The organism is Mesorhizobium sp. M0633 (genome assembly GCF_040320645.1).
Taxonomy (GTDB): domain Bacteria; phylum Pseudomonadota; class Alphaproteobacteria; order Rhizobiales; family Rhizobiaceae; genus Mesorhizobium.
The window spans coordinates 1-56,064 of record NZ_JAMYQC010000039.1; the positions used below are offsets into that span (position 1 = coordinate 1).

The following is a 56,064-nucleotide window of genomic DNA, read 5'->3' on the forward strand; positions in this document are numbered from 1 at the left end:
AGTTTGGCAGGATCGATGTCCTGGTCAACAACGCCGGCATGGTCATTCATAAGTCCATCGACGAACAGAGTGCCGAGGATTGGGACAGGCTGATGGCGGTCAATCTCCGCGGCCCGTTTTTAATGGCCAAGTATGTGGTCCCGGAAATGAGACGTATCGGCTCGGGCACGATCGTCAACATCGGGTCGGTCGAGGGCTATATGGTCAACCCTTGGCATACTGCCTACGCGGCCACCAAGGCCGGCGTGCACGGCCTTACGCTGGGATTGGCAGTTGACCTCGGCCCGGATGGTATACGTTGCAATACCGTATGCCCTGGTTGGATCGATACCGAGCTGAATCGTGCGTACGTCGAGATGCACCCGGACCGAAGCTTGATCGAGCGGGAATTGGGGCAACTTCACCCGGTGGGCAGGATTGGCGCTCCAAAGGAGATAGCCAATGCAGTCCTCTGGTTGGCTAGTGAGGATTCCAGTTTCGTTAGCGGTGAAATGATCGCTGTCGATGGCGCGCGAACCAAAAAGATATCCCTGCCCGCCATCTTGGATGAGGAGTATCGGGCCAAGCTGACGAAGCCGCAGCCATAGTGGTGCGTTGGCGACTTCGAACGGGTTGCGACAGGGGCTGTCGCTCGCCAGGATCATCCTGGCCCTCCCTTGAGCCGCACGATGGTGTCGACCCTCGGCCTCTTGCAGGCGCAGGTCGCTCCGCATCGGCTGTGGCGTGAAACAGACAGACGTCAGCCGAACCGCCATCAATGAGAGCCAAGACCAAGCCAAAGCCGCTGTTCCTCGGGATCGACACCGGCGGCACCTACACCGATGCCGTGCTGTGGTCTGAAGCCGAAGGCCCGCAGCACGGGCCGAACAAGGGCAAGGTGCTGGCCAAGGCCAAGGCGCTGACCACCAGGCACGATCTCGCCGTCGGCATTTCCGAAGCGGTCGACGCTGTGCTGCAGAAGGCCCGCACCGATCCAGCCGCTATAAAACTGGTGTCGATGTCAACGACGCTGGCCACAAATGCGCTGGTCGAGGGCCAGGGCGGTCGGGTGGCGCTGGTCATGATCGGCTTCTCCGAGGCCGATCTCGCCCGCGACGGGCTCAAGGCGGCGCTTGGCACCGATCCGGTGGTGTTCTGCCCCGGTGGCCACGATGTCCACGGCAACACCGCTGGGCTCGACCTGTCCGGTCTCGAAGCGGCCTTGCCGGAACTCGGCGCGTCGGTATCGGGTTTTGCCGTCTGCTCCTATTTCGCCACCCGCAATCCGGCGCATGAGGTGGCCGCCCTCAAGCTGATCCGCGAGAAGACCGGTCTGCCGGTCACCGCCAGCTACGAGCTGTCGGCCAAGCTTGGCGGTCCGCGCCGGGCGCTGACGACGCTGCTGAACGCCAGGCTGATCTCGATGATCGACCGACTGGTGGCGGCGACCGAAGGCTTTCTCAAGCGGCGCAAAATCGCAGCACCCCTAATGGTGGTGCGCGGCGACGGCGCGCTGGTCTCGGGGGCGTTTGCCCGCCAACGGCCGATCGAGACCATCCTGTCCGGCCCGGCCGCCAGCCTGGTCGGCGCCCGCCACATGACCGGGCTCGACAACGCCGTCGTCTCCGACATTGGCGGCACCACCACCGATGTCGCCGTGCTCGACAAGGGCCGGCCGCGGCTCGACGTGGAAGGGGCCACCGTCGGCGGCTTCCGCACCATGGTCGAGGCCGTCGCCACGCGCACTTTCGGCCTTGGCGGCGATTCGGAAGTGAAGCTGGAGGACGGCGCGCTCATCCCGAATATTTTGCTCGGGCCACGCCGGCTCGTGCCGCTGGCGCTGGCCAGCATGGCGCATGCCGGAGCGGTGACCGTCGAACTGGAACGTCAGCTGCGCGCGCCGAACCCCGGCCGCATGGACGGCCGCTTCGCGGTGCGCACCGGCGTGCCGGACAGGCTTGCCGCCGGCCTCACCGCTCCGGAAGCGCGGCTCTACGAGGCTATCGGTGCTGTGGCCGTCGCTCTCGACAAACTGCTCACCTCGAATGCCCAGAATGCGATGCTCGACCGGCTGGTGTCGCGCGGGCTGGTGCATGTCGCCGGGTTCACGCCGTCAGACGCCGCCCATGTGCTTGGCAAGCAGGCGAACTGGGATCCGATCGCGGCTCGTCTCGGCGCAGAACTGTTCGCCCGCAAGCGTGACGGTCGCGGCCAGCCCATAGCCCCTTCGCCGGAAGCACTGTCGGAACGGGTGCTGGTAACCCTGACGCGCTGGTCGGCCGAATACATCTTGGAGACTGCCTTTGCCGAAGACGGGCTCGACGGCGCGGCGACGGTGGCCCACGCGCTGGTGCAGCGTGCCGTCGACGGCCATCCCGGCATAGCCCGCCTGGGCGTCACGCTCGACCGTCCGGTCATCGGCCTCGGCGCCTCCGCGCCGCTGCACTATGCCGGCCTAGCCGAACTGGTCGGCAATGACTGCGTGGTGCCGGAGGATACTGACGTCGCCAATGCGCTCGGCGCCGTTGTCGGCCAAGTGCGGGTGTCGGCCGAAGCACAGGTCAGCCAACCCAAGGAAGGGCTGTTCCGGCTTGCCTCTGGCGGAAAGGTTCGCGATTTCCTCGATGAGGCTGCGGCGATCGCGGCGGCCGAGGCCGATGTCCGCGCCATCGTTGCAGAGCGCGCCAGGGATGCCGGCACCGACAACGCCGAGATCGGCGTCATCACCGAATTCCGTGTCTCGACAGTCGAAAGCCAGCGCATGTTCATCGAGGCACATGTGGTGGCGATCGCCTCGGGAAGGCCAAGGATTGCGGTTTAGACGTAACCATTCGGCCAGGTTCGGCCAGGGCCGCGGTGGCTATGATTTCGGGCGACGGTTTTCTGCGGTGGTTCGGCGGTGCGTGACCCACAGCCCTGCGCTCGTCGACGATATGCCCAAGGTGGTCGATGCCGACTTCGGTGAAGACGACGATAGGTCGCTTAGAGCGGGGAGCATTCTGACTGAATCGAATGGATTGCCATCGAAGTAGCGACGACATGCTGTGAGAAAATCTAGGTTTGAATATCACGCCGGGGGAAGTTGTTTGTCTGCAGAGCGATACAGCGGCTTGGGACTTCCGCTGGCATTGCTCATTCTTGATTGCTGAAACGGATGATGGACATGGTTGCCGGAGAACCGAATGACGTGCGATTGAAAAATGTTGACCGCCAGTGGATTGTCCAGGTCGTCGAAAATGGCAAAGTGGCTCGGCATTTATTCAACGCTCAACCCGTTGCCGAGAGCTACGCCGAATTTCAGCGAATTAGGCTCGGCCTGCCCGGAAAGCCACCAATTTGGGAAGGAGAACCCGATGGATGAGCGCCCCAAGAGGCTTCGTGAGATACCAGACTTCATCATCAACGATGTTCTCGACCTCGCCGAGTACTCCGATTGCATATTGTCAGTACCCCCGTTGATACCCACGGAGTTCGCCTTCGTCTCCACCTCACAGTCGTGACCTCAGAATTGCTTTGCGAGCGAATTGCCAACGCGCGGGAGCGCCAGTACGGCGAATCCAGCGACCTAAAGCTTTCGTGGATCGACAATATCCGTGATCACTCTATACCCCGTGATCAAGCTATGCGGCGGCTCCTCGACTCTTCTTGGCCTACGGCGGACGCCATGATTCCGCCTGGCTGGCGCTATTAGGCAACCTCCCAAGAAGCGCCGGTAACCTCATGCGAGGCCGATTCTCGCGTGCCGTCGTGTAACGGTCGCGTTCGTCGAATGGCGTCGCCGCCGCCTCACCTTGCTACGGCGATCGCCGTAGCTCACATCTTGGTGATGCGCGGAGGAATGGTCCACGCTCAGACCGCGCTCGGCCACCATCTCTCCAGATCGCGCAGGCTGAGATTGCAATGACGCAAGTAGGATCCGCCATTTATCTTCAACTAGACCAATGAACTGATGGTTCGTATCGCGTTTAGCCCATAAGAGCGACCTCTACGAACCTGCGCCGCAAAGCGCACCAAACTGTTCGCGATGTCTTCCCACACACCCTCTTCGGGGTTGCCCGGGGGAGCTAGGGCTCACTTCTTTTGATCTCGGCCGTGCATCCAACGAACGGTAGACGAACTGACCGCAACAATCCTTTAGTTTCGCCTTTGATCTAGCCGAGGCCGGGTCCGACCCAAGCCGGCGTCGTCGAGCGACACTGCTGCGGCGAGAGGCCGTTGAAAGTTCTGAAGCACTTTGCGAAGTGTGAAGGGGATAAAAACCCGCAGGCCATTGCGATATCGATGATGGGCATGCTCGTGCCTTCGATCAGTCGCTTGGCATGGGCGACGCGGATCCTGAGGTAATGGCGGACCGGCGGCATGTGCACGTGTGCTGCAAACAACCGTTCCAGTTGGCGCCGCGACAGGCCGGCCCGGTGCGCAACTTCTGACATGGTCAGCGGGTACTCCACATGCTCTTCCATGAGCCGCATAGCCATCAGAAGTTTATCGCTTGCGCCGGCAAAAGCGAGACCCGACGGCCCGGTCTGGCGGTTGGAACCTGAGCGCTGACCCTCAACGGTGGCGTAGCGGCAAACCTCCTGTGCGGTTGACCCGCCGACATGGCCGGCGATCAGATCGACGGCCAGGTCGAAGGCCGCCAGCTCCCCCGCGCATGTCGAAAACTGCCCATCCTTGACAAAGAGAGCGTCGCGGATTTGGGTCTGTCTGAACACTTCCGAGAAGGCGGCCAGCCGCGACCAGTGAATCGTGCAGCGTGTGCCTGCCAGCAGACCGGTCTGCGCGAGCAGCCACGTCGCCGTTCCAACCGCGGATATCGGAACCCCGCGGCGTGCGATCGTGCGCAAGAAATTATTGAATTGTTGTGTCAACCGCCGGCCCACCGGCTCGCCCCCGATGATTGCGAGATGATGTGGGCCCCGGTAGCTTCTACAGGTATTCAGTTCCTCGATCGTTACATCAACAGCGATCGAGATGCCGCTCGCCCCCTTGACGGATTGGGCGTCAGGTCCGGCGATGCGCCACCGGAACAGCATCAGCTTGGATACCGTATTGGCGATGCGGAACGGCTCGATGAAAGCGTGGAGCGCCAGATGCGAAAACCCTGGCAATACCAGAACCACCAGCTCAATTGGGCGGCCGCCCATTGCCGGATCTTCAGGCGTGGACAATGACTTCATGGCATTGATATTGGGAGGTGCGTTCATGAGAATTTGTCCATACCTTTCGCAAGGCACTGGCCGAGCTGTTGTCGAACCCGGAAAACCTGGGGCGATTTCGGCAACTGCTGGGCGAGCACTCGGGGATAGGTTTATTTGCCCTGCCGAGCTTGGTCGACAATCTAGACGAGGGTGTCCAGTTCTCGTACTCGATGCTCGCTGTATGAACGCCGCTCAACCACACAGCCATTGGTGTTATCCTGGCGCCTAAAGTACGGCGTCACCGATTACGAGTTCCCGACGTTTCATAAAGTCAAGAAGCTCTTCGTCGATTGCTTCGTCTATGGGTGGTGCTTCATATTCCTTCAGGGCCCGCACAGCTGCATCGCGTCCCCGGACGTTGGCGTCCTTAGCCCCGGCGACGGACCATTGCTCAAAGCTGTCGTGGTTCATCAAGTCAGGTACGAAAAAGGCCTGCTCGAAATTCTTCAGTGTATGTTCGGTACCAAGATAGTGACTGCCTGGCTCACTTTGTCGGATCGCATCGATCGTTTCATCCATCTCGCGCATCACTATGCCTTGTCCAAACTTATAGAACATCACCATCTGCTCAGCATCGAGCATGAACTTGCTGTAACTCTGGGTCAGTGCTGCCTCGAGGTAACCGGTGGACGAAAGCACAAAGTTCGCACCGGCGATAAGTGCGCCGTACATATTGCGGGCGGCCTCATAGCCTGCCTGGGCATCGACGAGCTTTGAACTTGTGTTGCTACCACTGCAGCGCCAAGGCAGTTTGTAGCGTCTGGCCAGTTGCCCCACCAACAAATTCATGTGACAGATCTCGGGTGTCCCTGCCATTGGCGCACCACTTTTCATTGAAACGGTCGCCAACCACTGCCCATAGATGCAAGGCGCTCCCGGCCGGACCAGCTGTGCAAAGGCAACGCCGGCAAGTGCTTCGGCATTAAGCTGCGCGACTGCAGCCACAGTGCTGGCCGGGGTGCTGGCGCCACCAAGCACAAACGGAGCGAAAATCATGGCCTGGTTGTTTGCGGAGTAGACCTTGACCGCATCGAGCATGGTCTCGTCCCAAACGAGTGGCGAATTGCAGTTGGCAAGGGACACCATCACAGTGTTGTTGTTAACGAACTCGTCTCCGAAGACAATCTTGGCCATAGCGACCGTGTCTTCTGCCCTCTCGCGTGAGGTCACCGCTCCCATAAATGGCTTGTCGGAGTACCGTATCAAACTGTAGTTCATGTGCAGGTGACGCTTCGGGACCGCAATATCCATCGGCTCGCAAAGAACTCCACCCGTCATATGCATTGCGGGGGCTTGGTAGGCGAGTTTTGCAAAATTGACGAAATCCTCAATTGTCGCATTCCGCCGCTTGCCCTCAAGGTCAAGGACATTCGGCGAACCGTACGCTGGGGTGAAGATGGTCTTTCGACCGCCGAGAGTCACGGTCTTGGCAGGATTCCGAGCGTGAACCGTGATGGTTTCAGGGGCCTTTGCCACAAGTTCCATTAGTTGATTTCTGTCGATCCTAACGCGTTGACCGGTTACGTCGGTACCGGCTGCTCGCCAAAGTTCGATGGCCTCCGCATCCCGGAATTCGATGCCTATCTCTTCAAGTATTTGCATCGAAATGTTGTGAAGCCTAAGCAACTCATCCGGGCTCAGCAAATCCATATAAGGCAGGCCCCGTTCCAGCGACGGCAAGTAAGTCACCGTCCGGTCAGAACGTAGCTTTTGCCGAGCGTCTCGGCCTCCAGATCTTGCCGCCATTTTAATAATCCCTGATTTTAAGCGAGAATATAGGGCAAAACAAACTCTGCAACTAACAATAAAAAGGAATGTAACTTATGAACTGAGGTTATGACCGTAACTCCAGCCAGCCCAAAGCCGGTCCTGAATGCCGAGCAAAGCAAGGATGCGCGACAATGCCGAGGTCGAGACCCGCGCTGTTGATGCAGGTTAGCGACCTGTTTTCATCTCGACCTGACAAGGCGTATAGCCACTCACCCCCCAACATGCGGGCGCTCACTCCCAGCGCCAGACTCAAAGCCACATTGTCGGGGACCGTGCGGTGGGGCGAGGAGCGAACTCCTTAATAGACGGCCTTGGCTCCAGCGACTTCGAGTGTGGTCCCGGCGATGAATCGAGCCGCGTCCGAGCTCAGGAAATACACCGCATCAGCAATATTCTCCGGTTCGCCAAGTCGGCCGAGAGGATTTGACTTGCTTAGCTCGACTACCGCCGTGTCGGGATCAAACCCACGATGGATAAAGCCTGAGCGAAGCATAGGTGTATCTATCTCTCCGGGGCACACGGCATTGACCCTTATTCCATCCCCCGCATGGTCGCGGCCGAGGCACTTTGAAAATGTGGCTACGGCGGCTTTACTCGCGCAGTAAGCTGCGTGACTAGGCCCAGGGTAGATGCCCCAAGTTGAGGAGATGTTCACGATCGACCCGCCACCATTCTCCTTCATGAAGGCTATTGCCCGTCGGCAGGTGTAGAAAATTGCTTTCAGATTGATATCGAAGGTTATTTCCCAATCCTCGTCGCTCGTTTCGAGGATTGTACCGCGGGTGATGATGCCTGCATTGTTAACGAGGGCGTCCAGCCGACCGGTAAGGCTGATAGCGGTATCGATGAGATCCTCGCAACACGCCTTGCTTCTCAGATCTCCAACCTTGACCAGAGCATTTTCCCCAGTTCGGTTGAGTTCGCCAGCCGTGTCAATCAACCGCTTCGCGTTGGCGTCACCGGCGATTACAAAATATCCGTTAGCCACGAACCTTTTACAGATTGCTTGGCCCATTCCGCCAGCAGCTCCAGTTACGACTACGGTCTTCTTTTCAGGGTTCTTCATTGTTCAACCAACCAATTTCGGGGTTCGCGGCTCATAATTCTTTTAACTGTCTGCTGAGTATCTCGCACTAACGTGTAGAGCAGAAACTCGTCCACAAATAACAACAAATAGCCATGTACTTATAAGCGTGGCTTATTATAAACGCTTTAGTCTACCTAAAGCCTGTCATGTACACCGCGCAAAAGCAAGGACGCGGTCACGATGCCCACATCAACTCCGTCTCCATTCACAACCACTAGCGGCATATTCCCGTGTCGATTTGACAAATCGAGCATTTCCTTGATCGGAGCATCAAGGTTGAGTCGCGGGGCGTCTGCTAAGGCCAAGCCCTTTCCGGCACTGGCAAATTCGGCGAGGGGCAACATCACCGACTCGGCTTTCAGAAGCTTCAATCGGCTGCTTCCCTGGACGAATTTTTCGACGTACGGGTCTTTGGGATTTCCGAGAATTTCATCCGCCGTGCCGATCTGAAGCATCCTTCCGTCTTTCATGACACCGATTTGGTGTCCCAGCCGAACTGCCTCATCCAAGTCGTGGGTGATGAAAAGCGTAGTTTTCCCCAACTTCGACGAAAGCTCTTTGAACTGGTCCTGTAATTCGCGTCGAATGAGCGGATCCAGCGCTGAAAACGGCTCATCCATCAACAAAATGGCGGGATCAGCAGCTAGAGCTCGGGCAAGCCCAACTCTCTGCTTCATTCCACCAGAAAGTTGGTCAGGGTACCGATCACCCCAACCCGCAAGTTGGACGAGCTCCAACTTCTCCTCCGCAACCTCATAGCGTTGTCGGACGCTTGCGTTTCGTAGCTCCAGACTCAGTGCGACATTGTCGCGGACCGTTCGATGGGGAAGAAGCGCTACATTCTGGAAAACCATCCCCATTGATCGGGCACGCAGCTCCCGCATCTCATTTTCGGACTTCAGATTGATATCCTCGCCGCCAACAATGATCTGGCCGGAGCTGGGTTTGATCAAACGATTCACATGTCGGACCAGCGTTGACTTTCCGCTGCCGGACAGTCCCATGACACAGAAGATCTCACCGGCCTCGACTTTAAGGGAGACACCGGCGACCGCCGCTACGCACCCATGTTTCTCCAGGAGTGCGGCCTTCGAAAGATCATCGCGTTGGACACTCGCAAGGTCGAAATTCGAACTCGTCCCGAAGACCTTCCAAACATCCCTAAATTCTATGGCGTGCGCTTTCAAAAGGTAGCTCCACGGTTGAGAGGTGTCGCCCGGCAGCGTAAAGCTTACCGGGCGAGCATGCTTTCCGCAGCCCGGCGTTACTTGGCGGCCTTCTTTGCTTCAGCTATCCACGTATTCCACTGATCGAGGTGGGCCTTCTTCCAGGCCTCGGCATGACCGTGGATGTCCTCGTTGGACTTCTCACCTTTGTGAATAAGAAGGTTCTCGTCGTTGATATCTTGAATTGGGACCTCGACTTGCTCGAACCACTTATTGGCGACGGGGTTTTTCTCGAGGAAGGGTGTGTTGGCAATCACGTGCTGAGTGTTCACGGAAAATCCCAGGTTCCCAATGCCTGGAACAGTCGTGTTCGCGCCAGCCTGTTCGTCGGGCAACGCCGTGAAAGGAACCGTCAGCCAGACAACATCTTTTCCATGGACCAAAACCCCTTGTAGCCAGTTGGGTGTCCAGCTGTAATACAAGGCTGGACTGCCGGACTGAACCCGCTGGATGACGTCGGGAAGCAGAGCAAAATACTCACCCTGCTTATGCGTGACGGCATCCCGAAGGCCATATGCATCAAGGTTATGTTCAATGATGCGTTCGCATCCCCAGCCCGGATCACAGCCATACAGGTCTGCTTTACCGTCCCCATCCACATCGAACAGCTTGGCAATCTTCGGGTCCTTCAACTGATCGATCGTCTTTATGCCGTACTTATCAGCTGTGGCCTTGTCGATGGAGTATCCCTGGATTGAGTTCTTTACGAGCGTCCCAACCCGACGAAGCTTGGCATCGCCGCCAGCCTTCTCGGCAAACGCAATATGCAAGGGGTACCAGTGGGGCGTATAGTAGTCCGCGTCACCGTTCCCTACCGCTATATGGGCAAGTGGAACCTGGGTTGCGGCAGGTTCGTTAACTGTATAGCCCAGATCCTCGAGGCCTAGCTTAACGACGTAGGCTTCGAATAATTCTTCCGCCTGGCCAAGATATAGGGGCCTGACGGTCACGCCTTTTCCCGGAAGGTCCTCCGCTGCCGCGTATCCAGGAGACATGGCCAAAGTGCCAAGCACCGCGACAGCGGCGGCAACCCCCCAAAAATGCCCATTTATTCTAAACCGATCGCTCATAATCGCTCCCATTCTTGTTAGCTAGACGTTCGTTCCCGGCCACTTTCCAATCCTCCACGCTCCGCCGGAGAGGCCTGGAAGGTCTTGACGATACCGGTGAAGAGCGCGGCTGGACCCCGCTTGTGCCAGGCAATGTCGGCGTAGCGTCCGCGCTGAGACATCGCGGATTGAGTCAGGCGATCTAGAATGATTGCGAGAATGACGATGCCCATTCCGCCAGTCGCAGCCAGCCCGATGTCGAGGCGACCGATGCCGCGCAAAACCATTTGGCCGAGTCCCCCAACCGCGATCATGGAGGCAACGACAACCATTGATAGTGACATCATCAACGTCTGGTTGACACCTGCCACTATGCTCGGAAGAGCCAGCGGCAGCTGAGCCTTGAACAGGATCTGACTGTTGGTAGCTCCAAAGGCACGCATGGCCTCGACGACTTCTTCGGAAACCTGCTGAATACCTAGTGTTGTCAGCCTGATAACGGGCGGAAGTGCAAAAACGATCGTGACAATCACGCCAGGCACGTTGCCGATACCAAACAACATGACCACGGGAACAAGATAGACGAATGATGGAATGGTCTGCATTGTGTCGAGGATTGGCCGGCAAATGGCAGCCGCTCGGTCACTTCGAGCAGCAATGACCCCCACGGGAATGCCAACAACCGTGCAGAAAAGAACGGCGGTAAAAACGAGAGACAGTGTCGTCATCGTTTCACCCCAAATGCCAAGAAAGCCAATGATCAGCAGCAGACCAGCGACTTGAGCTGCAAGCCGCCACCCGGCGATCTGCCAAGCTACCAATCCGAAGCATAAGATTATAACGACCGGCGGGATGCCATTGAGTGCGCTGTCAAATGCCCTCAGGAGTTGGTCAATGGGCCATTTCAAGCTCTGAAACAACGGGCGGTAATGTTCGACAACCCAACCCAACCCATTATCGACCCATTTATCAAACGGTATGTGCCAGCTTTTGAACGGGTCTAAAACGTCTTCGAGCTTCACAAAACTTCCTTTCAGTCAGGGACCTATTGAGCGATAACCACGGAGCTCTGCTGCGAGCCCGACTGTGTGTCATAGGTCAGCTGCCGTCGCATACATCTCCTGCATACGGAATTAGTCTCTCCCTCTGACGGGGCCTTCAGTACGGCTTGAGAGGCTGCCGCGTCTTATTGGTCCAGGAACGCTAGCGGCGGGGGGACTGCAAAACAACCGTATAAAAAGTGATGCAACACAGGACTAAATGTTATCAGGCGGATGTCAGGCCTGGATGGCCGGTGATATCTCGCTGTGTTCGACTAGTGCTGACTTGATGTTTTCCGCAGCTGGCGTTGGAGGGACCGGATTGAGATCTGCGACCTGTGTAATCAGCCAATTGCGGAAGATCTGGACGTCGTCTCGCTCAATTGCGGTATCCGGAATGACCAAATGATGTTTTCGGCCGGTTAGATAGCTTTCACCCATAGGCCTTATCAAGGTGCCTTCATTGAGGTAATCGCTTACCAAATGACGGAAGCCCAGCCCGATGCCGTAGCCCTTGATCACTGACTGGATCATCGTTGGGTAACTAGTGAACGTGATGGCGCGTTTGAAGTCGGACGAAACGCCGAACTGTCCAAGCCAGTGGGCCCAATTGAAGGGTGACCAAGGGTAGGCGGACCAATGCTGATCGTCCATATCCAAGAGGACCTCGTTTACCAGGCCCTCCGGAGTGAGAATACCCGGGGAGTGTGTCTGATATGATTTACTGCAAACCGGGAAGACTTCCTCGCCGAAGAGCTCGGTGGCTGTGAACCCCGGGCGCGCCAGATACCCCATGACCACGGACACATCAAAACCGTCCGTCGCCGGCGCCGGGCTACGTTCGAGGGAGACCAAGTGCAGGTCGACCTCTGGGTTGTTTGCAACGAAATCTCCAATCCGATGGCTCATAAACAGCGTTGCGAACGACATCGGCATGCCGACGGTCAACCGTCGGGCTTTCTGCCCTCTCTTCACGCTGTCAAAAGCCGCTGCAATATGCGCCAGGCTGAGGGTCGCAGCTTCAAATAACTCCTCGCCGGCGGGAGACAATGACACCTTCTGGTTTCCTCGGTTGAAAAGCTGGGTGTCGAGGTGGTCCTCCAGCGTCAAGATATGGCGGCTCACTGCCGCTTGTGTGACCGAAAGCTCATTGGCAGCCTTGGTAAAACTCAAATGCCGTGCGGCAGCTTCAAATGCGCGTAGCGCGCTCAACGGAAGCCGTCGATAATTTGACATGAGTCACCGTTACTCCAGCCCTGAGAAGAAGTAAAACCAGTGGCGCGCCCGGATCATTTGGCCGAACCCACCGTGTATTTCGGAAAAATCGTCTTCGTAAACGCCCATGGCGAAAGCGCAAGTAAGCGCGACAAGCTATTCGTCAGGCCCAACGCCAGCCTAGAGCCTAACAAAGAGTTTTGTCTACAATATGTCTCTTCCCTAGCACCGCGCAACCCGTAATCGCCGATGAGCGTCATGCCGTCTTCACCGAGTTCATCAACCGTGTCGGCCCGAGAGGGCCCGCATGCTGAAAAGCTTATTGCTCGACACTCTGCGAAGTAAACTCCGAACGCCTCCAAACAGACGGTGGTTGACCGTAAGTCCTTCGGAAGACCCTCGCGAAGTGAGAGGCGTTCTCGAAGCCGGCCCCAATAGCGACCTCGATCAAAGGAGTGTCGACTTTCCTGAGAAGTTGCTTTGCGCGCTCGAGCCGCACGCGTCGGTAGACAAGCGCGGGAGAGCTGTTCAACTCCCTGAAAAACAGGCGCTCGAGTTGTCGTCGGGAAACCCCCAATGCTGCGGCCAGCCTGCAAACCGACAGTGTGTTCTCGACGTTCTGCTCCATCAGGATCAGCGCAGCGCGGAGCCTTGGGTCGTGCGTCTCTACCGGCAGCGGCCGACGCGGTTGTACCCACTCGGCGTTCCGCACCTTGTCGATCTGCAGCACTTCGAGCGCGTTCCGCTCGGCTGCGTTCCCGATGTGCCGTCGCACCAATTCCGCCGCCAGATCGGCAGTGCTGCTGCCGCCCGCGCATGATCCCCGCGTGGTATCCAGGTTATAGATTCTGTCCGCCCGAACCCGCAGATCGGGAAAGCGCTCCCGGAAGTCGACGTAGTGAAGCCAGCTGACGCAGGTCTCGTGCGTCGCCATAAGACCTGCCTCAGCCAAAATGAACGTCCCGGTGCAGATACCGATCAATCGCGCCCCTTTGAATGCAGCATCCCGAAGATACCGCAGGGTTTCGTTGTCGACTGCCTGACCGTTGGTTAACCGTCCCCCGACAACGACGATGTAGTCAAACTCCATCGGGTCGAGGAATAACGACGTCGGCGAGACCTGGACGCCGCAGCTCGACGTGACAAGATGCCGGGTGTTCGACAGTACCTCCCAGTCAGCGTTGATCCGTCCTGATCTGTCGGTTTCATCGCTGGCAAGTCTAAGCGTGTCGATAAACATGGCGAAGGCGGTCAACGTGAAGGAGCGGGCCAGGATGAACCCGACCTTCAGCCGAACCGTCCGGGCCTGTCTGCGCCGTGGTGATGAGTGAAACACGATCATGCCTCCAGTCCGGTGGAGACCCGGGGAGTTGCCGTCCCCAAAGCCGCCGCACCGTGGTAATATCGTTTACCTATCTTGACTCATGATGTTTGTCTACAATATGTCTATCATCGTAAATTGAGGAACCGCAATGATCCTGAATGAACCTGCTGCGTCGACGGACCGAAAGGGCATTCTTGCTCAAACACTGGTGCATCGCATCCTCACGATGCAGCTTGAGCCGGGGGCGGTCCTCGACGAAGTCGCTCTCAGCGAGGAATTCGGCCTGTCCCGTCCGCCAGTCCGCGAACTCATGCGACAGATGGCAGGCGAGGGCTACGTCGATCTTGAGACCAACCGGGCGGCGCGCGTGTCCATCATGTCCTACCAGACGCTTCGCGATTTCCTGATCGTCGCTCCGATGATCTATGTCGGAACGACGAAGCTCGCAGCTGTCAACCACAAGGCTGGGGACCTCGAAATCCTCAAGCAGACTCAACAGAAGTTCCGGCAGTCCATTGCCGACGGCCACGTCGAAAACAGGGTGATCTTCAATCACCAGTTCCATCTGAACATCGGCAAGATGGCGCACAACCAGTATCTGCTTCCCAGTCTCAAGAAGCTTCTCATCGATCACGCCCGGATCGGGAAGATCTTCTATCGCCAAAACGGCGGCCCTCGGATCCAGAAGGACCAGGAAACCGCTGCGCGGCAGCACGATCAAATGATCGAGGCCATCGAAGCCCGCGATGCCGAGCGGGCGGGCGAACTGGTGCGCGCCCATCTCGAAGTTTTCCGAAGCGACGTGGCGCTCTACGCCGTGCCCAACGGCATGCAGGGCGAACTCGACGGGTAATCGTTGTCGGTGTCACTTGGGACACCAAGGAGAACAGAAATGCTCAACAAAGTCGACTACAAAACGCAGGCGAGTGCACTCAAACTGCCGAACAGGATGATCGTGGATGGGGTGCAGATTGCGGCCCTATCGGGCAGAACCTTTGCAACCCTTAACCCGGCTACTGGTAAGGTTCTGGCGGAGCTGCCCGCTGGTTCGGCGGCCGATGTCGACAAGGCCGTCGCTGTCGCCCGGCAGGCGTTTGAGGACGGTCGGTGGTCCAAGCTGGCCCCGGCGAACCGGAAGAAAGTCCTTCTCAGGCTGGCGTCCGTCATCGAGGAAAACGCGCTCGAGCTGGCGCTGATGGAGAGCTTGGATAGCGGCAAGACCATCAGCGACTGCATCAACATCGATGTGCCCGAGACTATCAACAGCCTCAGGTGGCATGCCGAAGCAGTCGACAAGATGTATGACCAGGTGTCACCTGCGAACGACGCCTCTCTCGGCCTGATCGTGCGCGAGCCCATCGGCGTCGTCGGCATCGTCCTCCCCTGGAACTTCCCTCTTCTAATGCTCGCGTGGAAGATCGGCCCTGCCCTGGCAGCAGGGTGCACGATCGTCGTCAAACCCGCTGAAGAGACGTCGCTCACCACCTTGCGGGTCGCAGAGCTCGCTCTCGATGCCGGGCTGCCGCCTGGGGTTTTCAACGTCGTGACCGGTGATGGTCCGGACGTCGGCGAACCGATCGGTCGCCATCCCGACATCGACGCGATTTCCTTCACAGGCTCCACCGACACTGGCCGTCGCTTCCTGAAGTACTCCTCCGAGAGCAATTTGAAGGAAGTGGTCCTTGAGATGGGCGGCAAAAATCCTTGCATCGTGATGGACGACGTTCCCGATCTTGACGCCGTGGCCTCCCACATCGGCAACGGCGCGTTCTGGAACATGGGCCAGAACTGCTCGGCCATCTCACGTGTCTTGGTCCACAAGGACGTGAAGGACCGCCTTCTCGAAAAACTGACGCAAGTGGCCAAGACCTGGACCGTGGGCGACCCGCTTGATCCGGAGACCCGCATCGGTCCGCTTATCTCGGCCACGCATTTCGAGAAGGTCAGCAGCTATCTGGAAGGCGATGGCAAGTTGGTGGCTGGCGGAAAGGTCTTCAACGGGACCGCGATCGAGCCCACGATCATGGAATTCGACCGCCACGACAGCAAGCACGTCCGGGAAGAGATTTTCGGGCCGATTGTGTCTGTGATTGGGGTGGACTCCCTCGCGGAAGCGGTCTCGCTCGCCAACGAGACCGAATATGGCCTGGCGGCTTCCGTTTTTTCCGCCGACGGCACACGGGCGCTCCGGGCCGCACGGGCGATCCGGGCCGGGACCGTCACCGTGAACTGCTACGGGGAGGGGGACGCCGCCACTCCGTTTGGCGGTTACAAGCAATCGGGCTTCGGCGGGCGGGACAAGGCTTTCCACGCGCATGATCAATATTGCCAGACCAAAACCCTTTGGATCGACCTGAGCAGCTCAAACGAAGGTTTCTGAAATGTCATCATTTGCTTTCTCCGGTCTCAATCTCGCAATCACGGCTCCGTTCGACTCGAGCGGGCGTATTGATTTTGATCGCTTCCAGGAACTCATCGAGCGGTATCTGGCCGCGGGCGTCGACGGTATCGTGTTCAGCTCCGGCACGGGCATGCATGTTTATCTGTCGCCTGATGAATCGAGGTCCCTCATCGAACGTGGCGCGCGCATCGTCGCCGGACGGGCCAAGGTGATCGCCCAGGCCTCGGCATTGCTCACGGCCGACGTCGTCGAAAGGACGCAGTTTGCGAAGGACTCCGGTGCGGACGGTGTCATGATCCTTCCGCCCTTCTTCGAAGGTCCGTCGGACGACAACAGCGTCGTCGACTTCTACGCCGAAGTTGCCAAGGTCGGATTGCCCATCATTGGCTACAATGTGCCCCAGGCGGTCGGTGTACGCATAACGCCGGACCTGCTCCGCAGACTCTGCCAACTGCCCGAGTTCCGCGCCGTCAAGGACAGCAGTGGAGACTTGGTCGCGCAGGTCAGGCTGATCGGCACCGGCCTGGATGTCATCAACGGGGCCGACCCGCTCGTTCCGTTTTCCCTGTTCGCGGGTTGTTCTGGTCTGATCTGGGGCGGCGCGAACATTGCGCCACGCACCAGCGTGGCGATCGTCAGGGCCGCTCGGGAAAAGAGATGGGACGATGTGCAGTCGCTCTGGCTGCTGCTGGAGCCAATCATGTCCCTCCTTTGGGACGGCGACTATGTTCCAAGCGTGTATGCAGCCGCTGGACTCACAGGATATGGCTGCGGCAACGCGAGAAAACCGTTCCGTCCCCTTTCGACGGACCGCATTGCGGCGCTTCGGACGGCGCTAGGCGCACTGGTTGAACAAGAAGCGGTATGATGACCAGTAAGACCTTTCGTGCGCGTCGCCTTCCCGCCCATGGCGTGGAGTCCGGCTGGGCGGCGTTGCTCCCTTCGAGGACGCCAACGCCCGAGCTGGATCAGGCCATCACCGTCGATGTCGTCGTCATCGGCGCGGGCTTCGCAGGGTTGGCCGCCGCTGTTCGGCTGGCCGATCTCGACCGGAACCTTTCCGTCGCGGTCATTGATGCCGACGTGGTCGGAAACGGGGCCAGTGGTCGGAACTCCGGCTTCCTCATTGATTTGCCCCATGACATCTCGTCGGGCAATTTCGGGGTGAACGCTGTTGCCAAAAGCCACAACGATATCCTGGTAGCGCGGACGGCCATCCAACATTACGCCCGCCTGGCGGAAGAGCATGGCTGGGACGAGGACGTCTTCGATCCGAGCGGCAAATACAGCGTGGCCATGACCGATGCCGGCACCGAGCACCTTGCAGCATACTCCTTGACGCTCAAGTCGTTGGGCGAACCGAACCAGGTTCTAGGTGCTACGGACATCGCGGAAGTCACGGGCACGCGATGCTTCAAGTCCGGGCTCTTCACGCCCGGTGCGGTCATGGTGCAACCTACAGCGCTGGTGAGGGCCATTGCAGATTTGTTTCAGGAGCCCGTCAGGCTGTTTGAGCGGACGGCCGCGCTGTCCATACAAGCCTCGTCAAGCGGCTGCACTGTGAAGACTCCCAAGGGGGAAGTCAGGGCAGGGCGGGTGATCCTGGCGACAAACGGCCACGCGGAGAGCTTCGGGTTTGGAAGCGGTGAACTTCTCCACGTCTTCACTTACGCGTCGCTCACCGAGCCGTTCACTTCCTCCGCGCTGGGCGGATACCGCAAATGGGGAGCGACACCGGCCGCGCCGATGGGCACGACTGTACGGCGTATCAATGGGGCCGATGGTGACCGAATTCTTATACGCTCCCGCTACACCTACCACCCGAAGATCGAAGTCGGCGCCGCCTCGATCAAGAGTGCGGGCGACCTCCATGACCGCAAGTTCGCGGACCGCTTTCCTGATCATCGTCACTTGAAGATGCAGTATCGCTGGGCCGGCGCAATGGCGCTCACGCGGAATTCGGTGCCGCTGTTCGGCCAGGTGGCAGACGGCATCTTCGCGGCATGCGCGTGCAACGGCATAGGCGGGACTAAGTCCACCGCCGCGGGCATCGCGACGGCCGAACTCTTGGTTGGGCATCGGTCCAAACTCGGCGAAATATTCCGCTCGTTTGAGAAGCCCCAAGCATTGCCCCCGCGACCGTTCACCGACGTGGGCGCACGATTGAACCTAAAATTCAGAGAATGGCGCGCGGGACGCGAATAGGTCCTCTGAAGGCTGACTTCGCTTCGCGACCCCATGAGTGGGCCGTATCTCAACGGGAGAACAGCCGGCGTGCTGGAAGATGGGAACGGAGACAAGAACATGGCTATTCTTCTGATTGCCGAACACGACAACGCGACGCTTTCCGACCAGACCGCCAAGGCGCTTTCGGCGGCGCTGCAGATCGGTTCGGACGTGCATGCGCTGGTTGCCGGCAAGGGCGCCAAGGGAGCTGCCTATGCCGCCGCCATGCCCAAGGGCGTCAGCAAGGTGCTGCTCGCCGAAGCCGACGAACTGACCGAACGCCTTGCCGAACCACTGGCGACGCTAGTCGTCAGCATAGCCGGCGCCTATGACACATCATTGCGCCGGCGACCTCGTCGGGCAAGAATGTCGCGCCGCGCGTGGCCGCACTACTCCATGTCGCGCAGGTCTCCGAGATCATCGAAGTCATCTCTCCCGACACCTTCGAGCGGCCGAACTATGCCGGCAACGCCATCCAGACGGTGCAGTCGACCGACGCCAAGAAGGTGATCGACGTGCGCACCGCTTCGTTTCCAAGCGCCTCCCAAGGCAATGCGGCTGCCGTCGAGAATATCTCGGCGGCAGCCGACCCGCGTCTCTCCATTTTCATTGAAAATGAGCTCTCCGAAACTGACCCTCCGGAGTTGACCTCGGCCAAGATCATCATCTCCGGTGGACGCGCGCTGGGCTCCTCGGAGAAATTCCAGGAGGTCATCCAGCCCGTCGCCGACAAGCTCGGTGCCGCCGTCGGCGCTTCCTGTGCAGCGTTCGATGCCGGCTATGCGCCGAACGGCTGGCAGATCGGCCAGACCGGCAAGGTCGTGGCCCCTGATCTCTACATTGCCCTCGGCATCTCTGGCGCCATCCAGCACCTCGCCGGCATGAAGGATTCGAAGGTCATTGTCGCCATCAACAAGGATGAGGAAGCGCCGATCTTCCTGGTCGCCGGCTACGGCCTCGTCGGCGATCTTTTCGTTATCCTGCCCGAGCTCTCCAGATCGATTTAACCCGAAGGTACAATGTCTCAACTTCAGATTCTCACTCTAACCTGCGAAGACCGTCCCGGCATCGTCGCGGCCGTCGCAACCGAACTGGCTGTGCTCGGTGCCAACCTTGCTGAGAGCAGCCAATTCTGGGACCGCACCAGCAATCGCTTCTTCATGCGTCTGGCCGTTGAAGGAGACGATTCGCTTTCGATCGCTTCAATCGAGCGTGCGCTCAAACGGGCAATCGACCGCTTCGGTTTGTGTGTTCACACCGTCGATGCGCGCCGTAGGCCGAAGATCATCATAATGGTGTCGAAATTCGACCATGCAATGCTTCATCTGCTTTACCAAATCAAGGTCGGTTGGCTGAACGCGGACGTGGTCGCGATCGTCTCTAACCACGAAGACAGCCGTGGGGTCGCCGAGCGGGAGGGCCTCGCCTATCATTACTGGCCGGTATGCAAGGACAACAAGACCGAGCAGGAACAAAGGCTGCTAGGTCTCGTACATGAAACTGGCGCGGATCTCGTAATCCTGGCCCGATACATGCAAGTCCTGTCTGATGACCTGTCAACTCGCCTCTTCGGCAAGATGATCAACATTCATCATTCCTTTCTGCCCTCCTTCAAGGGCGCAAAGCCCTATCATCAGGCGTATGAGCGCGGAGTGAAACTTATCGGAGCGACCGCGCATTACGTGACGCCCGACCTCGACGAAGGTCCAATCATAGATCAGGAGACTGAGCGCGTAACGCATGCGATGAGCGCGGAGGATTTCGTGGCGACCGGCCGCGACATCGAAAGCCGGGTCCTTGCACGGGCCGTCAAGCTGCATCTGGAGAGGCGGATTATGCTCAACGGGAATAAAGCAATCGTATTCTCAGCTTAGCTGAGAACGCCGCGATGTGAAAATCTGTATCTTCGACCAATCACAAAGGAGAATCGACATGGCACGGCCCCCAATCCCCGGCAATCCAGGCCACACCCCGCCGGGCCCCCCCGACTGGGTGCCAGGCCCGCCAGATGGCGTTCCGGGTCGTCCGCCCGGCGTTCCGCCTGGCCCCAAGGACCCACCTCAGCTGCCGGATCGTCCAGTAGGATGACCTGGATAGGCTATGGCCATCTGAAAACAGGTATGCTCACCCACTGGGAGCATACCTGCGTTGGACGACTGGATTTCGAACTCCGTGACCTGGCATTCTTCGCCCGAGACTCGCTGCGAATCGACGAAGACCAACTGAAACAGGGGGTGCTCAGCATCGAGTTCGAATGGCCGCTGGCATCCGGGGAAGTCTGCCAGCTTCGCGCAGTTTTCCCCGACAGCTATCCCTTCGTGCGCCCGCAAGTCGCCCTTCGAGGAAACCCGGAAACTTTTCCGCACAAGCATTGCTCACCGACCGACGGCAACCTTTGCCTGTTGGGCCGTGACACAGGACTGTGGTCCATCGAGTGGACGTTGGCGAAACTTCTGGAGAAGCAACTCGCCAACGCTCTGAATGGTACGGGCATGGAGGATCCACAGGGCGAACCGATGGAATTCTGGTGGAACGCCTTCGCCCCGGCATTCGATGGCTATGTCGACGGCAGCTATATGTTGATCGACACTGCCTGGAATGTAGGAGCTGAAACAGAGGGCACCTTGCGGGCGTCTTACTCCCTTCAAAAGATGGACGACAAAATTAGATTCCAGGGTGTGGTCGAGGAAATCAAGGCGAAGGACGGGTCCGTTCTAGCTGCCCGGAAATTTCCGCTTCCTCCCGGACTTCAATTGAAGAAGGTCACGGGCATATTTCCGTGGAGGCGCGTAGGTCGTTTCGCGCCGCCATCGCCCGAGGGTTGGCGGAAAGCGCAGGGCCAGCTTACCTTTGGAGGCCACGTGATCAATAGTGGCTCGCCCGCTATTTCGATGTCCGTCACGGTCCAGTCGACGGAACTCAGCCACCGCATTGACGGCGACACCTGGCTATTTCCACTGCGTTACGGACCAGCAAAGTCGTTCCGGGCTGTGAAGCAAGGACAGAGAGGGACCAGCCCGTCCATGATCATAGTTCCCACGCTCCGCGCCGGGGCCACAGACATCGGCGCCCGAGTTCCATCGGTCGGCATCTTGAAGGATAAGGTGATTGCCATCTTCGGGATGGGAGCTATTGGTGCCCCAGTTGCGATCGAGCTTGCCCGCAACGGCTGTTCCCATCTCACCGTCATCGACCATGACATCGTGGAACCAGGAAACTCGATCCGATGGCCGCTTGGTGCGACGGCCTGGGGAATGCGAAAGACGACCGCCGTCAAGCACCACGTGGAATCCGAATACCCAAGCGTCGAGGTCGAGGCGATCCATCACACCGTAGGCATAGCCGCGGCGGCCGACGGGAACGGAAGAGACCATTCAGTTCTACCGCCGATTTTTGGGAAGGCGGACATCGTCATCGATGCAACGGCCTCTTCCGGAATCTCACGTTTGCTGGCCGATCACTGCAAGTCCGCCGGCAAACCGATGATCTCTCTTTTCGGGACGCTCTCATTGAAGGGGGGCGTCGTTGCTGCCTATCAGCCGAAATCCGGCTGTCCAACCTGCCGCGAATTCGCCTATGCGAAAGGTTTGATCGAGAAAGCTCCTGGGTCAGGAGAAATCTCTGCGCTAAATCAGCCGGCTGGATGCGCCGAGTTGACCTTCACTGGGGCTTCATTCGATCTTCATGAATTATCGCTGGAAGCTGTCCGGTTGACCGTGGACATTCTCTCGCAGCCAGCCGATTTCAAGGAATCCTTGGTTCACACCCTCACATTGCATGACGGCATCAAGCGGGTGCCGCCGTCTTGGCGGGTGGATGGGTTGCCTCCCATGAAAGAATGCGGATGCAACCCATAGTGTGGGTGCCTCGGGCGATCATGCAGGACATGCAGATCGATGCCGACCTCTGGTATGATCGGGAAACGGGTGGGACCTTCATGGGATACTGGGCCGAAAGCAACGTTGCCGTCGTAACAGCAATGATCCCGGCCGGGCCCCGAGCATCTCACGAGCGAAGCAGCTTTCTCCCTGATCAAAGCTGGCAACAGGCGGAGATTGCGAAGCACTATGAGCGTTCCGGGAGGTTGGACACGTATCTCGGGGACTGGCACACCCACCCCGATGCCGTTTCGAACCGCCTGAGCTGGACGGATCGAGTATGCCTGAAAACGATCATAAAAACCCCAACGGCGCGAAATCAAAGGCCCGTCATGATGCTCATGTGCGGCAAACCGGGTGAGTGGTCTTTGCACTCTTGGTTCTGCCAACTGCGGACCAAGTTATTTCTCTTTGAATTCCTGGATGAGAGAGAAGCGACTATCGAAGCCTACACGAGTCCCTCTTCTGAACAGGCGAGGAGATCGTAAGAGCTTAATCAAAATTCTGGCCGACACAGGATGAGGGGGAGATGAATTTTACGCATTGCGATTTGGGGCAGTGTTCTCGCGGTCAGAGGGCCGAGATCACGTTCACGTCGGGAGCCAATCTAAGGTCGCTGGATTTGACGAGCTGCAGCAATTACGGGCGCGGAGAACGACCTCAGTATGGCCGGCTTGCGAAGCAGCCAGTCCGCCTGCAGGTTCCCAAGTCGGTGCATTGGCCGCAGGGGCTTGAAGGCAGCACTTGTTCCAGCATCAGGAAATTGCCCGGGCCTCTACCCGAATTGCGCGAAGCTCTGTGTTCTGTTCCGTCCCTGGTCAGGGATAGTTCGCCGCCGGGAAAATCCACAGACGGGAATCGCCAGTACGAGGTGTTCATCTCCCATGCTTCCGAAGATAAGGATGATGTCGTCCGTCCACTGGCGCTGAATGATGGACTCGCAGTCTGGTCTGACGGATTCGAGCTTCGGATCGGTAACAGCCTCAGGCGGATCGATCAGCTTGTAGCTGCATAGGAATCCAATGGTCGCGTTGCCGATCACCGGTCGAAATTGTCAAAGACGAACACTCGCACGGCCCGTCTTTTTGTTGGGTTCGGTGACCCAATTTCGGCCCGCCCGCTGCTCTCCACCAATGCGCTTCGCACTCTCGAACTGCTCCATCAGCACCTTCTTGTGTTGGGAGGCTGCCGTAGCATTTCGGACAAAAACGTCCGAGATCGCCGCGTAGCTACCGCTGGCGAGCTAATAATATGCGCGACCGTCGCGGCATTTGTAAAGAAGGTCAGCCCGGCCAGTCTGAGAGGTCGGCTTACGATGGGGTCTACAGGCCGGGTGGCGCACAGCAGAGAGGTGAAGGGAGTCTGTCAGGACAATGAGGAAGAACAATGAGGAAGGACATGCGAATTGTCTTCGAGACATTCCTGGAAAAGTTGTCGGTAAGTGTCGATGAGGGTGATTTTCGCGGAGCCTTGGCCGATGTCGCCTCAGGTCTGGATCTATTCACCTTTGCCTACTTCTCCTTACCGCCGTGGTCTAATGGCAAGCCCATGCTGATCTCGAATTATCCGGCGCTCTGGACAGCGCGCTATCTTGAGAACCGGTATCAGAATGTCGACCCGGTCATTTTACGTGCAAGCTATGGCGAATCCATTTCGATGGGGATTTGACCTAAAGAGTTTTGATCTGTCCGCGCCTCAGCTTAGGTTTTTCGAGGAAGCAGCGCAGTTCGGCATCCGCTGCGGCGTGACGATCCCGATCATTGATGGCCGCGACAATTTTGCGGCTATGACCTTTGCCGCTGACAAGCCCGATCCTGCATACTTTCGCGTGGCCGATCGCTACGAGCAAGGTCTTCCGTTTTTCGCGAGCTGTTTTCATACGTTCGTCCGCTGCAGACTGTCGGGCGATCGAAGAGTTGGCGGTGTGTTGTTGACGCCGCGTGAATACGAGTGCCTGCAGTGGGCGGCGCGCGGCAAGTCCGCCCGAGATACAGGCGGCATCCTGGAGATCTCGCGGTACACGGCTGAGTTCCATCTGGCAAACGTCCGCAAGAAGCTTGGCGTGACAACCACCCGACAGGCGATTACGCGTCTGGCGGCTTCAGGCTTTTCGCTTCCTGATAAGTCGGCTTGACCTCCGGAACTGCACAGGCTGCGCCTTCGCGAAGGATCGGCTCCAATGGCGAGGAAATGTTTCCCGCCATTGGAGGCCTTTGATGATCCAGCTTATTGCGCCTGAGTGCTATGACGACTTTGCTGACGGACTGCATGCAATGCATCGGCTTCGATTTCGCGTCTTCAAGGAACGCCTAGGCTGGGACGTGCAGGATAATGGCGGCTATGAAATCGATTCCTTTGACGCGCTCAGACCGCACTACCTGTTGTTGCGCGGTTTCGAGGGCCGGGTGGAGGGTTGCGTTCGCCTTCTGCCCTCAGCGGGCCCGACCATGATTCGCGATACCTTTCCGATGCTGTTGGAAGGAAGGGCTGCACCTGAGGATCCGAGCGTGTGGGAAAGCAGCCGTTTTGCGCTCGACATAGCTTCATCTGGGCAAAAGGGGGCGGGCGGTATCGCTCTCGGCACATATGAACTCTTCGCCGGCATGATCGAGTTCGGCCTCTCACGCCGGCTCAGCCACGTCGTCACGGTCACCGACTTGCGCATGGAGCGCATTCTTCGTCGCGCCGGCTGGCCCCTCGAGCGGATCGGCAACCCCCACACGATCGGCGCGACACGCGCACTGGCGGGCTACCTCGAAGTGTCGAAAGCGACACTTCATGCGGTGCGACAAAACAGCGGTATCGACAGTCCGGTGCTATGGGCGCCGGTGCTTCGCCGGGTGGCGCGAATGTGACGCCCGGCAGGAGAGCACAGTCATGTCCACGTCTCTTGCGACGGACGCCGATCTGCCCGACTGGTGGAATGATAGGTCATACGACTATGCCGCTCAGCTGACGCTGCGTGGCTGGGCTTGGGAGTTTTTGCGGCGCAATCCGGTATTTCAGCATGATGTGCTTGCTACGCGCCGGCAGGCCAACAGTTTGCCGCATGGAACCACCGTCGAGGTGATCGCGTCGGCCGGCAACCTGTCGCGCTGGGGTGTTTCGTTTCGCTGAATCTTACGGGCGCAGTGCGACTGTGTTTTGGTGTCCCCGCGGGTGTCCAAGCGTGTTGCCTGTCATTGCGGAACGGCGATTTGCGTCATCGACGATATCGTCGTTCGAGCTGGCGGCATTGCCATGTCGTGCTGCAGTCCTGCTGATGCCCGACAAGAGCCAGGAGGTTCTTCTTCGCGATGCGGAGCGCAGCCTTCAGCTTGCTGTTTCGGGAGCGGATGTCCTGCATCCTGTTTACCTCCGCACCGAGGCGATCTGGCCGGCAGCACTTTCGAAGCATCGTCTGATAGCGCTGGAGTGCCTCAATGCCCTTTGTGCCTATGGAAAACTGCCCGCGCGCTTGTTTCCGCCAGAAAGACGCGGGCCCCGATTGAACTTCGTCCTCCGCGCGCTCGATGGCGCGCTTGCCGGAGCATCACATCGCGAAATCGCCGAAGCGCTCGTCGGCCAAGCGCGCGTCCGGTCCGACTGGAAGGATCCTCAAGATCACCTGCGCGATCGTATCCGGCGCGCCGTCTCACGTGGCCGTGCGCTAATGAACGGCGAATATCTGAATTTCCTTCTTTGAAGAGCATGAGATCCGCGCTGTGCGTCAGCCGGCGAACAGTTCCTTGTAGCCGGTCGTCACCATCCAATTAGCACGGTCGATATGGCTGCGGAGAGCCTTTTTGGCGCGGACCGGTTCAATGGACGGGTCAATGCCGAGAATGCGATTGGCCATCTCCTCCTCGCTGGCATTGTCGGCACAGGCATCCAGGATACGCAGATAGATCGTGAAATGCTCCCTGTCGTAGCTCGTAAGGCTCTCCGACCATGGGACTTCGTTGGCAATCGGCGTGATCGATTTGGGCTGTAACATCGCTGATTATACCTCCGCAAAACGGCCTCCGCGAAGCCCTCCGCCAGCGGATTGGGATACTCAATGTGGATTACATATTTTAGTTGATAAACTCAAGCTGCCTAATCCGCTGGCTATCGTGCATGGATATGCGCAGATTGGTCGGACGGAATGTGCAGAGGATCAGGCTAAGGAAGCGTCTGACGCAGGAGCAGCTTGCCGAGATTTCCGGGTTCAGCCAGCAGTACATCAGCGGCTTGGAGAAAGGACGAAGAAATCCGACGATCATTACAATCTATGAACTGGCATTGGCCCTCGACGTCAGCCACACGGATCTGGTTCGGCCCGACAAACAGGCCTGACCCACCCGAATTCCAAGTAATTGCTACGGGCCCACGCGCCTCCCAGCGCGCGCCGGCTGCTCGTGAACCCCCGGTCTTCTTCGGCAGGCTTCAGCGATCTTGCCCCGTTCGGCTGCGCGCCCCCGGCGCGGGGCAGCCTGTCGGCTGCTACTGGCAAGTACCTGGTCGGGCGTAGGCGGGGACGCCCACTCTTAACAACGGCTTCTTCAAGTATCCCCGACAATCGGCTGCTGTGCGTCGGATGGTAATCGCATAAAGTTGATCAGAACGTTCCTCCGATTCGGACACCTCCCGCCCAGCCCCGCCTGGGGGTCACAAGGCCCCACCCCTCCAATGATCCGGGTCGACTCGCCCGTGCAGCGTGGAAAGGGCGCACGAGGCGCCCTTCATTTCCGATCAGCTATCAGCAGCCGCCTTCACCTTTCGTTGTTAGAAGCGGTAGGTGACACCTGCGCCTATCAACCAGGGATCGAGCTCCGCCTTCCCCGTCCGCTTCGCGCCGTCGACCGTGACGTCGAAGTCTGGCTTGAGGAAAAGCTTCTTCACGTCGAAGTTGACGCCCCAGTGCTGATCCACCATGTAGTCGAACCCGATCTGCAGCGCGGTGCCGAACGTGTTCTTAACCTTGAGACCATCGGCGCTGCCCGCATCCTGGTTATAGAATATCGTGTAGTTCACGCCGGCGCCGACATAGGGCTTGAAAGCGCCGAGATCGGTAAAATGATACTGCAATGTGAGCGTAGGCGGCAGCACCCAAACCTTGCCGATATTGCCCAGCCCGCCGATCGTTCCTTGGCCCTCGATGTTCGCATAGGTGGTGCCGAGTATGAGCTCGGCGGCGATGTTGTCCGTGAAGAAATAGGAGATATCGAGTTCCGGGATCACGGTGTCCGAATAGGAAAGACCGGAGCCTGATACTGCATTGACGTAACCCGAATCCTCGGTGATGACCCCCAACCCACGCAGGCGGAGTTGCCAAGGACTTGGCTCTTGCGTGACCGGGGTTCCTGCCTGCGGGACGCTCGCGGCTTGCGCAAGGTCCGCCGCGACGGCCTGCTGTCCCATCACGATGAGGACAACGGCCGCTGTTACTCCCCGCGCCGCGCGCATTTGGTTTCTCGCCATGATATTCTCTCCTTGCTCTTCAGAAAATGTGGACTGAATTACGAAAAATCTGCTCGAATTGCGTGAGATTGGCGGAGCGCTCAGCGCAGTTTGAGTGGGAACGCGCACACATTATTCGCGCCGTGCTCGCAATCATCGACCTGTACCCACTGTTTGAAATGTTGCTCTTTGTCTGGGTCCCCGCCCACCTATCGAACGCCATCAGCTTGCCAGCAGATCGGACTGCGAAGGAAATTGGTGCCCAAGGCAATGAATGCGGCCCGCTCCCGATTGTTCTTGCCGTAGCCGTGCCCGCCCGCGCCGAGCCCTAGAAGTAAGCGGGATAGTCAAGAGCCTGCAGCTTTAAGGCCATCTTACGCGCGTGGCCCGGGTGGACGCGGTCGTCCCGCTTCGTGGTGGCGAGCAGGATCGGCGGATAGGCGGCAAGGGTGGTCCCGGCGCCACAGTGCTCGCGGATTTCCGGCATCTTGCCAGAAATTGTAGAGGTACTGACCGCGGCGCGTGATCAGGGGAACCTCGTCAGGACGGTCGAAAATCGGCGTCAGGGCGTCGTGGTCGCGATCGAACTGTGTTCCACCGAAGTGCCCCAGGGGCCTGGCCGACTGGCTGGCGGCCCAGGCAAGTGTCCGTTCTCCTTCTACATCTTCGAGCCAAGGATAGGGATCATCGTCCGGGGTGTTCAGCGTTGGGCGGAAATCGAATACGGTCATGTCCGGATAACGTGAAGAATGATGTCGACTGGACAACAGCCGCAACGTCCTGTCGGCTCGGAAAGGCCCAGTTTTCGCGGCTGCGACCGCATGTTCGGCGAGCTTGATCATAACATGGTTTCTCCTCAGTCGTTGCCGCAGCGCGTTTGCAGATAGCCTTGCACGTGTCGTGCCAAACGAGAAAATCATTTCACAACAATCACATGGCTCTGATTGCGGTGTGTCTCATGTCCAACTTTGTCGAACACCCGACAACGAGTGCAGCCGTGAGCGCCTGATAGAACCTCGTGTGCGAGCTCGGTGGGCACTGCGGAAAGCAGTGAAGCTCACCGCGAAACTGGCCGAGCTTCGGACCGACATCGGGGACGGGGCGATCGACGACCACGACGTCGCCGGTGTCGGGCGCGGCACAGCCTGAGGAGCTCCGCGGCGGCGATCATCGAATAGCTGCGTTTACGATGGCTCCATCCTGGCCCACCGGTGGGCGCGCAAAAGACTGCTTTGCGGCCTCATCCTCCGCCTGGAGTGAGTTGCAGGGACCGAATGGCGTCGTGCTTTTGGACCGGCAGAGTGGTCATAACGCAATTCTCTTCCGGCTATCTTTACAGAGATTCGACAATCCAGTTGTGAAGGTCCCAGATCGCGCAATCATTGATGCGCTCAGGTCTGGGCATGCGCCCATCCGCAACCATCTCATCAAGAGCATCGATCCGACACCAACATAGAGAATTGCTTCCTCATGAGAGAGGCCTCGCGGCGGACATGAGATTGCGTCACTCTTCATGATCGCGGCCTCGGAGGATGTCGGGATCGAGCCAGCGCAACGGCACGACAGGGCGAAGGATCTGGCAGCTCTTGCAACTGCCGACTCGATGAACAAGGCATATCGCGATCTGTCCGGCAGAGACACAAAGTTCTGCACTGTCCGTTCATGAAGACGTCGTGTTGGTCTCCATAAGAGAAGTATTCTGGTGCAGAAAGTGCCCGATTAGCTATTCGGAAAAAGGCGACATCGAGGTGCAAATCGGGCGCCGCCGGTAGGCGTCCCCCTCAATGTCGGATTTCCGACAGGATCGCAAATCCGACAACCCATTGTTTAATAAGATTTTCCTTCTCTGGCACGGCCCATGCATGGGACTCTGCGAACGCATCAGCGAGACGTCTCCATGATCATGCGCACCGAAAATGCCGTCGCCGCAGCGAAAACCGCGCTCTCGCCTGCCATCAAGCCGCCGAAAGGCCGGCGCGTCATGGTTGAGGCGGACGATTGCGCCGGCTTCAAACACCTCGATGGCTGCGTCTCGCGTGACGGCGACGCGGGCATCCAGACGGGCGGATAGGACATACGTCGTTGCCCCACGTCGCCGGCCTGACCCCTCGATTGTCACCGCGCTGGAATGCTCGGGTCTACATTCGACAACGCGAACGCGCTGGACAAATTCTCGCAAAACCGGTCGGGACCGGGGCTCCGAAAACGTCCGCGAGGGGCCCAATGGCTATGGCCGATTTCGCCGAGAACAAGCCACCTGGTGGGAAGACTCTATAGGAGGAAAGCAAGTGGAGTTATCTTGCGTTGGGGTCGGTGCTGGGCCGTCTAATTTGAGCCTTGCGTGTCAGATACACGAGCAAGTTGGGCAAGGGGCACTGTTCCTGGATCGGCAGATCGACTTCCGCTGGCATCCGGGCGTCGCGTTCGATTCCTCGGAGCTCCAGGTCAGCCACTTCAAGGATCTGGTCACGCTGGTGAATCCGCGATCAGCCTACACTTTCGTAAACTTCCTGCACGAGAACGGGCGTCTGTATCACTTCCTGAACGCACAGTTCGAAGCCGTGCTCAGAGTTGAGTTCGAGCAATACCTGAACTGGGCCTTCCACAGGAACCCACTTGTGCGTCGCGGCGAGACGGTGCGCGAAATCCGCTTTGACGGCGAGTTTCGGGTGCGGACGGATAAGGCGGTTCTCGGCGCCAGAGACGTCGTGGTCAGCATTGGCAAGCAGGCGCGAATCCCGCCTCAGTTTCAGGGCTGGACTGGACGCAACCTTTTCCACTCATCTGTTTTACTGCACATCCATCCTGACGTGCGGAGAAAGCATGTCTGCGTGGTTGGCGGAGGCCAGTCGGGAGCCGAGGTGATGCTGCACCTTGTCGGCCTGCCGAAAGAACGGCGGCCTGCCTCGATCACTTGGGTCTCGCAGCGCGAAAACTATCTGCCTCTCGACAACAGCCCGTTCACAAACGAGTTGTTCATGCCCTGCTTTTCGGATCGTTTCGCGGCGATGAGCGAGTCGCAGCGTAAGCTGCTCCTGCGGCGTTTCGTGCTTGCCTCGGACGGCATTTCGGAAAGCACGTTGCGCGCAATCTATCAGGCGCTGTACCGCCACGCATTTTTCGAACCAAACCGATGCGACATCACACTGCGGCCGGGCTGCACCGTCTCGCACTGCATCAACGCCGGCGCGGGTCACAGGCTGACCCTGCAGCACGGCATGGACGAGGTCGAAGAAGTCACGGCTGACATCGTCATCCTGGCCACCGGTTACGAGAACGCGGTGCCAGACTTCTTGGAACCCATCGCGCACCGGCTGGAGCAGATCGACAATGAATTAGCTATTCGCGAGGATTTTTCGGTGAGCTGGGACGGACCGCGTGGCAGACGCATCTTCGTACAAAACGCGAGCCTCGGGCAGCGCGGCCTGGCCGATCCGAACCTAAGCCTGCTGGCCTGGCGCGCGCGCCGCATCCTCGATAGCCTTCTTGGGCGCGCGCCATGCGCGAACCCCGAGCATCCTGGCTTCATCAGCCATACCTCGATCGAGAGCTGGCCCGACCCCGCAGCCGAAGAAATGGGCAGCGGGATATGACTCGTACACTTTTGATCATCGGCGGTGGCATCCTAGGAATGATGTCCGCCTCCGCTGCGGCGAGGGCCGGAGGCTTCTCCGATATCACCGTGACCGAACAAGCCCTTGGACCAAGCGGCGCATCGCATTATTCTGGGGGCGTGCATTTGCCCTACGGTTGTCAAGACCGTACCAGGGCGCTCACTGGAAAGAGCGCCGTGGTCTTGGCGGCCATCGCTGGGTCGGCGGTCAGCGGATGGTGCCGGCCTTTAGCGATGCGTGTCGTGGCTGGACCGGGTGAACCGATTGATCCGGCCCAGTTTACGGAACCCCTGGACCCGGCTGAGCCTGACATAGGCAGTCTCGCGCCGAGCTTCTGCGGACAAAATCCGTCGGAGCGGAACGCACTTAGCATCGCCGTCCCACATGCGTGAGTCCGTCTCCGTGGACCCGCAACTTGTCCAGCGCCAGACTGCCCTAATTGGGATGTCCGACCAACCAGTCTTTTCCAACAGGAGGCTTTTCGCATGTTGACTGATGCACAAAGAGACAAGTGGCAGAAAGACGGATACGTCAGGCTCGAAAGGTTCTTTGCTCCAGCGGCTCAGGAAGATATCTCTACTTTTGTCGAAGATATATCACGCTGGGATGTCAGCGATGATAAATGGCTCATGTGGTTCGAGAAGACTACGGATAATCGAAAGATCATCTCCAAGATCGAGAATTTTCTCGACTTCCATGATCCATTGCGTCGTTTGCTCTTAGAAGATCAGCGCATACAGTCAGCGGTCGATGATTTGCTCGGCGAAGATTCGCGCAGGCTCAAGGAGTTGCTTATTTTCCACTACCCAGACAGCGGCGGCTATCTCCCGCATCAGGACATTTATCACATTCCACACAAACTCCCCGACCGGATGGTCCATGCGGTGGTTGCCATAGGCATCGACGACTCCGACCCGGAAAACGGCGGGCTTTTCTTCAGCCCCGGCAACCACAAGAAGGGGGTGTTTCCCATGGATGCCGGTGGGGTGATCGATCCTCAAGTCGCCGAAATGTTCTCCTGGGAACCCGTAGTATGGAAGGCTGGCGACATCTTCATCTTCGACGATTACGCACCGCACTACTCACGACCGAACAAGAGCAATCGTTCTCGGCGGACACTCTACTTGGTGTTCCAGCGTGCTTCAACCGGTGGACCGACCCGCGCTGAATATAACGTGCTTAAGCGCGCCCTTAACCCGCCCGAGGGCAAAGTGGCCGATCTCGACAATCTCAAGCCCCCAAATGGCATCTTCTACCGCGATTGAGCTCACGCAGCCAGGCGGAGGCATGCACACGAACTGATCGACCGCTCAAAAATGCGCGGACGGTATGGCGGTCTGATTTGCGGGCTCGCGGAGCATCGACCGCAGCCCGTTACGACGCTTTGGCACGTGGATTGTGGAGGTGGTCGCAGGCGGTCTTCTGTGCGCCTACAGCCCGACTAGTGCTCGCCCGCCTGGCGGCCCAGAGCCGCATTATTCTGGCCGGGGCCGCCAACGAGTTGGGCTGCCGCTTCGCTGCGCAACTTGCACAAGAGGCTGTTGCGTTGGCAGCCGAAGGTCCCACTGCTTGAACAGCTTAGGTTCATTGTCATGCGCAAATACACGTTTTCTCGAACGGAGCTGTCGCGGGCGTTCGGTATCGACACGGCCACGCTTGGAACGGGCAGCGCTCGCACGGGGTTTTCATTCGGAAAGGTTGGACCCGGCGTCACATCCGAGCCCCATCGGCACGACGAAATCGAGGCCTTCGTGGTCCTGTCTGGCGCGGGCAAGGTCAGGACCGACCTTAGGGAAATCTCGGTCGAGGCGGGCGATGTCGTTCTGTTCCACCCTTTTGAAGCGCATGTGCTGCGCAACGATGGGGACGAAGACCTAAATTTCGTCGATGTCTACTGGCGAGACGGCGAGGCCGCCCTTGATGCCGCTGCAAAGACCACGGCTCCACGCGGGCCGATCTTCGTCTTCTCCACGCCGCCAACGCCAAATGGCGATCTGCATCTGGGACATCTTTCTGGCCCCTATTTCGGCGCCGACGTCTATACTCGTTTCCTGCGCATGAAAGGAGTCGAAGCATATCACCTCACTGGAAGCGATGACAACCAGAGCTACGTCACGACACGCGCCGATGCCGATCAATCGACGCCTGCAAACGTGGCGCACTACTACGCCGACGAGATTCGCGCCACGCTTGCACTTTTCGATTGTGAGATCCACAGCTTCCAACTCACGACGGGCGATGACGGTTATTGCGAGTTTCAAGCCGCGTGTTTCCGCAGTCTTCTGAGCAGCACGGCGGTAGATCTGCGCCAGAGCCCTGCGCTTTTCGATGCTGTGACAGGCCACTATCTTTACGAGCCGGATGTTAGCGGCCTCTGCCCCGATTGCGGCGGCTCCGCCGCTGGCAACATCTGCGAGGAATGCGGCGCCCCAAACCTTTGCCACGACTTGGGTGCAGCCCGGTCACGGCAGTCTGCCGAGGCGCCGCTGGTCGGCTCCGTCCGCCGCGCGGAACTTGCCTTGGACCGATGCTACGACAATATCGACCGGCATCTAAGGGCGTCGGGCGTCCCGCTACGGATCTTAGATCTCTTCGCGCGCCTACGCCGACGCGGCAACTTTTCAGTGCCCATTACCCACCCCTCGGACTGGGGCCTGCCGGCCGAAGGGTTCCCGGGGCAAGTGATCTGGGTCTGGCCGGAAATGGCCTTCGGTTTTCTTTACAACATCCAGGCGCTCGGCCGCTTGCTGGGTCGCGACTGGAAGGCGGAGATGCCCGGCAACGACTGGCAGATTGTCCATTTCTTCGGCTTCGACAATTCGTTCTACCACGCGCTACTCTACCCCGCTCTTTACGCCGAGGTCTTCTCCCACTGGACGCCACGCATCCACTATCACGTCAACGAGTTCTACCTGCTCGACGGCAAGAAGTTCTCAACCAGCTGCCGCCATGCGGTCTGGGGCAAGGAGGTTCTGAGCCCAAAGACAGTCGACGTCGTGCGCCTCCATTTGGGCCTGACACGCCCGGAAGGTGAGCGGACGGATTTCACGCTGGACGCGCTGCGCCGCACCGAGAACGAGGTGTTCCAAGGGATTTGGCTGAACTGGCTTGATGCGTTGAACCAGGAAATCAAGCGGGATTTTGCCGGCCGTGTACCCGATGCAGGCGACTGGAGCCCGGTCGACCGCGCCTTCTTTGCTCGGATAGAGATCTATCGCGCGGCGATGGTGCGCGCCTATTCGGACGAAGGCTTCTCGGTCCGGCGCGCGGCCGCTCAGGTCTGCGATTTCGTGCGCGATTGCGTGATCTACCGTCGGGCGCAAGACTATGCAGCGGCGCGACGTTTCTATCCCGCCCGCAATCGGACTTCGCTAGCCCTTCAGACGACGGCCGCTGCGATCCTGGCACCGACACTCGCTCCGCTGATGCCCCGATTCGCCAGAACGCTGGCGCGAGGCATCGATGGCGTCTCAACCGAAACATGGCCCCGGTCCGTCCAGCGCCTTGCGCCCGGGACGCGCTTTGATCTCGGACCCGTGTTGGTGTTCTACGCCAAATCCGGCAATCCTCATCTCGATGAGGAGGAAGCACTATGAGCCCAAAGGTGCACCAGTGAGCTATCCCAATCTCGACAAGATCTGCGCGGCAATCAAAGCCGATGATGCCAAATATCTTTACTCGCTGTCACTGGCGACCGAACCCGCTATCAGACGGTAGAGACCAGATTGGCGGACCTGAACCAACGCATCGTCGACACCCTGGCCCGCGCCTTCGAGGACCGCTCGGCCGATCGCTTCCCAGCCCTTGCTGTTTCGTGCCGCAAATGCCGTGTGGGCTCGACTGCGCTGACCAACCTCTTCGGCATCGCGGGATTTCCGTCCTCCAGCCGGTCAAGCCTGTCATGCGGTTCGAGGCGCTTGGTCAACCTGGCGCGCCCTGGATCGTGCGCCGATCACCGGAAATGTCGAATGCGAATGCCTGCCTGATGGTATCTTCGATTCTGTCCGAGCCTGTACTGGCGCGGCAGTCGGCCGAAGAACAACTGAGCTACTGACAATCGGAAGGTAGCAGGTTCAAAATTCTGCCCCACAAACCGGATATTGCGCACAACCAGCGTTCGCGATCGCGATGGTGCACAAGCTTCCAACCAGACCCGCGCAATGACAGCCCGTCGCCTGAAGATAGTCGGCGAGGGCCGCCAAATCCCTCGCAAGCGTATCCTCCGTCACATGCACGCCGTCTTCGCCGACAATGCACACGCTTGTCTCGTCGAGAGATAAGTCCAGCCAGGGTGCTCCTTCAGGATTGCGTGTTTGCTCGCGTACGGAGCCGCCCCTCAGTTCCCAATCGAGGAGTGATCCTACAATTCACATATTTGGAAATCGCTCGCTAGGTTACCCGGTCTGTGAACCCTGCAAGCCGAAAAATCAGATTCCGCCCATGCAGAGATACTTCATTTCTAGGTAGTCCTCGAGGCCATGGCGGGATCCCTCCCGCCCGATGCCGGACTGTTTTATCCCACCGAACGGCGCCGCTTCTGAAGACATCCGGCCGGTATTTACCCCGACCATTCCATATTCCAAGGCCTCGGCCACACGCCAGACACGCTTCAGGTTGGAGGCATAAAAGTAGGCCGCGAGGCCGTAGATCGTGTCGTTGGCCTCACGCACGACCTGATCCGCATCTTTGAAGCGAATAATCGGTGCCAACGGCCCGAATGTCTCTTCTTGCGCGACGGTCATCTCGCTGGAGACACCGGTCAGGACTGTCGGTTGGAAAAACGTGCCATTCGTGCCGATGCGTTTGCCCCCGCATCGAATTGCGCCGCCTTTGGCGACGGCATCGGCAATATGGGATTCGATCTTGGCCAAAGCGTGCTTGTCGATCAGCGGTCCGATGTCCACTCCGGGAGCGAAACCGTCACCAACTTGAAGTTGGCGAGCCCGTTGCACGAATTTCTCGACGAACTCGTCGTGAACGCCCGACTGGACGTAAAGGCGGTTCGCCGAAACGCAGGTCTGGCCGGCATTGCGGAACTTCGCCTGGATCGCACCGTCAACCGCGGCATCGATATCTGCATCATCGAAGACGATGAAAGGTGCATTGCCGCCGAGCTCAAGGCTGACTTTTTTGATCTGGTCCGAGCACTGGCGCATGAGAAGGCGCCCGATCTCAGTCGACCCGGTGAAGCTGATCTTGCGGACCTTGGGATTGGTACAAAGTTCGCGGCCGACCGCGTCACCTTCGGACGCATAGATCAGGTTGACGACGCCTTCGGGAAAGCCAGCCTGATGGGCGAGGGCGAACATTGCTCCCGCCACGAGCGGCGTCTGTTCAGCGGGCTTCAGGACGATCGTGCAGCCCGCCGCCAAGGCTGGCGAGATTTTGCGCGCCACCATCGAGGCCGGGAAATTCCATGGCGTTATCGTGCCAACAACTCCGATGGGCTGCTTGATTACCAGCATTCGGCGGTCCATCGATGGTGCGGAGATCGTCTCGCCATAGACGCGATTGGCCTCCTCGGCGTACCATTGCAGATACGCCGCAGCATGCGATATCTCCGACTTGGCTTCTGCAAGCGGCTTGCCCATCTCCGCGGTGAGAATCGCGGCGAGATCGTCGGCGTGGTCGATGATCAACTGATGCCATCGCCATAGAACGTCGCTGCGCTCACGTGCGGTCAACCCTGCCCATCCAGGCTGAGCGACATAGGCTTTGTCGATCGCAGCGCATGTCTCCTCGACACCCATGTCGGGTAGTTCTGCCAGCACTTCGCCAGTCGACGGGTTGAGGACCTCGAATATCCGCTCGCTAGTCCGCGTGCCAAGTGCCGGCAGGCGATCAATGGGTCCAAACAGGTCAGGGGATCTCAGGTGACCGATCATCGGCAGGCACAGGGGCAATACCGGATTCCTCCTCAACGCAGCAGGTATATATAGCAGGTGCGGTGTGTACTCCGCGACGTCCGGGTTCCTTATAGGGCCTCGGCCAGACCGCTGGTAGACCACGATACCCAACTGGAAAGGGAGAATACCTGAATACGCTAGAAGATGCCTCGCGGTTCTACTAGTCGAACGATTGAACAACGGACTTCGGCTTCGCCAGCCGCGCCGAGTGGATGCTGGTGGCCTGCGCCTACAATCTGCGGACCACGAATCGGCGACTCTATCGACTCGAAGATAGGCTGGCCTGAGGAGGAGCGCACCCCAATAATGACGCCTGAACCGGCAAATGCCTGGCAAGGCCCGCGAAACCGATCCTCGCGGCTTTTAAACAGATCCCGTTTACCGGGCGAGCGCCCGCAAGATAAGAAAGAGGATGGAGAGGAACAGGGTGGCGAAGGCGCGCCGAGGGAAGACCGGCCGGCGCATTTGCATGGGGATGGAGCTCATGATCAATTCCCCGCCTGTTGCTGCGGCAAAAGATAGCCTGTGGTCGAATGGTCGAGCACCAGATAACGCGCGGCGACCGCCTTGACCTCGTCGGTGGTGACCTTGCGGACGCGGTCCGGCCTCTCGAGCACGTCCTTCACATTGCCACCGGTGGTGAGTGTCTTGCCATAAATGTTGGCGATATGGTCCAGCTCGTCGTGCGCAAAAATCACCGAGCGGATATAGCGGTCTTTGGCCTTGTCCAGCTCGTCGCTGGTGACGCCATCCTTGGCGATCCGGGCGACTTCGGCAACGGCCGCCGCTTCGAGATCGACGAGCTTTGCATCGCCGCGCGGCGAGCCGGAGATGGTGAAATTGGTGTCGTCTAGCATGGTGCCCTGAAAGGAGGCGCCGGCCGCCGAGGCTATGCCTTGCTTGACGACAAGCTCCTGATATAGCCGGCTGCGGGTACCGCCGCCGAGGATCTCGGCCATCAGGTCGAGCGCCTCGGCCTCGCCGGGCTCTGCCGTATGATAGGACGGCACCACCCATTGAGTGGAAAAGCTCGGCACCGAAACGCGCGCATCGGTCAGCGTCACTGTGCGCCTGGTGTTCTGCTCCGGCTCGACCGAACGGTTGCGCGGGGGCAGGTCCGGCCCGCGCACAACCTTGCCATAGGTCTTCTCGGCCAGCGCCTTCACCGTCTCAGGCTCTACGTCGCCGGCCACCACCAGCACGGCGTTGTTCGGTCGGTAGTATTTGTTGTAGATGGTGAATGCGTCGGTGCCGTTCAGCTTCTCCATCTCTTGCATCCAGCCGATGACCGGAATGCGGTAGGGCTGGTTCTGCCGCAACGTCGCGTTGACCTCCTCGTCCAGCAGAGCCTGCGGGTTCGTCTCTCTGTGCCAACGGCGCTCCTCCAGGATCACGTCGCGCTCGGTCTTGATATCATCGTCGTTGAGGATGAGGTTAAACATGCGATCGGCCTCGAAGCCCATCATCTCACCCAACGCCGAGGGCGCCACCGTCTCGAGGAAGGTGGTGTAGTCATAGGCGGTGAAGGCGTTATTGTAGCCGCCAATGGCTGAGACGGCTCGGTCGAACTCGCCGGCGGCGTGGTTGATCGTCGCCTTGAACATCAGATGCTTGAGGAAATGGGCAAGGCCGGATTTGCCGGGTGGCTCGTCGGCGCTGCCGATCTTGTACCAGACCATATGAGTGACGATCGGCGCGCGGTGATCGGGGATGACGACCACTTCCATGCCGTTGTCGAGCAGGAAATCCGTCACCTTGCCGCCGTCGGTGGCGGCCAGAGCCGGAGCGGTCGTCACCAGGGCCAGCGCGGTGGCAATGAACGCGTTGCGCAGCCAGGCGGACGATCGATGGCTCCGGTTGTGGTGGCTGGTCGAAAGGCAAGGTTCAAGGCAACGTGATTTGTTCCTCATTTTGATGAAGGCGCTGCGTCCCCGTCTCCCCGCGTGGGAGGATCGGCGGGCAGCGCCGAGCCAGATGAATAAGCTCTTCATGGGGCCAGGCCTTACTCGAGCCTCATCTTTGGATGGACCCAGGAGACTTGCGGCGGTATTTCTTGGTGAGGTGATCATGGGACGGATTCTCCTTGGTCCGCGACGCCTTGCGGATGACCAAGCATGCACCGTGCCAGATCAGAAAACCGTTCGAGGCAGTGGACAAATCGGGCTCTGCCATGTTGCGCATCCGACATTGTCGGACATCAGACAGGGCCGAACGCGACGCGCGCGCGGCTGAGAATATCTTCTTCGTTCAGAAGACGATTAGGCGCGCTGCCGGGGAGGGGTATAGGATGCGCTTCGAATGGCCGCTGCACTGACGGTGAGAATGGAGATGTTGGTCGCCCCAGCGGAACCCTGTCCTCGACAGCCAGACCGGGTCGATGCTGAAGGGCAGAGGCGTGAGCAGCCCAGCCAACTCGAGCGCGAAGCCTGCTCGCGCGCTAGGACGGATCTGATCCAAAAATCGGCGAGTTGGGCGATATCCGCGAGGCGTCGGAAAACGAAGATCGTAAGAGTCGGGCGGGAAAAAACGATGCGGTTGCGCGCTTCTGGCGTAATGCGCCTGCCGCGAGGCCGTTGAGCCTGATGAGTTGCTGCGGGAAAGGGGAGTGTTTGCGCGGGACCTTGGTCAAACGTGAGAAACAACCGTCGAGCTCGCCGTGGATAGGGGGCATGCAGGCACGTTTGTCGCTGGAGGACAGCAGCACGGAAGCTGTCCGCGCTTGCCGTCGTCGCTGGGTACCAAACAGAAGAATTTGGCGGTCGCGATCGAATTCATCTGCGTAAATACCGCCTGGCTGTGCTCGGTTTAACGGCGAACAGATTTTGCCTTCTTTGCGGCTGCAAACGCATCCCTGGCGGCGTGGTCCCTAAGGTCAAGAGCATCGGGTGAGTAACAGCCTGATCCTGCTCAATCTGATCCGCGCCAACCGCCTCGCCGGATTGTGGAATCCGCTCGCGGTTAGCTTCTACCAGAAACAGCAAGGTCATGAAATCAAGTAGGAAGTCGTCGATCGCTTGGGCGATTGTTTCTGACTTGCCCTTGAACTGGTCCAGCAAAACGCGCGCGTTATCGATCGCTTCCACGCTGGTGGCATCGATTAACTCCTCGACCCTCTTGAAACAATCCAATTCGAAACTCCTTCAAGTGCTTGCCAAGCCGTTATGCACGAAGGTAGCTCCGTGAACTACCTGGCCTTTGACCTGGTGGCCTTACGTCCCATGCCTCCAAGCACCAGCCATAGACGTGGCGCTGAGGAGCGTTGGAAGGATCGGGCGCTTCCGGCCATGCTCGAGCGGTAGTGTAGGACAGTGCTTGCTGGCGACTACGGCCAAAATGGAGTGCGCCAGCTGATCGGGGCTTAACAATTTTTCGCTTTTTGCTGCGCCCAAGTCTCGGCTATGAGTCGGGCAGGCCTAATGGCCTGCCCACGTTGCAATTGTTAAGGAGGAACACGTATATGCCTACTGGAACGGTAAAGTGGTTCAACAGCACCAAGGGGTTTGGATTTATCCAGCCCGACAATGGCGGTCCGGATGTTTTCGTCCACATTTCCGCTGTCGAGCGCGCGGGCCTCTCGACCCTCGCTGACGGCCAGAAGATCAACTATGAGATCGAGCAGGATCGCCGCACCGGCAAATCCTCCGCCGGCAGCCTCAGCAAAGCTGGTTGAAATTTTCTCCTGCGTCTTGGCAAGAGTGGGCGCGTAGGTCCGGAGGTCCTCACGGCCGCTCGATAGGAGCGAGCAAAAACAGAGGGCAGCAGATTGCTGCAGACGTCGCGAATTCCTCATGAAACAAAGTTGTTTGAAAGGAAGGCGGGGTTGGCCCCGCCTTTTCATATGACGCGCAGATTAAGCCGATGTCTGCAACGCTCCAGAACGAATCTCGATTGCCGAAATCAAGCCGCGACCTTCTTGCGGGTTCGCTTCGTCGGGGCCGGCTCCGGCGCTTCCGGCGCTTTCGGTTTGCGGCCGAGCCCCATCGTCTTGGCCAATGACGAGCGCGCCGCGGCGTAGTTCGGCGCGACCATGGGATAATCCGCCGGCAGGCCCCATTTGGCCCGATATCCATCCGGCGTCAGCCCATAGTGGGTCGACAGATGGCGCTTTAGCGATTTGAATTTCTTCCCGTCCTCAAGGGAGATGATGTAGTCCGGTGTGACCGACTTCCTGATCGGGACTGCAGGCGTAAGGGCAACCGGCTCTTCTGCAGAGACACCTCCGGCCGTCCCTTTCAGAGCCGCGTGCACTTGGCCGATGAGGGCAGGGAGATCCCCCACCGGGATCGGATTGTTGGAGACATAGGCTGAGACGACATCGGCCGTGAGCTCGATGAGGGTGTCGATGTTTTTTTCGGCTTCTTCTGTCATGAAACTCTCCAGGCGGCGTGAAACACAGTCGGCGAAGCGTCGCTTCATAGTGGCGGTCTCCGCTGAAAGCAACCAAGGTCTCGACAGGATTATTGCGATGCTCGTCCAGCGAGATCTATGGCGCGGTATCCCGCCGTCGTGACCGTTGATCCGTCCGTTGTTGGCGACCTGCCGCGGTCCTTGCGCATTTTCAGGCGCGTCTCGGCCGTAAGCTTTGCGTCGAAATGACCAGTAATCTCGAACGAAGCGGGCTATTTCTGTTTCGCCATCCTCTCTTTGGCTGTGAAATCAATGACAGAGCAGTGGCCGCTTACTGGTAGCGCGTGGAGGAAGTATCAAGCGTTGATTCGCAATGGTCGAAACGATCTAGATTCATCCGGTGAGCCGCTCTCGCAACAGGATGTTAGGGATTGGCCCGCTGGTAAACCGAGGACATCACGCCGCTGCTTTGCTATTGAACCGCTATCGCTGTGACAACACATTCCGCAATGGTGGGCGGGTGTAGAGGAGGCGCCTGTTCACGCAAACTAGCGGCTCAGCAGGTCGAGAGGAACGAATGAGCTCAGGGACTTTCAGCAGCCCACTTTTCGTAAGGCGTGCAGCGCACATCGTGCAAGAGATTGCCAGTCCTGCGGATGCTATCGATTTTCTCAACGAATGGCCAGAAGATCGCAGAGACCGGATCTACGAAGCCGCCCTCAGGGCGTGCTTTGATGCATACAACGGACGAAAACCTGCGAGCGCAGCGCGCAAGACTTTTTTCCGCTTTGCGAAACAGGTCGCCATATTGGAAGATGCAACCTCCGCGATGCAATGGCTCGCTGCCTGCATGTCGGGCAGTGGAAAAGCGCAAGTATAGGCGTCGCAGTCGTGTGTGAGGCTGGAGCGGGTACGCCGACGAGGTTATTGTATCGAGATTTCGCCGGCATCTGGAGCGTACTATAGCGGACAAACAACATTTTGCGCTGTGGCGACGTCGATCATCTTGTTGTATTTGTAAATCAGCTTCTCGCGGCAGGACTGCAATGTTTCTGATGTGAAACCACTGCGTGGGACTTGGTTCTCGCAAATTCGTGACGGTAAATTGCCGTCTAGTTATTGCAAAGAAGTTGTCCCATTGAAGCAAGATGATAAACGAAGCCAAAATTGTGCTCCGTCGTCTGCCAATATTCGCTCGATGGAGGCTATAGGCCTCACAAGCCAATCAAAACAGCTACTCGGGCGCCCTTTGAAATTTGTGTAATTTTTGCTCACCCGAAACGGCCCTCTACAGTCGAAATAAGATCGTCCCGCAAAGGTGCTACGAGACACTATCGCGGATCGATTTGGGCCCACGTCGATCTGACGAAGGCAGGCGGAAGTCGAGCAGGACCTGCTGCGGAACAGATAACCGGCCCCAAACCGAATCTGACACGGTGGCGGCCCCGATTTCTTCATAGTTGAAGGCGCAGAGAGAACCGAAGCACGGCTCCGGCGCCGCCGCTTGCCGAGCAGCGATCCTCCGCCTCCCTGAAATCCAGTCGAGAAGACCATTCAATTCCGGGACAGTCCAACCTCTGCCGCAAAAACAGGTTTCAGACCACCCGGTCCTCTCCCGCAACTGATCTAGCGCAGGGCGTTCATGAGCCGCATATCCCAGAGTGGCTGCGTGCACGACGCAGCGAGATCATTTATGAAAATCCTATTCAGTACGATGGCTGTCCCCTTGCTGACAGCCATCACTTTTGCTGCGGATTCGATCCCCGCAGACCTCAGAGAAACGGCACTGGCCACTTTCAAGGCTTTGCCACCCACCACGCCGGTAGTCGCTAACAACCCGATCACACCGGAGAAGATCGCCCTCGGCAAGGCACTGTTCTTCGATCCACGCGTCTCGGCGTCAGGCGTCTTGTCGTGCAACTCGTGCCACAACTTGGCCACCGGCGGCGACGACAATCATGAAACCTCGATCGGCCATGGTTGGCAGAAGGGACCGCGCAACGCGCCGACTGTACTGAACGCTGTCTTCAACATCGCCCAGTTCTGGGACGGTCGTGCCGAAGACCTGAAGGCTCAGGCGAAAGGACCGGTCCAAGCCGGCGTCGAAATGGCCAATACACCGGGTCAAGTCATCGCCACGCTCAAGTCGATGCCGCAATATCTCGAGTGGTTCGATGCAGCTTTTCCGGCTGAAGCCGATCGCGTCACCTTCGACAACGTCGCCAAGGCAATCGAAGCCTTCGAGGCGACACTGGTCACGCCGGCCCCCTTCGACGGCTTCCTCAATGGCGATGACGCCGCCATGACTTCCGAACAGAAACAGGGCCTGGCGCTTTTCATGGACAAAGGCTGCTCGTCCTGCCATGCCGGCATCAACGTTGGTGGGGAAGCCTATTACCCATTCGGCCTCGTGGAACAGCCCAGCGCCGAGGTCCTGCCGGAAAAAGACAAAGGCCGATTTGCGGTCACCAATGCAGCCGAGGATTCCTATGTTTTCCGCGTGGCGCCGCTGCGCAACGTTGCACTCACCGCGCCATACTTTCATTCGGGCAAGGTTTGGGATCTGAAACAGGCCGTTGCCATCATGGGAACCACCCAGCTTGGCGTGGTACTGGCGGACGAAGAAGTCGACCTGCTTGTTGCCTTCCTCAACTCGCTGACCGGAAAGGCACCCGAGGTCGCCTATCCCATTTTACCCGCCGAAACGTCTACAACGCCCCGGCCTATAACGCAGATCTTAGGAAAATAAACGGCCAGCTGACTGCGGAACATCGCAATTGACAATGATTGCGACTTTTACTGGATGAGACGAGTCGCGACGTCCATGAGAACGCAAATGGCTCGTTTCCAAAGTGCAGACACTGCTTCCGTCACCAGCTCGTTGCGATGGAATCATGTTTGGGATCTGGCGTGCGACATGCCAAGGAAGGCGTCTGACGCATGAGGCTCGCGCGCTGTCGATACCGCGCGGCGGCCGGCCATCGCGCTGGCGGCCGAATTGCCGCGCGCCGAAGTGATCGGCCCCCTTAGGGCGAAGAGGCAGCCACTCCGTCCTCCATGTCCAGCGATTCTTCGACTGCTTCCGGATTCCGGGCGATGGTCCAAAGGAGAGTATTCGCCGCTGCATCCGGTTTCGAGCGACCTTGCTCCCAGTTTCGAAGCGTTGCCAGATCGAGGCCATACCTCACGGAGAATGCCTCCTGAGAGAGCTTCGTGCGATCCCGGACTTCGCGAACACTTATCGGCCGCGGCGCATGAACCTTCGCGATCACGCCTGCGGACGACAGTTCATTCTTCAGTGCCAATAGGTCGTCGACGCAAGGAACCGTCACGAACGCCTTGCCGTGATCGACCATCTCCGTGAGTATCGCGTGGGCCGTCCTGAGCGGCAGCTGTCTCTTGACGAGAATCCGGGCGGCCTCAGGAGTATTCGCGCCGTGAAGAAAACTGAGGCTCAGTCGGACGGGAGAGCCTGACGACACCGGGACGACGTCCCGGGTTCGCACCCGTTGTCCGTACCGCTCCATGAATTTCGATGTAGTCGACATTAAGCTTCTCCGCGATCACTCGACCGAGCTTGCGTAATTTGGACCATCCAACACTGGAGGGCATCGATAAAAGTACGCCAAACAACGCTAAGGGAGAACAAGCGGTGATCTGATTTCGTTCGACGCTCGTTTTCGAGAGCCGTTCTGGGTCGTTCGCAATCAACTGTGTAGGCCAGCGGAGCGAGCAAGGAGCGCCAGATCCGGACAGGGCTGAGTGGGGTGTTTCTCCGAAAGGTGGGGCCATACCCTAAGGAACACGAGATGTAGTGGACTCGTCGATTCGCGCGGTTTCGATTCGCGCACCCGGGCACAACGCTTGGATAAGTCCCATCAGATGCTCTCCGGTGGCCGTCATCTGTTTAGCTGACATTGGGCCGAGGGCTTCCAGCACGAGCCACATGGCGCGGGTATGGACCGTGACCATGGTGCGCCGCCCCTGCCGCCAGTTCCAGCGGCGGCACGTGACACCGGCATCATCGCACCAGATGACTTCGCCCGGTTCGGGATGCTCGGTTACCATTTCACCTTGCTGGATCGTGTCGAATGGCTCCGCTCCCTTCGCAATTAAAAGTCTCGGGACCCCTTGGCAAAGATCGAGATCCTCCCCGCCAATCGGAACGCCATACAACACGCTGACGGCATTGTAGGCATCAACCAGTGGGGATATCCGCGGGAGAGAGCCATCTTTCCGCACCCGCTTGAGAAGCGCGGCGGCCGAGCACGGCGTTCGATTGGCCTTTGTGCCGAAAGCCTCGTAGGCAACGGCCCACGCCGCAAGATGCGCGTCCCTTTGGGCGTCATCGCGAAGCGCCGCCTGTTCCGCCGCCGCAATCGTGTCGTTCAACGCCTGTGCATCCGGCACGTCGATTCCAGCGTTCCGCACCACAATGCTGATCAGATGAAAATCCCGGTAGCGGGCCTTGATCTCGGGGCAATCAATGGCGTGAAAGACTGGGATGCTCTTTTCTCATGGGGAGGCTTTGCGCTGCGGGTGGTTCGGGAAATGTTTCAAGAAAGGTGCTTGTCGAGCGTCCAGATCTTCTGGCGTCGCCATGGTGCATGCCGCACCATGCGCTGGATAATTCCATCATTCGGCGGTGGACAAGGCCTGATAGAGATCGTCGATTATGTCTTGCGGGTGCTCGAGCCCACCTCGGCCGGCAACAAGCTACGCCTCCTCCAGATCCTCCATTTCATAGGAGGCAGCGGGCGCGATATGGATGTGAAGCAGCTTTCCTTGCCGGGTCATGCATCGCTTTCGGAAATTCGTCTCGCACGAAAATCTGCCGCCAAACTGGCCTGATCAACAGCATGGTATGGCGTTTTCCCGTCCAGTTGGCTTTGCAACGAAACGCAGTTCAGCCCAAGGGGTCGGTATCCTCGCCAGCACGCCACGTCCCCGCCGTTTTAGCCACCGTGTCCCGGCAACGCGTCTTGCACCTGCTTGACAACCGCTCGCAGGACCTCAACGCCCTTCTCGATCTGCCGAATGCTCAAGGCGGCATAGCCCATGACAAGCCCCACGCGATCGATGTGGCCTTCGTCCGACTGCCGCTCGTAAAGGGGCGAGATCAGGTGTAGCCCCAGGCCCGCGCCTCGGGCGGCTTCGACCAGGGTCGTTTCCCGCGATCGCGGCAGTTCGTCGAACCAAACGACGACGTGCAGACCGGCCTCTGCTCCCTGGACAGCGATGCGATCGCCGAAGCTGTGCCGCAAGGCGCCCAACAACGTCTCCCGACGCTCGCCGTTCAGCCTGCGCACACGCCGCACATGGCTTTCGTAGCCGCCACTTTCGATCAAACAGGCCAGAGCCTCCTGTTCAGCCACCGGCGAATGCCGGTCCGAGAATTGTTTGGCGGTTGCGAAGACCTCCTGCAATTCCGGCGGGACGACGAGGTAGCCTATGCGCAGCATCGGCGAGAGCGTTTTGGAGATCGTGCCGAGGTAGATGACAGCCCCGTGGTCCTGGAGGCTGTGCAGCGGAGGGACCGGATTGATGTCGTAGCGATATTCGCTGTCGTAGTCGTCCTCGATCACATAGGCGCTGTTGTTCCGCGCCCATTCCAGAAGCTGGTGGCGGCGTGTGATCGGCATGACGCCGCCCAGCGGAAACTGATGCGATGGCGTGACATAGGCCAGTCGTGCACCAATCCCCGCCAGCAACTCCGTCTTCATCCCGTCCTCGTCTACGGTGACCGGGATGGGCGAGGCGCCTGTGCTGGCAAAGACCTGACGCGCCATCCTGTAGCACGGGTCCTCGATGACAAAGCGGTCGGCGGGATCGAGAAGCAGGCGCGCGCACAGGTCGAGGCCCTGCTGCGAACCGTTGACGATGATGATCTGCTCGAGGTCGCAGCTCAGGGTTCGGGCGCGCCAGAGATAGCCCTGGAGCGCCTGACGCAGCCGGCGCGAGCCGCGAGGGTCGTCATAGGCAAGACGCAACGGGCGCTGCGCCATTGCATCGTTCATCGCGCGTTTCCAGATCAATGCAGGGAAATCTGACGGCGCCAAGTCGCCATAGCGGAAATCGACCTTTAGCGCATTCGGCAGATAATCTGGCCAGGGCGGTGTAGCGCGCAGTCGTCGCCCATAGGCGGACAGAAGAACCGGGCCGAACCGTTTCGCGGACATGCGGCGTGTCTCAGGGCCGATCAACGAAGATGCAACGCGAGGTCGCGCGCCTTGACGGGCTTCGATGAAACCTTCCGCAGCCAGTTGCTCATAGGCGACCGTCACCGTGGTTCGCGAAACGCCGAGGTCATTTGCCAGGGCCCGGGAGGATGGCAGCTGACTGCCGGTTTCATAGACGCCGCCGAGGATTTGCTCGCGAAGGGCTTCGTATATCTGGCGTGCACCCATCGCGTGCGAGCGCGCTGCAGAACCGGCACTTGAAGACTGGACCATCTCTTTCACCGCCAACTGGATATTTCACATTGGCCAGTTTGCCGTCAATCTTTCGGAACTCAAGAAATATCTCAGAGGCCGAATGACCCGCTCCCATCAATCCGAAACCGATGCTCCAACTGGGTCGCTCAACCATACCGGTCCCGGATTTGCCACCCGGGCGATCCATCATGGCTACGATCCCGCCGGCTTTTCCAATGCCGTTCAGCCGCCAGTCTTCTTGACCTCGACCTATGGATTCGAAAGCGTGGCAGCGAACGAGGCCGCCGCCGCCCTTGGCGGAAGGCTCTATGCGCGCGAATACAATCCGACGACGGAGATCCTCGAACAACGGCTTGCCAATCTGGAAGGAGCCGAGGCAGGTCTGGTCGTTGCCTCGGGGATGGCGGCTTTCTGCACGCTGATCCTGTCGCTCCTGTCCCAAGGGGATGAACTCATCGTCCACAGGACGCTTTATGCGAACACGCTTGCCATGGTCGAACAGGCGGTCCCTCGCTTCGGCATCAAGGTTGTCGCGGTCGACCTGTCCGATCCTCAAAATCTCGATGCCGCGATTACCGAGCGGACCCGGCTTGTTTTCTTCGAGACGCCGGTGAATCCGCTGAGCCGCATCCTTGATCTCGCTGCCATTGCCGAGCGCACCCACGCGCGGGGTGTCAAGGTTGCAGTCGACAGCACCTTCGCCTCGCCCGCGCTCCAGCGGCCGCTCGAACATGGGGCCGACCTCGTGCTCCACTCCCTGACTAAATACATCAATGGGCATGGCGATGCCCTTGGCGGGGCGATTCTCGGCGACGCGCAAACGCTCCGCACGCTGCACGAAACGGGCCTGCGCTACATCACCGGCGCAGCGCTCTCGCCCATGTCAGCCTTCCTGATCCTGCGCGGTCTGAAGACGCTCACGCTGCGCATGGAACGCCACAGCGCCACAGCCCTTGCGGTGGCTCAGGCACTCGAGGCGCACCCGGCGGTGGCATGGGTGAGTTATCCCTTCCTCGACTCGCACCCTGATCAGGTGACGGCGCGAAAGCAGATGTCCCATGGGTCGGGAATGTTGGCCTTTGGCCTCCACGCTGGATTCGAGGGGGCGCGCCGGATGATGGACCGGCTCAACCTGATCACCCGGGCTGTCAGCCTCGGCGATGCCGACAGTCTCATCTATCATCCGGCAAGCCTGACCCGTGCTCGTCAGCCGATCCGCAAGGATGCGCATATGGCCGATGGAGTCGGCGAGGACCTCATGCGTCTCTCGGTGGGTCTTGAAGACGCCGAGGACCTGATCGCCGACATGCGGCGGGCTCTGGACGCCTTGTGATGACCTGTGGTCCGGCCAGTCCCGCGCTCGCGTACAAACCCGGAGCCTTGCCATGGCATTCCTGAGCGGCCTTTCCGCGTTTCCCATCACGCCGACCGATCGTGACGGCCGTGCCGATACCGTTGCTCTGCGCAAGCTGATTGCCAGGCTTGGCACCGCTCAGGTCGATTCCATCGGTCTTCTCGGCAGCACCGGCACCTACATGTATCTGTCGCGCGAGGAACGGCGACGGACGCTCGCCGAGACCTTGGACGAAACCGCGGGGCGAATGCCGGTCCTGGTGGGTGTAGGCGGGCTGCGCACCGATGAAGCCGTGGGGCTCGCGCAAGACGCCAAGGCCCTTGGAGCTGCTGCGGGTTTGCTTGCCGCCGCCTCCTACACCCCGCTTACTGATGACGAGGTGTTCGAACATTTCTCCACTGTGGCGCGCGAAAGTGGCCTGCCGATCGTCGTCTACGACAATCCAGGAACGACGCATTTCCATTTCAGTCCACCCCTTGTCAGCCGCCTGGCAAAGGTGGCTGGGATTGTCGCCATCAAGAATCCGACAGACAAAAGCGATGCGATCAAGAGCCATCTGACCGCCCAGAGGCGCACGCTGCCGGAAGGGTTCTCGATTGGCTACAGCGGCGACTGGAACGCCGCCGAGGCCATGATCGCCGGCGCCGACACATGGTACAGCGTCCTCGCGGGCATCCTGCCCGAGGTCTGCATGACGATCGTCACGGCGGCGCAACAGGGCGATGCGGCCGAAGCGCGACGGATCGATGCCGCGCTGGTCCCGATCTGGAGCCTCTTCAAGGAGTTCTCGAGCCTTCGCGTCGTCTATGCACTTGCCGAATTGCTCGACATTTGCCGTGCCGACCCCCCGCGTCCCATCCTGCCTCTGCCCTTAGCAGCGAAGCGCCAGATCGCCGCCGCGTTGGAACGCTTGCCATCGGATGCCAGCCGGTGAACAGCGAACCCCGTCGGCAAGTGAAAGGAAGTGTCATGTATTTACCCGCTCATTTCGATGAACCGGGCCGAGAAGTCCTTTACGAACTGATCGAGAACAACGCACTCGGCGTGCTGATAACCATGGCTGGAGCGGTCTCGACGCCAATCACACCCCATTCGAACTCGACACGTCACAGGGAGAAAACGGTACCCTTTACTCCTGCGCGATTAGTACACGTGCCGAAGGATAGTGCACATCCTCGCTCGAGTGACTTATTTCAAAGGATGTGATCGCGTTTTGGCACATTCACGGCCGACATGCGGCAGCCGGTAACTCACCACATGGTGAGCAAACCCTCCGGCCTACACTCTCTCCCGGAGCGCACGTGCTGCATGGACCATGTTCATGAGGGCAGGGCGGACCTCCTCCCATTTGCGTGTTTTGAGGCCACAGTCCGGGTTTACCCACAGTTGGGAATCCAACAGTCGCTCGCGGGCAAGCATGACGAGATCCGAAATCTCGCCGACTTCCGGGACGCGTGGTGAGTGAATGTCGTAGACTCCGGGACCGATTTCGTTCGGATATTTGGAGCTCGCGAAGGCGTCCAGCAGTTCCATCTTCGAGCGCGACGTCTCAATCGAAATGACATCCGCATCCATTTCAGCGATCGCGTCGATGATCTCGTTGAACTCCGAGTAGCACATGTGGGTATGGATTTGAGTCGCGTCCTTTACACCCGTTGAAGCGATCCGGAAGCATTCGACAGCCCAGTCGAGATAGTCTTTCCAGTCAGACTGGCGCAGTGGCAATCCTTCGCGAAACGCGGCCTCATCGATCTGGATCACCCTTGCGCCGGACCATTCGAGATCCGTCACCTCGTCGCGGATGGCGAGCGCGATCTGGCGGCATGCTTCGGAGCGGGGTACGTCGTCGCGAACAAAAGACCAGTTGAGAATGGTCACCGGGCCTGTGAGCATTCCCTTCACAGGGTTTTCCGTAAGCGACTGGGCGAATTGCCACCAGCGCAGCGTCATCGGCTTGGGCCTCGATACGTCGCCGAAGATGATGGGGGGGCGCACGTAACGCGACCCATAGCTCTGCACCCAGGCATGCTGGGTGAAGGCGAAGCCGGACAGCTGCTCGCCGAAATGCTGTACCATGTCGTTTCGTTCGAACTCACCGTGCACCAGCACGTCCAGCCCGATCTCTTCCTGCCAGCGAATTGCAGCCTCGATCTCCTTCTTCAGGAAGGTCTCGTAGTCGACATAGCTCAGCTGGCCCTTCGCATGAGCGGCCCGCGCCCTGCGTACCTGCGGCGTCTGCGGGAAGGACCCGATGGTCGTCGTCGGGAACGGCGGCAGCCCGAGCGTGCCGGCCTGGACTCTGGAGCGCTCGGCAAAAGCGCTCTCTCGTCGCTTCATGCTGTCGTCAATGCTGGCGATCCGTCCCTCAACAAGCGGGTCATGGATCTTCGTGGATGTCACGCGAGTGGCGGCGGCCTCGGCAGACGCTTTCAACGCGCCTGCCACCGCATCCCTGCCTTGGGACAGGGCCCGGGCAAGCAACACCAACTCGTCGGTCTTCTGGGCCGCGAAGGCGAGCCACGACCTGATGTCCGCGTCGAGTTCCGTCTCCATGCGGAGGTCGATCGGCACATGCAGCATCGAGCAAGAAGGCGCGATCTCGACGCGGTCCAAGGGCCAGCCGGCGACGATCGGTTTGATGCGGTCGAGAATGGCGGGCAGGTTCGCACGCCAGACGTTGCGGCCATCGATCAAGCCAAGCGAGAGCACCAGATCCTTCGGTGCGAGCCGACCCATCGTTTCCAGCTGCTCGGGAGCGCGCACGAGATCAATATGCAGCCCGGCCAGGGGCAGAGAAACCGCGGTTTCGAGATTGTCTCCCAGCGGCCCGAAATAGGTAGCCAGCATGATCTTCAGCTCGGGCGCGGCTTTCGACAGCTGGCCATAGGCGAATTCGAACGCAGCTCGTTCGTTCGGGTTCAGATCGAGGACAAGCGCTGGCTCATCGATCTGCACCCAGTCGGCTCCAGACAGCTTCAGCCTCTGCAGGAGTTGCTCGTAGACGGGCAGCAGCCGCGGCAGGAGCGCGATGGGATCGAATCCTTCGGCAGGCGATTTCGCCAGCTTGAGGAAGGTGACCGGTCCAAGGATGACTGGGCGTGTGTGAATGCCGAGGGCTTTAGCCTCGAGGAAGTAATCGACCGGCTTCGTCGACGAAAGAGCGAACGTTTGATCATCGTTTAGTTCCGGCACAATGTAGTGATAGTTGGTGTCAAACCACTTGGTCATTTCCATCGCGGTTACACCAGGCCGATGAGCCGCATGCTGGTGACCACCGTGCCCACAATCCTCCGTCTGACCTTGGTTGCCGCGCGCCATAGCGAAGTAGATGTCGAGTGGGACCTCGCCCCCATTCCAGGCGTAACGAGACGGAAGGGCGCCGACCATGGCTGCGGTGTCGAGCACATGGTCGTAAAGCGAGAAGTCGTTCGACGGGATTTTCGACACGCCGCGATCGTGCTGCTCTTCCCAGCTAGCGGCACGGAGCGCCTTCGCCGTCGTGAGAAGGTCGGCGGCGGAAGATTTTCCGGACCAGTAACTTTCAAGCGCGAACTTCAGTTCTCGCCGACGACCGAAGCGCGGCACGCCGAGCGTTGCTACAGGAATTTGCTGAGAGACAGTCATGCCAGACCCCGATGGTTGGGGCGTCGGTGACAAGGAAGGCGCTAGCACGCCGGCACGAACGCCAGGCTGCAGCGGCCACCGAGACACCCCGCCCGTGGACGTAATTCGCCGTGGCAGGTCTCCTGGCTCGCGGGTCATAGCCTCTACCCGTCTTCCCAAGGCTATTCGCCTCAGTGACATGAGTGGGGTCAGCTTGCCGCTAACAGTTGCGGGGGCAGCGCCGGCATCGCACCGGCTTCCCTCTTAGCTCCGCTGCGGCACCGCCGTACGGAGAACCACGACGCGGGAGACAATTACAACAGTTCGCTTCTTTGTCAACGCCGCATAAAGAAATGTTTATGTCGTTATGTTAAATTTCCATTGGCATGTTCCAAAGGTCGCCTCGAAAGCGAAAACTGTGGAAGCCTTGAGCGGCCGGTAAATCAAAGCAATTACGCACGGCGCCCTTGTCCAGGAGGATAGGAGTTCGTCGGCTCCCGGCGGCAAACATACCGGCAAGCGCCGTGGTGCTGCTTCCCGCATCATGCGAACGCCACCTCGGCATCGAACTTCGGCTCCGAGGTTCCGACCGCTTCGTCGGTGATCTGCTCGCGACCATATTCGGCTCAATGGCGAGGCTGTTGCCTAGGAAGCTGTTGGCCGTGATGCCCTCGGTGATACGACACAATGATTTCGAGGGGAGCACCCGAGGCCCGGCGCAGCGGCGTGTTGCGAAGTGATCGAGGCCAATGTCTCGACCTGCTTGTTCGCAGCCCACCGGCTCAAGGTAACCGGCTCAAACCAACGGGCCAGCTCAAGTCCTGTCCAAATGAGGCCTGAGCGGCAAATCGTCGTGCACGCGCACGGTTTGGCGTTCGATCTTGTGATGCGTCTGGGGCGGGCAATCGCCACGGTGCAGCGCTTCCAGGCGCGCAACGATTTCGGCGTCATCCTGGGTCCGCCTGTTGTTGTGGCGAACATACTCGACCCAGGTTGGCACATGATAGCACTCGGTCCATAGTTCGGGCTTTTCCAGGTCACGCAGCAACGCCCATTGTCTGGCGCCATCTCGCAGCCGGGCTTTTCGCCACGATGTCATCACACTGAGAAATTCTGGGACATCTCTCTGATCGATACGATAATCGACCATCACCATGATCGGACCGCTTCGTGGCCGCAGGTCAAGTTGCAGCGTCGGTTCGCTGAACTTGTTGGTCGGATCCAGATTGAGCGTTTCGAAATCCGGCTGACGCAGAACGATTCCCATCAGTCCACCAATCACAAGAACCACGCTGGCGACGAGGAAGGCTCCCGAAACACCTTGGACATCCGCCAGTTCGCCCCAAAGCCAGCTTCCCGCCGCCATGCCGCCGTATGTGGCCGTCTGATAGAGAGACAGGGCGCGTCCAACCACCCACCGCGGCGCCGAAAGCTGCACTGTGACGTTAAACAGCGAGAATGATTGAATCCAGGCCGCACCGGCCGGCATGAGGAGCAGACAGCTCAGTCAAACGTGCTCACTCCATGCCAGAAAGAAGCAGCTGATCGCCAGTATAAAGAACGCACCGCGAATGACCCATTCGTTGGAGAGAACTTCTCGGACCCGCCCAATGAGGAGCGCCCCGCAAATCGCTCCCAGGCCGAAGAAGCCGAGCATCACGCCGTAGGTGACTGCGGTCCCTTTGATCGCGAGCGACCAACGGCAGGAGAGCCAAAATGACCACGGCGGTGAGGCCGAAAATGAAACTCCGGCACATCACCTTGAGAAGGTTCGGCGACAAGAGCACGTAACGGAAGCCCGCCGCCATCGCACTGCCGAAAGCCTCCCGCGGCAGCGCTTGTCGTGCCCGTACCGCTTTCCACCGCAACAGCGCAGCGATCAGAGCGAAGTAGCAAAAGACGTTAAAGAGGAACGCGAAGGCCGCACCGGCTGTGGCCACGATTAGGCCGCCAATCGCCGGCCCGATGCTGCGCATGAGATTGTAGCTCATGCCGTTGAGCGCAACCGCACTAGGCAGGTGTTCGCGAGGCAGGATATCCCCCATCGAGGCTTGCCAAGAGGGATCGTGCAATGCCCAACCACAGCCGATCAGGAAGGTGAGACCCAGAAGGGTCCAGGGTGTCATTTCCCCCGCATAGGTCAGGAATGCCAGGAAGGCGGATACGCAGACCATCAGCTGTTGCGCAGTCAACATGATCCGGCGACGGTCAAAGTTGTCCGCGAGCGCTCCCGCCGCGAGCGAGAAGATCATATAGGGGAGGGTGGTCGATGACTGGACGAGCGCCACCATTCCATGGGAGGTGGCGATGCTCGTCATCAGCCAAGCCGCCGCCACACCTTCCACTAGAGCGGTTCCCCCTTTGACGGAATCAAAGGGGATTCCAGATTTATCTGTTTTGTGATTCAAGATGCTGGCTGGAGTGGAGGCCAGCATCGGATGACCCGACCTCTTTCCAATGATCTTCGCGAACGTGTTGTAGCGGCGGTTTTGGGTGGCGAGAGCCGCCGGTCGGCCGCCAAACGGTTCGGCATTTCGGTTTCGGCGGCGGTGAAGTTGTTGCAGCGCCATCGGGTGACTGGCTCGGTCGCGCCGGGCAAGATGGGTGGACATCGCAAGAGGTTGCTGGAGCCGCACCGTGCCTTCATCGAGGCGCGTATACGTGAGACACCGCATCTGACGCTGCACGGTTTGAAGGATGAGTTGGCCGCACGCGGGGTCAAGGTCTCGCACAACGCGGTCTGGATGTTCTTGAGGCGCGAGGGCCTGAGCTTCAAAAAAAACGCTGTTCGCCCTTGAGCAGGCGCGCGCCGATATTGCCCGCAGGCGTCAGCGATGGCGATCTTGGCAGGCCGGCCTCGATCCGCAGCATCTGGTCTTCATCGATGAGAGTGTGCTGCAGAGGCACGGAAGGAGTTCAGTATGAGCTAACCCCGTAACGTGAAGCTGCGTGAATGATGGAGGACGGCCCTCCGGGATCGGCTTTCAGG

General features: G+C 59.2%; 43 protein-coding genes, 6 pseudogenes and 1 riboswitch. Of the genes and pseudogenes, 27 read left to right on the forward strand and 22 right to left on the reverse strand.

Annotation, left to right across the window (positions count from 1 at the left end; all coding sequences use genetic code 11):
* The 4 genes from NKI47_RS29415 to NKI47_RS29430 all read left to right on the forward strand — a co-directional run.
* The coding region (locus NKI47_RS29415) for an SDR family NAD(P)-dependent oxidoreductase (RefSeq protein ID WP_352594504.1) at window positions 1–587 on the forward strand (587 nt) is incomplete at its 5' end.
* Window positions 588–757: 170 nt separating this feature from the next.
* Window positions 758–2,800 carry a hydantoinase/oxoprolinase N-terminal domain-containing protein gene (locus NKI47_RS29420; protein ID WP_352594505.1) on the forward strand — a complete coding sequence of 681 codons (2,043 nt, stop codon included), beginning with the start codon at window positions 758–760 and terminating at the stop codon, window positions 2,798–2,800.
* A 336-nt stretch (window positions 2,801–3,136) separates the two neighbouring features.
* A complete protein-coding gene (locus tag NKI47_RS29425; RefSeq protein WP_352594506.1) occupies window positions 3,137–3,340 on the forward strand; it encodes a hypothetical protein in 204 nt (67 codons plus the stop codon).
* Window positions 3,333–3,479, forward strand: coding sequence for a hypothetical protein (locus NKI47_RS29430; RefSeq protein WP_352594507.1), 147 nt, complete (start codon window positions 3,333–3,335; stop codon window positions 3,477–3,479). Before NKI47_RS29425 ends, NKI47_RS29430 begins: the two co-directional genes overlap by 8 nt.
* A 651-nt stretch (window positions 3,480–4,130) precedes the next feature.
* On the opposite strand, the gene NKI47_RS29435 is transcribed toward NKI47_RS29430, so the two are convergent.
* The 8 genes from NKI47_RS29435 to NKI47_RS29470 form a co-directional block, all read right to left on the reverse strand.
* Window positions 4,131–5,186 carry a GlxA family transcriptional regulator gene (locus NKI47_RS29435; RefSeq protein ID WP_352594508.1) on the reverse strand — a complete coding sequence of 352 codons (1,056 nt, stop codon included), beginning with the start codon at window positions 5,184–5,186 and terminating at the stop codon, window positions 4,131–4,133.
* Between the two features lie 219 nt (window positions 5,187–5,405).
* Window positions 5,406–6,926 (reverse strand): trimethylamine methyltransferase family protein, encoded by a 1,521-nt coding sequence (locus tag NKI47_RS29440; RefSeq protein ID WP_352594509.1) that lies wholly within the window; start codon window positions 6,924–6,926, stop codon window positions 5,406–5,408.
* A 322-nt stretch (window positions 6,927–7,248) separates the two neighbouring features.
* Window positions 7,249–8,016 carry an SDR family NAD(P)-dependent oxidoreductase gene (locus NKI47_RS29445; protein WP_352594510.1) on the reverse strand — a complete coding sequence of 256 codons (768 nt, stop codon included), beginning with the start codon at window positions 8,014–8,016 and terminating at the stop codon, window positions 7,249–7,251.
* A 155-nt stretch (window positions 8,017–8,171) separates the two neighbouring features.
* Window positions 8,172–9,224 carry a quaternary amine ABC transporter ATP-binding protein gene (locus tag NKI47_RS29450; protein ID WP_352594511.1) on the reverse strand — a complete coding sequence of 351 codons (1,053 nt, stop codon included), beginning with the start codon at window positions 9,222–9,224 and terminating at the stop codon, window positions 8,172–8,174.
* A gap of 77 nt (window positions 9,225–9,301) precedes the next feature.
* Entirely contained in the window at window positions 9,302–10,333 is a 1,032-nt protein-coding gene (proX, locus tag NKI47_RS29455) for a glycine betaine/L-proline ABC transporter substrate-binding protein ProX (RefSeq protein ID WP_352594512.1), read from the reverse strand.
* Window positions 10,334–10,350: 17 nt separating this feature from the next.
* Window positions 10,351–11,334 carry an ABC transporter permease gene (locus NKI47_RS29460; RefSeq protein WP_352594513.1) on the reverse strand — a complete coding sequence of 328 codons (984 nt, stop codon included), beginning with the start codon at window positions 11,332–11,334 and terminating at the stop codon, window positions 10,351–10,353.
* Between the two features lie 255 nt (window positions 11,335–11,589).
* On the reverse strand, window positions 11,590–12,588 hold the full coding sequence (locus tag NKI47_RS29465; protein ID WP_352594514.1) for a LysR substrate-binding domain-containing protein: 999 nt from the start codon (window positions 12,586–12,588) through the stop codon (window positions 11,590–11,592).
* A gap of 298 nt (window positions 12,589–12,886) precedes the next feature.
* On the reverse strand, window positions 12,887–13,909 hold the full coding sequence (locus tag NKI47_RS29470) for a GlxA family transcriptional regulator (RefSeq protein ID WP_352594515.1): 1,023 nt from the start codon (window positions 13,907–13,909) through the stop codon (window positions 12,887–12,889).
* Between the two features lie 130 nt (window positions 13,910–14,039).
* On the opposite strand from NKI47_RS29470, the gene NKI47_RS29475 reads away from it, so the two are divergent.
* The 12 genes and pseudogenes from NKI47_RS29475 (at window position 14,040) to NKI47_RS29540 (ending at window position 26,081) form a co-directional block, all read left to right on the forward strand.
* Entirely contained in the window at window positions 14,040–14,744 is a 705-nt protein-coding gene (locus NKI47_RS29475; protein ID WP_352594516.1) for a GntR family transcriptional regulator, read from the forward strand.
* A 39-nt stretch (window positions 14,745–14,783) separates the two neighbouring features.
* Window positions 14,784–16,271 carry an aldehyde dehydrogenase gene (locus NKI47_RS29480; RefSeq protein WP_352594517.1) on the forward strand — a complete coding sequence of 496 codons (1,488 nt, stop codon included), beginning with the start codon at window positions 14,784–14,786 and terminating at the stop codon, window positions 16,269–16,271.
* Window position 16,272: 1 nt separating this feature from the next.
* Complete coding sequence (locus NKI47_RS29485; RefSeq protein WP_352594518.1) at window positions 16,273–17,160, forward strand: dihydrodipicolinate synthase family protein; 888 nt, start codon at window positions 16,273–16,275, stop codon at window positions 17,158–17,160.
* Entirely contained in the window at window positions 17,160–18,497 is a 1,338-nt protein-coding gene (locus NKI47_RS29490; RefSeq protein ID WP_502898094.1) for an NAD(P)/FAD-dependent oxidoreductase, read from the forward strand. Before NKI47_RS29485 ends, NKI47_RS29490 begins: the two co-directional genes overlap by 1 nt.
* Before the next feature lie 99 nt (window positions 18,498–18,596).
* Window positions 18,597–19,525, forward strand: a pseudogene (locus tag NKI47_RS29495) (electron transfer flavoprotein subunit alpha/FixB family protein).
* Between the two features lie 12 nt (window positions 19,526–19,537).
* Window positions 19,538–20,392 carry a formyltetrahydrofolate deformylase gene (gene purU, locus NKI47_RS29500; protein ID WP_352594520.1) on the forward strand — a complete coding sequence of 285 codons (855 nt, stop codon included), beginning with the start codon at window positions 19,538–19,540 and terminating at the stop codon, window positions 20,390–20,392.
* Window positions 20,393–20,602: 210 nt separating this feature from the next.
* Complete coding sequence (locus tag NKI47_RS29505; RefSeq protein ID WP_352594521.1) at window positions 20,603–22,375, forward strand: ThiF family adenylyltransferase; 1,773 nt, start codon at window positions 20,603–20,605, stop codon at window positions 22,373–22,375.
* A gap of 29 nt (window positions 22,376–22,404) precedes the next feature.
* On the forward strand, window positions 22,405–22,884 hold the full coding sequence (locus tag NKI47_RS29510; protein ID WP_352594522.1) for a Mov34/MPN/PAD-1 family protein: 480 nt from the start codon (window positions 22,405–22,407) through the stop codon (window positions 22,882–22,884).
* A 910-nt stretch (window positions 22,885–23,794) separates the two neighbouring features.
* Window positions 23,795–24,530, forward strand: a pseudogene (locus NKI47_RS29525) (helix-turn-helix transcriptional regulator).
* 82 nt (window positions 24,531–24,612) lie between these two features.
* On the forward strand, window positions 24,613–25,251 hold the full coding sequence (locus tag NKI47_RS29530) for an acyl-homoserine-lactone synthase (RefSeq protein WP_352594526.1): 639 nt from the start codon (window positions 24,613–24,615) through the stop codon (window positions 25,249–25,251).
* Window positions 25,252–25,273: 22 nt separating this feature from the next.
* The gene (locus NKI47_RS29535; RefSeq protein ID WP_352594527.1) at window positions 25,274–25,513 is read left to right on the forward strand and encodes a transcriptional regulator domain-containing protein; all 240 of its coding nucleotides are present in this window, start codon (window positions 25,274–25,276) and stop codon (window positions 25,511–25,513) included.
* Window positions 25,514–25,658: 145 nt separating this feature from the next.
* The gene (locus NKI47_RS29540; RefSeq protein WP_352567472.1) at window positions 25,659–26,081 is read left to right on the forward strand and encodes a DUF2285 domain-containing protein; all 423 of its coding nucleotides are present in this window, start codon (window positions 25,659–25,661) and stop codon (window positions 26,079–26,081) included.
* Between the two features lie 24 nt (window positions 26,082–26,105).
* On the opposite strand, the gene NKI47_RS29545 is transcribed toward NKI47_RS29540, so the two are convergent.
* Window positions 26,106–26,372: a DNA -binding domain-containing protein gene (locus NKI47_RS29545; RefSeq protein ID WP_352594528.1), complete on the reverse strand. Its 267-nt coding sequence runs from the start codon at window positions 26,370–26,372 to the stop codon at window positions 26,106–26,108.
* A gap of 122 nt (window positions 26,373–26,494) precedes the next feature.
* Between NKI47_RS29545 and NKI47_RS29550 the strand changes: the two genes are divergently transcribed.
* The gene (locus NKI47_RS29550) at window positions 26,495–26,713 is read left to right on the forward strand and encodes a helix-turn-helix transcriptional regulator (protein ID WP_023755980.1); all 219 of its coding nucleotides are present in this window, start codon (window positions 26,495–26,497) and stop codon (window positions 26,711–26,713) included.
* 429 nt (window positions 26,714–27,142) lie between these two features.
* Here the strand turns inward: NKI47_RS29550 and NKI47_RS29555 are convergent, their stop codons facing one another.
* The 3 genes and pseudogenes from NKI47_RS29555 to NKI47_RS29560 all read right to left on the reverse strand — a co-directional run bounded on the left by NKI47_RS29555 (window position 27,143) and on the right by NKI47_RS29560 (window position 28,659).
* Window positions 27,143–27,838: an OmpW/AlkL family protein gene (locus tag NKI47_RS29555; protein WP_502898095.1), complete on the reverse strand. Its 696-nt coding sequence runs from the start codon at window positions 27,836–27,838 to the stop codon at window positions 27,143–27,145.
* 188 nt (window positions 27,839–28,026) lie between these two features.
* Window positions 28,027–28,256: pseudogene (locus tag NKI47_RS35255) on the reverse strand (prolyl oligopeptidase family serine peptidase); the annotation flags it as partial.
* Window positions 28,192–28,659: a hypothetical protein gene (locus NKI47_RS29560; RefSeq protein WP_352594530.1), complete on the reverse strand. Its 468-nt coding sequence runs from the start codon at window positions 28,657–28,659 to the stop codon at window positions 28,192–28,194. The pseudogene NKI47_RS35255 and the gene NKI47_RS29560, both read right to left, overlap by 65 nt.
* 1,055 nt (window positions 28,660–29,714) lie before the next feature.
* On the opposite strand from NKI47_RS29560, the gene NKI47_RS29565 reads away from it, so the two are divergent.
* The 4 genes from NKI47_RS29565 (at window position 29,715) to NKI47_RS29580 (ending at window position 35,027) form a co-directional block, all read left to right on the forward strand.
* Entirely contained in the window at window positions 29,715–29,888 is a 174-nt protein-coding gene (locus NKI47_RS29565) for an iron-sulfur cluster assembly accessory protein (protein WP_352594532.1), read from the forward strand.
* Between the two features lie 217 nt (window positions 29,889–30,105).
* Window positions 30,106–31,410 carry a lysine N(6)-hydroxylase/L-ornithine N(5)-oxygenase family protein gene (locus NKI47_RS29570; protein WP_352594534.1) on the forward strand — a complete coding sequence of 435 codons (1,305 nt, stop codon included), beginning with the start codon at window positions 30,106–30,108 and terminating at the stop codon, window positions 31,408–31,410.
* A 506-nt stretch (window positions 31,411–31,916) separates the two neighbouring features.
* Complete coding sequence (locus NKI47_RS29575; RefSeq protein ID WP_352594536.1) at window positions 31,917–32,696, forward strand: phytanoyl-CoA dioxygenase family protein; 780 nt, start codon at window positions 31,917–31,919, stop codon at window positions 32,694–32,696.
* Window positions 32,697–33,023: 327 nt separating this feature from the next.
* Window positions 33,024–35,027 (forward strand): class I tRNA ligase family protein, encoded by a 2,004-nt coding sequence (locus NKI47_RS29580; RefSeq protein WP_352594538.1) that lies wholly within the window; start codon window positions 33,024–33,026, stop codon window positions 35,025–35,027.
* Window positions 35,028–35,858: 831 nt separating this feature from the next.
* Here the strand turns inward: NKI47_RS29580 and NKI47_RS29585 are convergent.
* The 3 genes from NKI47_RS29585 to NKI47_RS29595 form a co-directional block, all read right to left on the reverse strand.
* Complete coding sequence (locus tag NKI47_RS29585; RefSeq protein ID WP_502898098.1) at window positions 35,859–37,316, reverse strand: NAD-dependent succinate-semialdehyde dehydrogenase; 1,458 nt, start codon at window positions 37,314–37,316, stop codon at window positions 35,859–35,861.
* A gap of 509 nt (window positions 37,317–37,825) precedes the next feature.
* Window positions 37,826–39,247 carry a M16 family metallopeptidase gene (locus tag NKI47_RS29590; RefSeq protein WP_352594540.1) on the reverse strand — a complete coding sequence of 474 codons (1,422 nt, stop codon included), beginning with the start codon at window positions 39,245–39,247 and terminating at the stop codon, window positions 37,826–37,828.
* 861 nt (window positions 39,248–40,108) lie between these two features.
* Window positions 40,109–40,465 (reverse strand): hypothetical protein, encoded by a 357-nt coding sequence (locus NKI47_RS29595; RefSeq protein ID WP_352594542.1) that lies wholly within the window; start codon window positions 40,463–40,465, stop codon window positions 40,109–40,111.
* A 329-nt stretch (window positions 40,466–40,794) separates the two neighbouring features.
* Here NKI47_RS29595 and NKI47_RS29600 point away from each other — a divergent pair, with 329 nt between their 5' ends.
* Window positions 40,795–41,007, forward strand: a complete 213-nt coding sequence (locus NKI47_RS29600; RefSeq protein ID WP_023679670.1) for a cold-shock protein — start codon at window positions 40,795–40,797, stop codon at window positions 41,005–41,007.
* A 227-nt stretch (window positions 41,008–41,234) separates the two neighbouring features.
* Here NKI47_RS29600 and NKI47_RS29605 read toward each other — a convergent pair whose 3' ends face one another.
* Window positions 41,235–41,705: a Ros/MucR family transcriptional regulator gene (locus NKI47_RS29605; protein WP_352594544.1), complete on the reverse strand. Its 471-nt coding sequence runs from the start codon at window positions 41,703–41,705 to the stop codon at window positions 41,235–41,237.
* Window positions 41,706–42,315: 610 nt separating this feature from the next.
* Here NKI47_RS29605 and NKI47_RS29610 point away from each other — a divergent pair.
* Window positions 42,316–42,564: a DUF982 domain-containing protein gene (locus tag NKI47_RS29610; protein WP_502898097.1), complete on the forward strand. Its 249-nt coding sequence runs from the start codon at window positions 42,316–42,318 to the stop codon at window positions 42,562–42,564.
* 813 nt (window positions 42,565–43,377) lie between these two features.
* Window positions 43,378–44,433: a cytochrome-c peroxidase gene (locus NKI47_RS29615; RefSeq protein ID WP_352594562.1), complete on the forward strand. Its 1,056-nt coding sequence runs from the start codon at window positions 43,378–43,380 to the stop codon at window positions 44,431–44,433.
* Window positions 44,434–44,710: 277 nt separating this feature from the next.
* Here the strand turns inward: NKI47_RS29615 and NKI47_RS29620 are convergent, their stop codons facing one another.
* From NKI47_RS29620 to pdxR, 4 genes and pseudogenes are all read right to left on the reverse strand, one after another.
* Window positions 44,711–45,232, reverse strand: a complete 522-nt coding sequence (locus NKI47_RS29620; protein WP_352594548.1) for a helix-turn-helix domain-containing protein — start codon at window positions 45,230–45,232, stop codon at window positions 44,711–44,713.
* Between the two features lie 247 nt (window positions 45,233–45,479).
* A complete protein-coding gene (locus NKI47_RS29625; RefSeq protein ID WP_352594550.1) occupies window positions 45,480–46,076 on the reverse strand; it encodes a B3/B4 domain-containing protein in 597 nt (198 codons plus the stop codon).
* A 327-nt stretch (window positions 46,077–46,403) separates the two neighbouring features.
* Window positions 46,404–46,481, reverse strand: a pseudogene (locus NKI47_RS29630) (MOSC domain-containing protein); the annotation flags it as partial.
* Window positions 46,482–46,639: 158 nt separating this feature from the next.
* Complete coding sequence (pdxR, locus tag NKI47_RS29635; RefSeq protein WP_352594552.1) at window positions 46,640–48,136, reverse strand: MocR-like pyridoxine biosynthesis transcription factor PdxR; 1,497 nt, start codon at window positions 48,134–48,136, stop codon at window positions 46,640–46,642.
* Window positions 48,137–48,218: 82 nt separating this feature from the next.
* On the opposite strand from pdxR, the gene NKI47_RS29640 reads away from it, so the two are divergent.
* Together NKI47_RS29640 and NKI47_RS29645 are read left to right on the forward strand one after the other, a co-directional pair.
* Window positions 48,219–49,451: a trans-sulfuration enzyme family protein gene (locus NKI47_RS29640; RefSeq protein ID WP_352594553.1), complete on the forward strand. Its 1,233-nt coding sequence runs from the start codon at window positions 48,219–48,221 to the stop codon at window positions 49,449–49,451.
* Window positions 49,452–49,503: 52 nt separating this feature from the next.
* Window positions 49,504–50,406 (forward strand): dihydrodipicolinate synthase family protein, encoded by a 903-nt coding sequence (locus NKI47_RS29645; protein WP_352594555.1) that lies wholly within the window; start codon window positions 49,504–49,506, stop codon window positions 50,404–50,406.
* 344 nt (window positions 50,407–50,750) lie between these two features.
* Here the strand turns inward: NKI47_RS29645 and metE are convergent, their stop codons facing one another.
* Window positions 50,751–53,096, reverse strand: a complete 2,346-nt coding sequence (gene metE, locus NKI47_RS29650; RefSeq protein WP_352594557.1) for a 5-methyltetrahydropteroyltriglutamate--homocysteine S-methyltransferase — start codon at window positions 53,094–53,096, stop codon at window positions 50,751–50,753.
* 95 nt (window positions 53,097–53,191) lie between these two features.
* Window positions 53,192–53,391: riboswitch (cobalamin riboswitch) on the reverse strand.
* Between the two features lie 498 nt (window positions 53,392–53,889).
* Window positions 53,890–55,510: pseudogene (locus NKI47_RS29655) on the reverse strand (MFS transporter).
* Window positions 55,511–55,513: 3 nt separating this feature from the next.
* On the opposite strand from NKI47_RS29655, the pseudogene NKI47_RS29660 reads away from it, so the two are divergent.
* Window positions 55,514–55,967 (forward strand): annotated as a pseudogene (locus NKI47_RS29660) (transposase); the annotation flags it as partial.
* Window positions 55,968–56,064 lie beyond the last annotated feature (97 nt).

What these genes read in the sequence shown, in the direction of transcription:
- NKI47_RS29420 (WP_352594505.1), top strand. Translation starts at nt 758, where the DNA reads ATGAGAGCCAAGACCAAGCCAAAGCCGCTGTTCCTCGGGATCGACACC.
- NKI47_RS29425 (WP_352594506.1), top strand. Translation starts at nt 3,137, where the DNA reads ATGGACATGGTTGCCGGAGAACCGAATGACGTGCGATTGAAAAATGTT.
- NKI47_RS29430 (WP_352594507.1), top strand. Translation starts at nt 3,333, where the DNA reads ATGGATGAGCGCCCCAAGAGGCTTCGTGAGATACCAGACTTCATCATC.
- NKI47_RS29435 (WP_352594508.1), bottom strand. Translation starts at nt 5,186, where the DNA reads ATGAACGCACCTCCCAATATCAATGCCATGAAGTCATTGTCCACGCCT.
- NKI47_RS29440 (WP_352594509.1), bottom strand. Translation starts at nt 6,926, where the DNA reads ATGGCGGCAAGATCTGGAGGCCGAGACGCTCGGCAAAAGCTACGTTCT.
- NKI47_RS29445 (WP_352594510.1), bottom strand. Translation starts at nt 8,016, where the DNA reads ATGAAGAACCCTGAAAAGAAGACCGTAGTCGTAACTGGAGCTGCTGGC.
- proX (WP_352594512.1), bottom strand. Translation starts at nt 10,333, where the DNA reads ATGAGCGATCGGTTTAGAATAAATGGGCATTTTTGGGGGGTTGCCGCC.
- NKI47_RS29465 (WP_352594514.1), bottom strand. Translation starts at nt 12,588, where the DNA reads ATGTCAAATTATCGACGGCTTCCGTTGAGCGCGCTACGCGCATTTGAA.
- NKI47_RS29470 (WP_352594515.1), bottom strand. Translation starts at nt 13,909, where the DNA reads ATGATCGTGTTTCACTCATCACCACGGCGCAGACAGGCCCGGACGGTT.
- NKI47_RS29475 (WP_352594516.1), top strand. Translation starts at nt 14,040, where the DNA reads ATGATCCTGAATGAACCTGCTGCGTCGACGGACCGAAAGGGCATTCTT.
- NKI47_RS29480 (WP_352594517.1), top strand. Translation starts at nt 14,784, where the DNA reads ATGCTCAACAAAGTCGACTACAAAACGCAGGCGAGTGCACTCAAACTG.
- NKI47_RS29485 (WP_352594518.1), top strand. Translation starts at nt 16,273, where the DNA reads ATGTCATCATTTGCTTTCTCCGGTCTCAATCTCGCAATCACGGCTCCG.
- NKI47_RS29490 (WP_502898094.1), top strand. Translation starts at nt 17,160, where the DNA reads ATGACCAGTAAGACCTTTCGTGCGCGTCGCCTTCCCGCCCATGGCGTG.
- purU (WP_352594520.1), top strand. Translation starts at nt 19,538, where the DNA reads ATGTCTCAACTTCAGATTCTCACTCTAACCTGCGAAGACCGTCCCGGC.
- NKI47_RS29505 (WP_352594521.1), top strand. Translation starts at nt 20,603, where the DNA reads ATGACCTGGATAGGCTATGGCCATCTGAAAACAGGTATGCTCACCCAC.
- NKI47_RS29510 (WP_352594522.1), top strand. Translation starts at nt 22,405, where the DNA reads ATGCAGATCGATGCCGACCTCTGGTATGATCGGGAAACGGGTGGGACC.
- NKI47_RS29530 (WP_352594526.1), top strand. Translation starts at nt 24,613, where the DNA reads ATGATCCAGCTTATTGCGCCTGAGTGCTATGACGACTTTGCTGACGGA.
- NKI47_RS29535 (WP_352594527.1), top strand. Translation starts at nt 25,274, where the DNA reads ATGTCCACGTCTCTTGCGACGGACGCCGATCTGCCCGACTGGTGGAAT.
- NKI47_RS29540 (WP_352567472.1), top strand. Translation starts at nt 25,659, where the DNA reads ATGCCCGACAAGAGCCAGGAGGTTCTTCTTCGCGATGCGGAGCGCAGC.
- NKI47_RS29545 (WP_352594528.1), bottom strand. Translation starts at nt 26,372, where the DNA reads ATGTTACAGCCCAAATCGATCACGCCGATTGCCAACGAAGTCCCATGG.
- NKI47_RS29550 (WP_023755980.1), top strand. Translation starts at nt 26,495, where the DNA reads ATGGATATGCGCAGATTGGTCGGACGGAATGTGCAGAGGATCAGGCTA.
- NKI47_RS29555 (WP_502898095.1), bottom strand. Translation starts at nt 27,838, where the DNA reads ATGGCGAGAAACCAAATGCGCGCGGCGCGGGGAGTAACAGCGGCCGTT.
- NKI47_RS29560 (WP_352594530.1), bottom strand. Translation starts at nt 28,659, where the DNA reads ATGATCAAGCTCGCCGAACATGCGGTCGCAGCCGCGAAAACTGGGCCT.
- NKI47_RS29565 (WP_352594532.1), top strand. Translation starts at nt 29,715, where the DNA reads ATGATCATGCGCACCGAAAATGCCGTCGCCGCAGCGAAAACCGCGCTC.
- NKI47_RS29575 (WP_352594536.1), top strand. Translation starts at nt 31,917, where the DNA reads ATGTTGACTGATGCACAAAGAGACAAGTGGCAGAAAGACGGATACGTC.
- NKI47_RS29580 (WP_352594538.1), top strand. Translation starts at nt 33,024, where the DNA reads ATGCGCAAATACACGTTTTCTCGAACGGAGCTGTCGCGGGCGTTCGGT.
- NKI47_RS29585 (WP_502898098.1), bottom strand. Translation starts at nt 37,316, where the DNA reads ATGATCGGTCACCTGAGATCCCCTGACCTGTTTGGACCCATTGATCGC.
- NKI47_RS29590 (WP_352594540.1), bottom strand. Translation starts at nt 39,247, where the DNA reads ATGAGGAACAAATCACGTTGCCTTGAACCTTGCCTTTCGACCAGCCAC.
- NKI47_RS29600 (WP_023679670.1), top strand. Translation starts at nt 40,795, where the DNA reads ATGCCTACTGGAACGGTAAAGTGGTTCAACAGCACCAAGGGGTTTGGA.
- NKI47_RS29605 (WP_352594544.1), bottom strand. Translation starts at nt 41,705, where the DNA reads ATGACAGAAGAAGCCGAAAAAAACATCGACACCCTCATCGAGCTCACG.
- NKI47_RS29615 (WP_352594562.1), top strand. Translation starts at nt 43,378, where the DNA reads ATGAAAATCCTATTCAGTACGATGGCTGTCCCCTTGCTGACAGCCATC.
- NKI47_RS29620 (WP_352594548.1), bottom strand. Translation starts at nt 45,232, where the DNA reads ATGTCGACTACATCGAAATTCATGGAGCGGTACGGACAACGGGTGCGA.
- pdxR (WP_352594552.1), bottom strand. Translation starts at nt 48,136, where the DNA reads ATGGTCCAGTCTTCAAGTGCCGGTTCTGCAGCGCGCTCGCACGCGATG.
- NKI47_RS29640 (WP_352594553.1), top strand. Translation starts at nt 48,219, where the DNA reads ATGACCCGCTCCCATCAATCCGAAACCGATGCTCCAACTGGGTCGCTC.
- NKI47_RS29645 (WP_352594555.1), top strand. Translation starts at nt 49,504, where the DNA reads ATGGCATTCCTGAGCGGCCTTTCCGCGTTTCCCATCACGCCGACCGAT.
- metE (WP_352594557.1), bottom strand. Translation starts at nt 53,096, where the DNA reads ATGACTGTCTCTCAGCAAATTCCTGTAGCAACGCTCGGCGTGCCGCGC.